General features: G+C 63.2%; 56 protein-coding genes, 1 tRNA gene and 2 rRNA genes (1 of these 59 running past the window's edge). 22 read left to right on the top strand and 37 right to left on the bottom strand.

The window, feature by feature from the left end; genetic code table 11:
* Positions 1 to 935 carry the 3' portion of a serine hydrolase gene (locus M2267_RS00295; protein WP_429111834.1) on the top strand. Its footprint begins 454 nt before the window's first position, so 935 of the gene's 1389 nt are visible here — the last part of the coding sequence; its start codon lies beyond the left edge, outside the window; its stop codon occupies positions 933 to 935.
* A 48-nt stretch (positions 936 to 983) separates the two neighbouring features.
* Here the strand turns inward: M2267_RS00295 and M2267_RS00290 are convergent, their stop codons facing one another.
* Both M2267_RS00290 and M2267_RS00285 read right to left on the bottom strand, forming a co-directional pair.
* Positions 984 to 1988, bottom strand: coding sequence for an inorganic phosphate transporter (locus tag M2267_RS00290; RefSeq protein WP_043622704.1), 1005 nt, complete (start codon positions 1986 to 1988; stop codon positions 984 to 986).
* Entirely contained in the window at positions 1988 to 2632 is a 645-nt protein-coding gene (locus M2267_RS00285; protein ID WP_043622835.1) for a DUF47 domain-containing protein, read from the bottom strand. Before M2267_RS00285 ends, M2267_RS00290 begins: the two co-directional genes overlap by 1 nt.
* Positions 2633 to 2835: 203 nt before the next feature.
* On the opposite strand from M2267_RS00285, the gene recF reads away from it, so the two are divergent.
* The 3 genes from recF to M2267_RS00270 are packed head-to-tail and all read left to right on the top strand — an operon-like array spanning position 2836 to position 5222.
* Positions 2836 to 3960, top strand: coding sequence for a DNA replication/repair protein RecF (gene recF, locus M2267_RS00280; RefSeq protein WP_429111832.1), 1125 nt, complete (start codon positions 2836 to 2838; stop codon positions 3958 to 3960).
* A 27-nt stretch (positions 3961 to 3987) separates the two neighbouring features.
* Complete coding sequence (locus tag M2267_RS00275; protein ID WP_429111830.1) at positions 3988 to 4749, top strand: molybdopterin-synthase adenylyltransferase MoeB; 762 nt, start codon at positions 3988 to 3990, stop codon at positions 4747 to 4749.
* A 5-nt stretch (positions 4750 to 4754) separates the two neighbouring features.
* A complete protein-coding gene (locus tag M2267_RS00270) occupies positions 4755 to 5222 on the top strand; it encodes a GNAT family N-acetyltransferase (RefSeq protein WP_043622841.1) in 468 nt (155 codons plus the stop codon).
* A 61-nt stretch (positions 5223 to 5283) separates the two neighbouring features.
* Here M2267_RS00270 and M2267_RS00265 read toward each other — a convergent pair whose 3' ends face one another.
* On the bottom strand, positions 5284 to 6288 hold the full coding sequence (locus M2267_RS00265; RefSeq protein WP_043622710.1) for a 2-hydroxyacid dehydrogenase: 1005 nt from the start codon (positions 6286 to 6288) through the stop codon (positions 5284 to 5286).
* 182 nt (positions 6289 to 6470) lie between these two features.
* Here M2267_RS00265 and M2267_RS00260 point away from each other — a divergent pair, with 182 nt between their 5' ends.
* The gene (locus M2267_RS00260) at positions 6471 to 7022 is read left to right on the top strand and encodes an SH3 domain-containing protein (RefSeq protein WP_034804952.1); all 552 of its coding nucleotides are present in this window, start codon (positions 6471 to 6473) and stop codon (positions 7020 to 7022) included.
* Between the two features lie 38 nt (positions 7023 to 7060).
* Here the strand turns inward: M2267_RS00260 and M2267_RS00255 are convergent, their stop codons facing one another.
* Positions 7061 to 8053 carry an adenosine kinase gene (locus M2267_RS00255; RefSeq protein ID WP_429111828.1) on the bottom strand — a complete coding sequence of 331 codons (993 nt, stop codon included), beginning with the start codon at positions 8051 to 8053 and terminating at the stop codon, positions 7061 to 7063.
* A gap of 87 nt (positions 8054 to 8140) precedes the next feature.
* Positions 8141 to 8569, bottom strand: coding sequence for a VOC family protein (locus M2267_RS00250; RefSeq protein ID WP_429111826.1), 429 nt, complete (start codon positions 8567 to 8569; stop codon positions 8141 to 8143).
* A 68-nt stretch (positions 8570 to 8637) separates the two neighbouring features.
* Between M2267_RS00250 and M2267_RS00245 the strand changes: the two genes are divergently transcribed.
* Positions 8638 to 9231, top strand: coding sequence for a TetR/AcrR family transcriptional regulator (locus M2267_RS00245; RefSeq protein ID WP_429111824.1), 594 nt, complete (start codon positions 8638 to 8640; stop codon positions 9229 to 9231).
* Between the two features lie 4 nt (positions 9232 to 9235).
* On the opposite strand, the gene nth is transcribed toward M2267_RS00245, so the two are convergent.
* The gene (gene nth / locus M2267_RS00240; RefSeq protein ID WP_429111822.1) at positions 9236 to 10012 is read right to left on the bottom strand and encodes an endonuclease III; all 777 of its coding nucleotides are present in this window, start codon (positions 10010 to 10012) and stop codon (positions 9236 to 9238) included.
* A gap of 22 nt (positions 10013 to 10034) precedes the next feature.
* On the opposite strand from nth, the gene M2267_RS00235 reads away from it, so the two are divergent.
* Positions 10035 to 10532: a DUF2244 domain-containing protein gene (locus tag M2267_RS00235; RefSeq protein WP_429111820.1), complete on the top strand. Its 498-nt coding sequence runs from the start codon at positions 10035 to 10037 to the stop codon at positions 10530 to 10532.
* Positions 10533 to 10637: 105 nt separating this feature from the next.
* Positions 10638 to 11525 carry a methylated-DNA--[protein]-cysteine S-methyltransferase gene (locus tag M2267_RS00230; protein ID WP_429111819.1) on the top strand — a complete coding sequence of 296 codons (888 nt, stop codon included), beginning with the start codon at positions 10638 to 10640 and terminating at the stop codon, positions 11523 to 11525.
* A gap of 72 nt (positions 11526 to 11597) precedes the next feature.
* On the opposite strand, the gene M2267_RS00225 is transcribed toward M2267_RS00230, so the two are convergent.
* The 6 genes from M2267_RS00225 to mepA all read right to left on the bottom strand — a co-directional run bounded on the left by M2267_RS00225 (position 11598) and on the right by mepA (position 17722).
* Positions 11598 to 12233, bottom strand: coding sequence for a 2,3-bisphosphoglycerate-dependent phosphoglycerate mutase (locus M2267_RS00225; protein WP_043622730.1), 636 nt, complete (start codon positions 12231 to 12233; stop codon positions 11598 to 11600).
* A gap of 34 nt (positions 12234 to 12267) precedes the next feature.
* On the bottom strand, positions 12268 to 13086 hold the full coding sequence (gene dapB / locus M2267_RS00220) for a 4-hydroxy-tetrahydrodipicolinate reductase (RefSeq protein WP_429111817.1): 819 nt from the start codon (positions 13084 to 13086) through the stop codon (positions 12268 to 12270).
* Positions 13087 to 13107: 21 nt separating this feature from the next.
* On the bottom strand, positions 13108 to 14943 hold the full coding sequence (locus M2267_RS00215) for an ABC transporter ATP-binding protein (protein WP_052202010.1): 1836 nt from the start codon (positions 14941 to 14943) through the stop codon (positions 13108 to 13110).
* 112 nt (positions 14944 to 15055) lie between these two features.
* Positions 15056 to 16075: a glucokinase gene (locus M2267_RS00210; RefSeq protein WP_043622850.1), complete on the bottom strand. Its 1020-nt coding sequence runs from the start codon at positions 16073 to 16075 to the stop codon at positions 15056 to 15058.
* Positions 16076 to 16186: 111 nt separating this feature from the next.
* Positions 16187 to 16567 carry a methylglyoxal synthase gene (locus M2267_RS00205; RefSeq protein WP_043622736.1) on the bottom strand — a complete coding sequence of 127 codons (381 nt, stop codon included), beginning with the start codon at positions 16565 to 16567 and terminating at the stop codon, positions 16187 to 16189.
* Between the two features lie 102 nt (positions 16568 to 16669).
* Positions 16670 to 17722: a penicillin-insensitive murein endopeptidase gene (gene mepA / locus M2267_RS00200; protein WP_192448245.1), complete on the bottom strand. Its 1053-nt coding sequence runs from the start codon at positions 17720 to 17722 to the stop codon at positions 16670 to 16672.
* Positions 17723 to 17953: 231 nt separating this feature from the next.
* Between mepA and M2267_RS00195 the strand changes: the two genes are divergently transcribed.
* The 5 genes from M2267_RS00195 (at position 17954) to M2267_RS00175 (ending at position 24808) form a co-directional block, all read left to right on the top strand.
* Positions 17954 to 19813: an extracellular solute-binding protein gene (locus M2267_RS00195; RefSeq protein WP_429111814.1), complete on the top strand. Its 1860-nt coding sequence runs from the start codon at positions 17954 to 17956 to the stop codon at positions 19811 to 19813.
* Between the two features lie 171 nt (positions 19814 to 19984).
* Complete coding sequence (locus M2267_RS00190) at positions 19985 to 21067, top strand: microcin C ABC transporter permease YejB (protein ID WP_043622746.1); 1083 nt, start codon at positions 19985 to 19987, stop codon at positions 21065 to 21067.
* The gene (locus M2267_RS00185; RefSeq protein WP_043622749.1) at positions 21067 to 22203 is read left to right on the top strand and encodes an ABC transporter permease; all 1137 of its coding nucleotides are present in this window, start codon (positions 21067 to 21069) and stop codon (positions 22201 to 22203) included. The genes M2267_RS00190 and M2267_RS00185 overlap by 1 nt, the downstream gene beginning before the upstream one ends.
* Before the next feature lie 8 nt (positions 22204 to 22211).
* A complete protein-coding gene (locus tag M2267_RS00180) occupies positions 22212 to 23840 on the top strand; it encodes an ABC transporter ATP-binding protein (RefSeq protein WP_043622853.1) in 1629 nt (542 codons plus the stop codon).
* A gap of 8 nt (positions 23841 to 23848) precedes the next feature.
* Positions 23849 to 24808: a 2-hydroxyacid dehydrogenase gene (locus tag M2267_RS00175; RefSeq protein WP_043622752.1), complete on the top strand. Its 960-nt coding sequence runs from the start codon at positions 23849 to 23851 to the stop codon at positions 24806 to 24808.
* A 143-nt stretch (positions 24809 to 24951) separates the two neighbouring features.
* On the opposite strand, the gene M2267_RS00170 is transcribed toward M2267_RS00175, so the two are convergent.
* The 3 genes from M2267_RS00170 to M2267_RS00160 form a co-directional block, all read right to left on the bottom strand.
* Complete coding sequence (locus M2267_RS00170; RefSeq protein WP_043622755.1) at positions 24952 to 25806, bottom strand: NlpC/P60 family protein; 855 nt, start codon at positions 25804 to 25806, stop codon at positions 24952 to 24954.
* 6 nt (positions 25807 to 25812) lie between these two features.
* Entirely contained in the window at positions 25813 to 26163 is a 351-nt protein-coding gene (locus M2267_RS00165) for a MarR family transcriptional regulator (protein WP_043622758.1), read from the bottom strand.
* Positions 26164 to 26250: 87 nt separating this feature from the next.
* Positions 26251 to 27642, bottom strand: coding sequence for a leucyl aminopeptidase family protein (locus tag M2267_RS00160; protein ID WP_043622761.1), 1392 nt, complete (start codon positions 27640 to 27642; stop codon positions 26251 to 26253).
* A gap of 131 nt (positions 27643 to 27773) precedes the next feature.
* On the opposite strand from M2267_RS00160, the gene M2267_RS00155 reads away from it, so the two are divergent.
* On the top strand, positions 27774 to 28598 hold the full coding sequence (locus M2267_RS00155) for a tetratricopeptide repeat protein (protein WP_043622763.1): 825 nt from the start codon (positions 27774 to 27776) through the stop codon (positions 28596 to 28598).
* A gap of 166 nt (positions 28599 to 28764) precedes the next feature.
* On the opposite strand, the gene M2267_RS00150 is transcribed toward M2267_RS00155, so the two are convergent.
* The 10 genes from M2267_RS00150 to M2267_RS00105 form a co-directional block, all read right to left on the bottom strand.
* Complete coding sequence (locus M2267_RS00150; protein ID WP_043622766.1) at positions 28765 to 29751, bottom strand: type II secretion system F family protein; 987 nt, start codon at positions 29749 to 29751, stop codon at positions 28765 to 28767.
* A gap of 10 nt (positions 29752 to 29761) precedes the next feature.
* A complete protein-coding gene (locus M2267_RS00145) occupies positions 29762 to 30772 on the bottom strand; it encodes a type II secretion system F family protein (protein WP_043622769.1) in 1011 nt (336 codons plus the stop codon).
* A gap of 8 nt (positions 30773 to 30780) precedes the next feature.
* The gene (locus M2267_RS00140; protein WP_043622771.1) at positions 30781 to 32247 is read right to left on the bottom strand and encodes a CpaF family protein; all 1467 of its coding nucleotides are present in this window, start codon (positions 32245 to 32247) and stop codon (positions 30781 to 30783) included.
* A gap of 17 nt (positions 32248 to 32264) precedes the next feature.
* Positions 32265 to 33551, bottom strand: coding sequence for an AAA family ATPase (locus M2267_RS00135; protein WP_043622773.1), 1287 nt, complete (start codon positions 33549 to 33551; stop codon positions 32265 to 32267).
* 18 nt (positions 33552 to 33569) lie between these two features.
* Positions 33570 to 34265: a CpaD family pilus assembly protein gene (locus tag M2267_RS00130; protein ID WP_429111812.1), complete on the bottom strand. Its 696-nt coding sequence runs from the start codon at positions 34263 to 34265 to the stop codon at positions 33570 to 33572.
* A gap of 56 nt (positions 34266 to 34321) precedes the next feature.
* Positions 34322 to 35881, bottom strand: a complete 1560-nt coding sequence (locus M2267_RS00125; protein ID WP_429111811.1) for a type II and III secretion system protein family protein — start codon at positions 35879 to 35881, stop codon at positions 34322 to 34324.
* Positions 35878 to 36687, bottom strand: a complete 810-nt coding sequence (gene cpaB, locus M2267_RS00120; protein WP_043622779.1) for a Flp pilus assembly protein CpaB — start codon at positions 36685 to 36687, stop codon at positions 35878 to 35880. Before cpaB ends, M2267_RS00125 begins: the two co-directional genes overlap by 4 nt.
* 121 nt (positions 36688 to 36808) lie before the next feature.
* On the bottom strand, positions 36809 to 37321 hold the full coding sequence (locus M2267_RS00115; RefSeq protein ID WP_429111810.1) for an A24 family peptidase: 513 nt from the start codon (positions 37319 to 37321) through the stop codon (positions 36809 to 36811).
* A gap of 111 nt (positions 37322 to 37432) precedes the next feature.
* Positions 37433 to 37618, bottom strand: coding sequence for a Flp family type IVb pilin (locus M2267_RS00110; RefSeq protein WP_043622784.1), 186 nt, complete (start codon positions 37616 to 37618; stop codon positions 37433 to 37435).
* Positions 37619 to 37648: 30 nt separating this feature from the next.
* Positions 37649 to 37834, bottom strand: a complete 186-nt coding sequence (locus M2267_RS00105) for a Flp family type IVb pilin (RefSeq protein ID WP_043622786.1) — start codon at positions 37832 to 37834, stop codon at positions 37649 to 37651.
* Positions 37835 to 38091: 257 nt separating this feature from the next.
* Here M2267_RS00105 and M2267_RS00100 point away from each other — a divergent pair, with 257 nt between their 5' ends.
* From M2267_RS00100 to M2267_RS00070, 7 genes are all read left to right on the top strand, one after another.
* On the top strand, positions 38092 to 38505 hold the full coding sequence (locus M2267_RS00100) for a pilus assembly protein N-terminal domain-containing protein (RefSeq protein WP_043622787.1): 414 nt from the start codon (positions 38092 to 38094) through the stop codon (positions 38503 to 38505).
* A 116-nt stretch (positions 38506 to 38621) separates the two neighbouring features.
* The gene (locus M2267_RS00095) at positions 38622 to 39245 is read left to right on the top strand and encodes a TadE/TadG family type IV pilus assembly protein (protein WP_192448261.1); all 624 of its coding nucleotides are present in this window, start codon (positions 38622 to 38624) and stop codon (positions 39243 to 39245) included.
* A gap of 11 nt (positions 39246 to 39256) precedes the next feature.
* Complete coding sequence (locus M2267_RS00090; protein WP_429111808.1) at positions 39257 to 39844, top strand: TadE/TadG family type IV pilus assembly protein; 588 nt, start codon at positions 39257 to 39259, stop codon at positions 39842 to 39844.
* Between the two features lie 141 nt (positions 39845 to 39985).
* Positions 39986 to 41206 carry a phosphopentomutase gene (locus tag M2267_RS00085; protein ID WP_043622794.1) on the top strand — a complete coding sequence of 407 codons (1221 nt, stop codon included), beginning with the start codon at positions 39986 to 39988 and terminating at the stop codon, positions 41204 to 41206.
* Complete coding sequence (locus M2267_RS00080; protein WP_429111806.1) at positions 41203 to 42171, top strand: adenosine deaminase; 969 nt, start codon at positions 41203 to 41205, stop codon at positions 42169 to 42171. Before M2267_RS00085 ends, M2267_RS00080 begins: the two co-directional genes overlap by 4 nt.
* Before the next feature lie 116 nt (positions 42172 to 42287).
* Positions 42288 to 42917, top strand: coding sequence for a uracil phosphoribosyltransferase (gene upp, locus M2267_RS00075; protein WP_034805105.1), 630 nt, complete (start codon positions 42288 to 42290; stop codon positions 42915 to 42917).
* A 130-nt stretch (positions 42918 to 43047) separates the two neighbouring features.
* A complete protein-coding gene (locus M2267_RS00070) occupies positions 43048 to 43572 on the top strand; it encodes a TIGR02281 family clan AA aspartic protease (protein ID WP_429111804.1) in 525 nt (174 codons plus the stop codon).
* On the opposite strand, the gene deoA is transcribed toward M2267_RS00070, so the two are convergent.
* The 9 genes from deoA to M2267_RS00025 all read right to left on the bottom strand — a co-directional run bounded on the left by deoA (position 43565) and on the right by M2267_RS00025 (position 54495).
* Complete coding sequence (gene deoA / locus M2267_RS00065) at positions 43565 to 44881, bottom strand: thymidine phosphorylase (protein ID WP_429111802.1); 1317 nt, start codon at positions 44879 to 44881, stop codon at positions 43565 to 43567. The genes M2267_RS00070 and deoA overlap by 8 nt on opposite strands.
* Positions 44878 to 45684 (bottom strand): purine-nucleoside phosphorylase, encoded by an 807-nt coding sequence (locus M2267_RS00060; RefSeq protein WP_429111800.1) that lies wholly within the window; start codon positions 45682 to 45684, stop codon positions 44878 to 44880. Before M2267_RS00060 ends, deoA begins: the two co-directional genes overlap by 4 nt.
* A complete protein-coding gene (locus M2267_RS00055; RefSeq protein ID WP_043622805.1) occupies positions 45681 to 46073 on the bottom strand; it encodes a cytidine deaminase in 393 nt (130 codons plus the stop codon). The genes M2267_RS00060 and M2267_RS00055 overlap by 4 nt, the downstream gene beginning before the upstream one ends.
* Before the next feature lie 4 nt (positions 46074 to 46077).
* Positions 46078 to 47049, bottom strand: a complete 972-nt coding sequence (locus M2267_RS00050; RefSeq protein ID WP_043622808.1) for an ABC transporter permease — start codon at positions 47047 to 47049, stop codon at positions 46078 to 46080.
* 4 nt (positions 47050 to 47053) lie between these two features.
* Positions 47054 to 48187 (bottom strand): ABC transporter permease, encoded by a 1134-nt coding sequence (locus tag M2267_RS00045; protein ID WP_034805123.1) that lies wholly within the window; start codon positions 48185 to 48187, stop codon positions 47054 to 47056.
* Positions 48184 to 49719, bottom strand: coding sequence for an ABC transporter ATP-binding protein (locus M2267_RS00040; RefSeq protein WP_429111796.1), 1536 nt, complete (start codon positions 49717 to 49719; stop codon positions 48184 to 48186). The genes M2267_RS00045 and M2267_RS00040 overlap by 4 nt, the downstream gene beginning before the upstream one ends.
* A 247-nt stretch (positions 49720 to 49966) precedes the next feature.
* Positions 49967 to 52291, bottom strand: coding sequence for a heavy metal translocating P-type ATPase (locus M2267_RS00035; protein WP_429111795.1), 2325 nt, complete (start codon positions 52289 to 52291; stop codon positions 49967 to 49969).
* A gap of 94 nt (positions 52292 to 52385) precedes the next feature.
* Entirely contained in the window at positions 52386 to 53804 is a 1419-nt protein-coding gene (locus tag M2267_RS00030; RefSeq protein WP_429111794.1) for a coniferyl aldehyde dehydrogenase, read from the bottom strand.
* Entirely contained in the window at positions 53788 to 54495 is a 708-nt protein-coding gene (locus M2267_RS00025) for a lysoplasmalogenase (protein ID WP_429111792.1), read from the bottom strand. Before M2267_RS00025 ends, M2267_RS00030 begins: the two co-directional genes overlap by 17 nt.
* 210 nt (positions 54496 to 54705) lie before the next feature.
* On the opposite strand from M2267_RS00025, the gene M2267_RS00020 reads away from it, so the two are divergent.
* Complete coding sequence (locus M2267_RS00020) at positions 54706 to 55449, top strand: alpha/beta fold hydrolase (RefSeq protein ID WP_429111790.1); 744 nt, start codon at positions 54706 to 54708, stop codon at positions 55447 to 55449.
* A gap of 113 nt (positions 55450 to 55562) precedes the next feature.
* Here M2267_RS00020 and M2267_RS00015 read toward each other — a convergent pair.
* The 3 genes from M2267_RS00015 to M2267_RS00005 form a co-directional block, all read right to left on the bottom strand.
* Positions 55563 to 55639: transfer RNA gene (locus M2267_RS00015), tRNA-Met, on the bottom strand.
* Between the two features lie 213 nt (positions 55640 to 55852).
* Positions 55853 to 55967: ribosomal RNA gene (gene rrf / locus M2267_RS00010) — 5S ribosomal RNA — on the bottom strand.
* Positions 55968 to 56095: 128 nt separating this feature from the next.
* Positions 56096 to 56180, bottom strand: a 23S ribosomal RNA gene (locus M2267_RS00005); the annotation flags it as partial.

Here is a 56180-nt window from a genome sequence, read left to right as displayed (position 1 = left end):
GCAATCCCTATGCCGGCTATGACGCGGAAAAGCTCTATGCCTTCCTCTCCAGCCACAAGCCGCAGCGCCGCCCCGGCGTCGAGCATGAATACTCCAACCTCGGCGCCGGGCTTCTCGGCCACGCGATCGCGCTGAAGGCCGGGCTTTCCTATGAAGACCTCATCATCAGCCGCATCGCCCTTCCCCTCGGCATGAAGGACACGGCGATCACGTCGCGACCCGACTGGGCCGAACGCCGGGCAACGGGCCACGACGCGGCCCTGGAGCCGGTCAGCGACTGGGATCTCGACGTTCTGCAGGGCGCAGGCGCCCTCCGCTCGACCGTGGACGATCTCCTGCTTTTCCTCGAGGCGGCCATGGGAAAGACGGCATCGCCGCTCGCTCCCGCCTTCACCACTCTGCTGGCGACCCGCCAGCCGATCGGCAACGGCGATCGCGATCAGCAGGCGCTCGGCTGGGTCGTCTCGGGCAAGGGCGACGAGCAGTTCATCTGGCACAATGGCGGCACCGGCGGTTACCGATCCTTCGTCGGCTACCGTCCGTCGACGGGTGTCGGCGTGGTCGCACTGTCGAATGCGTCGACCGACGTCGGCGTCGACGACATCGGCCGCCATCTGCTCAATCGCAGCGCGCCGCTCGCGCCGCCAATCGTCAAGCGCACGGCCATAGCGATCGATCCGGCGCGCTATGATGCCTATATCGGCACCTACAGGCTGGCTCCGGATTTCGAACTTACGATCTTTCGGGATGGCGAAAGCCTTTTTGCCCAGGCGACCGGGCAGGATCGGCTCGAAATCCTTCCGGAGGCCGAGCACCGCTTCTTTACGAAGCTCATCGATGCCCAGATCAGCTTCACGCTCAAGGGCGACCGTGCCGAAAGCCTGACCTTGCACCAGGGCGGGCAGAACAGCCCCGCACCTCGGGTCTCGAAATGATAGTCGCCTCCCGCCTCATAAGCAGGCGGGAGGCGATTTCCGCATCGATCAGAACAAGAGATCGATGGTGAAGTAGGCGAGCGCCGAAATCGCCGCCGCGGCCGGCATGGTGATGAACCAGGCAATCACGATGTTGCCGGCAAGCCCCCAGCGGACGGCCGAGACCCGGCGGGCCGCGCCGACGCCGATGATCGCGCCGGTGATGGTGTGGGTGGTCGAGACCGGGATGCCGAGCCAGGTGGCGGCAAAGAGCGTGATCGCCCCGCCGGTTTCGGCGCAGAAGCCCTGCATCGGGTTGAGTTTGGTGATCTTCGACCCCATCGTATGCACGATCCGCCAGCCGCCGAACAGCGTGCCGAGCGCGATCGCCGCCTGGCAGGTGATCACCACCCAGAACGGCACGTAGAATTCCGAGCCGAGATAGCCCTGCGAGTAGAGCAACACCGCGATGATGCCCATGGTCTTCTGCGCGTCGTTGCCGCCATGGCCGAGCGAATACATTGAGGCCGAGATGAACTGCATCACCCGGAAGGTGCGGTCGACGGCAAAGGGCGTCTGGCGCACGAAGATCCAGGAAACGATCAGCACCAGGAGCAGCGCCAGGAAGAAGCCGATCGCCGGCGACATGAAGATGGCGCCAACGGTCTTCAGAAGGCCGGTCCAGACGATGGAGCTGAAACCGGTGCTGGCAAGACCGGCACCGACGAGGCCGCCGATCAGCGCATGCGACGAGCTCGAGGGGATGCCGAAGAGCCAGGTGACGATGTTCCAGACGATCGCGCCGATCAGCGCCGAAAAGATCACCAGCGGCGTGACGATACCGGGATCGATGATGCCCTTGCCGAGCGTTTCGGCCACGTGCAGGCCGAAGAACAGGAAGGCGATGAAGTTGAAGAAGGCCGCCCACATGACCGCATATTGCGGCCGGAGCACCCGTGTCGAGACGATCGTCGCGATCGAGTTGGCGGCGTCGTGCAGACCGTTCAGGAAGTCGAAGAACAGCGCGATGCCGATCAGTCCGACGAGCAACGGAAAGGCGAGCGTCGCATCCATCAGACGTTCTCGATCACGATGCCGCTGATTTCATTGGCGACGTCCTCGAAGCGGTCGACCACCTTTTCGAGTTCGCCATAGATCTCGCTGCCGATGATATAGGCCATCGGGTTGCTGGCGCCGTGGCGGCGGAACAGGTCCTTGAGGCCCTGTTCGTGCAGTTCGTCGGAGCGGCCCTCGATGCGGGTGACTTCTTCGGCGATCGCGATCAGGCGGTCGTGATTGGCGCCGATCCGATCGAGCAGCGGAATGGCCTCGGCGATCAGGTGCGCGGCCTTGACGACCGTGGTGCCCATTTCGCGCATGCCGGGATCGAAGCTCTTCTGTTCGTAAAGGCGGATCGTCTTGACGGTCTTGTGCATCATGTCGATGGCATCATCCATCGACTGGATCAGATCCTTGATGTCGCCGCGGTCGAAGGGCGTGATAAAGGACCGGCGCACGGCCAGCAGCACCTCGGCGGTGATGTGGTCCGCCTCATCCTCGAGCGCGACGATCCGGTCGCAGTGTTTTTCCAGATCGTCGCCGCCAGCGAGAACCTTGTCGAGCGCATCGGCAGCACCGACGACGGTGCGCGAATGTTTTGCGAAGAGGTCGAAGAAGCGATCCTCGCGGGGAAGAAGTTTGCGGAACCAGGCCAGCATCACACGTATATCCATCTGTGGATTGTCATGCGGCTGTCATATTTCACCAGGTCCTTTATGAAAAGCACCGAATCAAAGGGGTTTGTCGCCTTTCCCCTGTCGATATCGGCCTATCTTGCACGATATGGCGACGCGTCCCATTTCGCCTTGCCTTGGCGGGCGCTTTCGTCCTAGCTGCGCCCAACGTCGAATCCGGACTGCCGATGCCACAAAAGGTCTTTCTCAGCCGCCTGAAACTGATGGAGTTCCGCAACTATGCGGCGCTGTCGCTGGAACTCGACCAGCGCCACGTGGTGCTGACGGGAGAGAACGGCGCCGGCAAGACCAACCTCATGGAAGCCGTCTCTTTCCTTTCGCCCGGCCGCGGCCTCAGGCGCGCAGCCTATGCGGACGTGACCCGGGTCGGTGCCGGCGACGGGTTCTCGGTCTTTGCGGAAGTCGAAGGCATGGAGGGGACCGTCGAGATCGGCACCGGGACTGCCGGCGTCACGGAAGGGCAATCCCGGCGGCTGCGGCTGAATGGAACGCCTGCGGCGACCGTCGACGAGCTGACCGACCACCTGCGCGTTCTCTGGCTGACGCCATCGATGGACGGGCTCTTCACCGGACCTTCAGCCGACCGGCGACGGTTTCTCGACCGGTTGGTGCTTTCGCTCGATCCGGAACACGGCCGGCGCGCCAGTGAATTCGACCGGGCGATGCGCAGCCGCAACCGGCTGCTCGGCGAGTTCCGTCCGGACCCGGTCTGGCTGACGGCAATAGAGCGCGAAATGGCCGGCCTCGGCGTCTCCATGGCGCTGGCGCGGCAGGAAATGCTGGGCCTGCTGACGGCGCTCGTCGAGCGCACTGTCGACGAGAGCGTCTTTCCGTCGGCCCGCCTGGCGCTATCGGGCTTTCTCGACGACGAGGGCCATCGTCCGGCCTATGATCTGGAAGAACAATATCTGACGATGCTGCGTGATGGGCGTCCGCGCGACGCCGCAGCGGGGCGCACGCTCGACGGGCCGCACCGCAGCGACCTGCTCGTGCGTCACCGCGAGAAGGACATGGAGGCAGCACGCTGCTCGACCGGGGAGCAGAAGGCGCTGCTCGTCGGCCTGGTGCTGGCGCATGCGCGCCTCGTCGGCGACATGACCGGCCACGCGCCAGTGCTGCTCCTTGACGAGATCGCCGCCCATCTCGACGTCAACCGCCGCGCGGCTCTGTTCGATCTGGTCGATGGGCTTGGTGGCCAGGCCTTCATGACCGGGACGGACCAGTCGATGTTTGAGGCGCTCGGCGAACGCGGCCGCTTCCTGACCGTTTCACACGGCAGCGTTACCGGATAAGCAGAGGTCACCGAGGAGGATTTTGCCATGACCGGTGAGAACAAGCTCGACCAATCGGAGATCACCCGCTACGCCCGCCATATCGTGCTGCCGGAAATCGGCGGCGCCGGGCAACAACGGCTGAAGGCAGCCCGCGTGCTGGTGATCGGGGCCGGCGGGCTCGGCGCTCCGGTGCTCGTCTATCTTGCCGCCGCCGGCATCGGCCGGATCGGCATCGTCGACGACGATGCGGTCGCGCTTTCCAACCTGCAGCGGCAGATCATCCACCGTACCGAAGACATCGACCGAGCCAAGGTCGAACGGGCGGCCGAGGCGATCACCTCGCTCAACCCGCATGTCGGCGTCGACCAGCACAGGCTGCGGCTCACCCCCGACAATGCCGAGGCGCTGTTCCGGCAGTATGATCTGGTCATCGACGGCTCGGACAATTTCGATACCCGCTATCTCGCCGCCGATACGGCGGCAGCGGTCGGCATTCCGCTGGTGACCGGCGCCGTCGGCCGCTTCGACGGCTCGCTGACGGTGCTTATGCCCTATAGTGCCGGCCCCGATGGACGACCGAACCCCTCCTACCGCGATCTCTTTCCCGAGCCGCCGCCGGCCGGCGTCGTGCCTTCTTGCGCCGAGGCCGGCATCGTCGGCGCGTTGACGGGCGTCATCGGCACGCTGCAGGCCATGGAGGCGATCAAGGTGATTGCCGGTTTCGGCGAACCGCTGGTCGGGCGGCTGTTGATGTATGACGCGCTGACGGCACAGTTCAACACCATCCGCTACCGCAAGAGGGCATAGCGATGGTGCAGATCTTTCGTATCGACGAAGCATTCGACCGGCACGAGGAACTGTTGGCGCTGATCCTTGGCGCCTTCTCCTACATGGACGGGCGGATCGACCCGCCCTCGTCGGCGCATGCTTTGAACATCGAATCGCTGCGCGACAAGATTGCCGACGAGATCGCCTTCGGCGTCAGCGATGGCGAACGGCTGGTCGGCTGCATCTTCTGCAAACCCGAGGACGATTGCCTATACATCGGCAAGCTTGCCGTCGCGCCTGAGACGCAAGGAAAGGGCATCGGCCGAATGCTGCTCGCTGAAGCCGAAGCGACGGCGCGTGCGCTGAAACTTCCGGCGCTGAGACTGCTGACCCGCGTCGAACTCGCCGACAACCACCGCGCTTTTGCCGCCTGGGGCTTCGTTCAGAGCGACACGATGTGCCATCCCGGATTTACCCGGCCGACGGCGATCGAGATGCGCAAGGCGCTTTAGTTTTCGAACGTCAGCCAAGCAGATCCGCGACCGCACGACAGGATCGTGCGGCGTTTCGCGATCAGTCGCGGCCCGGCAGAACCCGGTCCGGCGGACGGTGGCCGTCGAAGAAGGTGCGGATGTTGATCACCACCTTCTCGCCCATGTCGATGCGGCCTTCGAGCGTGGCCGAACTCATATGCGGCAGGAGCACGACCTTGCCTTCGCCGGCAAGCTTGATCAGCTTCGGATTGACCGCTGGCTCGTTCTCGAAGACGTCGAGACCGGCGCCGGCGATCTTGCCTTCACGCAGGCACTTGATCAGCGCCGTCTCGTCGATGATGCCGCCGCGGGCGGTGTTGACGATGTAGCTGTCCGGCCGCATCAGGGCGAGCCGGCGGGCGGAGAGCAGATGATAGGTCGCCGGCGTCGACGGGCAGTTGACCGAGACGATGTCGACGCGGGCAAGCATCTGGTCGAGGCTGTCCCAATAGGTCGCCTCCAGCATCTCCTCCGTTTCGGCCTTCACCCGGTGACGGTTGTGGTAGTGGATCGAGAGGCCGAAGGCCTTGGCGCGGCGGGCCACGGCCGTGCCGATCCGGCCCATGCCGACGATGCCGATGCGCTTGCCGGCAATGCGGCGGCCGAGCATCCATGTCGGCGACCAGCCGGCCCATTCGCCCTTGCGGTCGGTCAGGATCTGCGCACCTTCGGCAAGCCGGCGCGGCACCGCGAGGATAAGCGCCATCGCCATGTCGGCGGTGTCTTCCGTCAGCACGTTGGGCGTGTTGGTGACGGTGATGCCCTTGCGGGCGGCGGCATCGACATCGATGTTGTCGACGCCGTTGGAAAAGCTCGCGATCAGCTTCAGCTGCGGGCCGGCCTGCTCGATCAACGCCGCGTCGATGCGATCGGTCACCGTCGGCACCAGCACGTCGGCGCGTTTGACCGCGGCCACAAGCTCCGGCTGGCTGCGCGGCGTATCGTCGATGTTCAGCTCCGCATCGAAGAGTTCGCGCATGCGCGTCTCGACGATGTCTGGCAATTTGCGGGTGATGTAGACCGTGGGCTTCTTCTTGCTTGTCATTGCTGCGACGGGCCTTGTTGACGGGTCCTTAACCAAGTTGGGCGATACTTTCTCCCTGTAGCCGCAATTTCTACCAGACCCCACCGGGAAGACAAACAAAACTCGCGTCGTCGTCCCCGCGATTTCCGCCCGACCCATGGGCCTCAAGTGAACTGCGCCTGCAAAAGCTAGTGCCACGGAATATGGGCTTCGTCATGCGTCACGTCATTTCCAGATTCTCGCTCTCGTTGATCGCCGCCTGCCTTGGCGCCGCGATCATGACGTCGGCGGCTTACGCTCAGGCCGCCAAGGGCGCCAGCGGGCTGCCGCTGCCGCGCTTCGTCAGCCTGAAATCCAAGAGCGTCAATCTCAGGATCGGCCCGAGCGTCGATTACGCGGTCGCCTTCCGCTACATGAAGCCGGGCGTGCCGGTCGAGATCATCCAGGAATACGATAACTGGCGCCGCATCCGCGACGCCGACGGCACCGAAGGCTGGGTGAACCAGGCGCTGCTCTCCGGCGACCGCACGGCCGTCGCAGCCCCCTGGATGCGCGGCAAGGGCGAAGGCGTCTTCGTCAACATGCGCCGCGACGCGCAGGGCAATTCCCCGATCGTCGCCCGCATGGAGCCCGGTGTCATCGTGAAAGTGGGCGAGTGCAATGGCGACTGGTGCCATGCCGAAGCGCAAGGCGTCGAAGGCTGGATCGCCCAGGGCGAAATCTGGGGCGCCTATCCGGGCGAGGCCTTCAAGTAAGGCCGCGCCCGTCTTTAACCAAAATCAATTGGGTCGGATCAGGCGAGACCAGCCTGCTTGGCGGCCGTTTCCAGCGACACCATCGGCCGCGGCCCGATCTGGCCGATGACGATGCCGGCGGCGAGATTGCCGAGCTTGCTGCAGTCTTCCAGCGAACGCCCCGTCGTGTAGCCATGTAGGAAGCCCGCGGCATAGAGGTCGCCAGCACCTGTTGTGTCGACCACCTGGGCGATCGGCGTTGCGCCGACACGAACCCGCTCTTCTCCACGCACGACCACCGAACCTTCTTCGCTGAGCGTCACCGCGGCGAGCTTGCAATCCTTCGACAGCTTCTCCAGCGCCAGATCGAAATCCTCGGTCTCGTAGAGCGCCAGCGCTTCCTGCTTGTTGGCAAAGACGATATCGACCGTACCGGAACGCATGAGCTCCAGGAACTCGTCGCGATAGCGGTGAACGCAGAAGCTGTCGGACAGCGTGATCGCGGTCTCGCGGCCATTTGCATGGGCGATCCGCGCGGTCTCGCGAATGGCGTCCTTGGCGCGCGGCGGATCCCAGAGATACCCTTCGAAATAGGTGACCTTGGATTGGGCGACGACCTCGGGCTCCACGTCCTCGGGGCCGAGTTCGACGCAGGCGCCGAGATAGGTGTTCATCGAGCGCTCGCCGTCCTCGGTGACGAAGATCATCGAGCGCGCGGTCGGCGGCACGCTTTCGAGCGGCTTCGTCTGGAAATAGACGCCCTGGGCGCGAATGTCGTGGGCGAAGATCTCGCCGAGCTGGTCGCTCGCGGTCTTGCCGAAATAGGCGGCACGACCGCCGAGGCTGGCAACGCCCGCCGCCGTATTGCCGGCACTGCCGCCGGAGGCTTCGACCGCCGGGCCCATGCGCGAGTACAACAACTCGGCTCTTTCGGCATCGATGAGGTTCATGGCGCCCTTTATGATGCCGTTTTCATTGAGAAAGGCATCGTCGCAGCGCGCGATGATATCAACGATGGCGTTGCCGATCGTCAGCACGTCGTATTTTGTCATGAACCTCGTCCGGTCTCCGTGATGGCCGGTGTTCGTTAATACCGGTTTTCCGGCCATTTGGAAGACAAAAGACGCGTGCGGGCGGCTTCACGCCGTAGGAAGCGCGCTTTCCTCATAGGCGGCGGCGAATTCGGCGCTCGGGGGAATGGGCTTGATGATGTCGATCAGCACGCCATTCGGATCGGCCGTGATGAAATGACGCTGGCCGAAATCCTCGTCGCGCAAGGTCTTGAGGATCGGCAGGCCGGAGGCAAGCGCCTGCGCATAGATGCGATCGGGATCTTCGACCTCGAAGTTCAGGAGAAGACCGCGGGTGGGCGCGCGCGCCTCTTCGGGGATCGTCTCGTGGCGGTAGTCGAGCACGGCAAGCGTCACATGTTCGTCCTCGATCGATTGCAGATGCACATACCAGTCGCTGGTGAAGAGCGCCTGGAAACGGAAGTGATCGATGTAGAAGGCGGCGGTGGCGGCAACGTCAGCCGTCATGATGACCGGGTAATAGCTCGTCGATTTCATGGCTTTTCCTCGCTCCTGCTATATCATACAATCTGTATGTTTCTTTAATTAACATACAGGCTGCATGTATGCAACAGGACATTTCCCGCCGCTCCAACCGCGAGCGATCCGACACGACCCGTGCCGCGATCCTCGATGCTGCCCGCGGCCTCTTTGTCACCAGGGGCTATGCCGACACCTCGACGCCGGACATCGTCGCAGCCGCCGGCCTCACCCGCGGCGCGCTCTATCACCACTTCGAGGACAAGAAGGCGCTGTTTCGCGCGGTGGCAGAGCGGGAAGCACTTGCTGTGGCAACGTCGATCGAGCAGGCAACGTCAGAGGATCTCTCGGCACGCCAGGCACTAAAGGTCGGCGCCAGCGCCTATTTCGGCGCCATGCGCGAGCCGGGGCGTATCCGCCTGCTCCTGCTCGATGGGCCGGCCGTCCTCGGCAAGCGGGAAATGATGGCGATCGACGCGGCCAACGCGCAGAGAACGCTCGAGGAAGGGATCGCCGAGGCAATGGCTCCGTTCACCGTTTCGGCCGACAGGCTGTCGGCCATGGCCTCACTGCTTTCGGCTGCCTTCGATCGTGCGGCGCTCGACATTGCCGATGGCGCGTCGAGCGAGGTTTACGTCGAAACGATCGGCACGCTGATCGACCGGATGGTCTCGGCCTGACGGCTCAACCAGCAGCCGAGATGATCTGTGGCGGCAGTTCGACCAGTGGCGCCGGGATGTCACAGGTCTTTTCCGGCGACTTGCAGAGGTCGGCGATGACGCAGCGCTCGCATTCGGGCTTGCGCGCCTTGCAGCAGTAGCGCCCGTGCAAGATCAGCCAGTGATGAGCGTGGTAGAGATACTCGTCGGGGATGATCTTGATCAGCTTGTCTTCCACCTCGTCCGGGGTCTTGCCCGGCGCCAGACAGATCCTGTTGGCGATGCGCAGGATGTGGGTGTCGACGGCGATCGTCGACTGGCCGAAGGCCATGGAGAGCACGACATTGGCGGTCTTGCGGCCGACGCCGGGCAGCGTCACCAATTCCTCCCGCGTGCGGGGCACTTCGCCGCCAAAATCCCGGATGAGCTTCTCACTCAGCGCGATGACATTTTTTGCCTTGTTGCGGTAGAGACCGATGGTCTTGATGTAGTCCCGAACCTTTTCCTCGCCGAGCGCCAGCATTTTTTCCGGCGTATCGGCGATGGCAAAGAGCGCGCGCGTCGCCTTGTTGACGCCGGCATCGGTCGCCTGTGCCGAGAGCGCCACGGCGACAACAAGCGTGAAGGGATTGACGTGCTCGAGTTCGCCCTTCGGCTCCGGCCGCTGGATCGAGAAGCGCCGGAAAATCTCCTTTAGCTCGTCCTGGCTGTAGAGGCTCTTGACCCGCGGCGTGGCGCGGCGGCCGGCGGCAGGCTTTGGTTTGGCGGCGCGAACAGGCAATTTCGGCTTCACGTTTTTCATGATGCATCTATAGTCAAAGGTCATGATCAATGGCAACGCCACCACCCCATCCGAGGACGCCCCGGTCTTCACCGCCGAGCTCACGCCCTATCGTTCGCTCGGGCGCCGCGGCTTCAAGATGTTCTTCCTGATCGCCGGGCTCCTGAGCCTCGTTCACGGCATCGTCTTCCTCATCATCGGCGCCTGGCCGGTGGTGTTCTTTTTCGGACTCGACTACCTCCTGCTGTTCGGCGCCTTCTGGCTGAACAACCGCTCGGGGCTCAGCCGCGAAGAGGTCAGCGTCAGCAGGACGGACGTTTCTGTGCGCAAGTTCACGCCCTCGGGTCAGATCAGCGAACATAGCTTCAATCCGTTCTGGGCACGCTTGAACGTCGCCCGGCATCAGGAAATCGGCATCGTCTCGATGACGATCAGCGGCGGCGGCCGGCGAACCGATATCGGCTCGTTCCTCAACCGCGACGATCGCGAGACCTTTGCGCTGGCGCTCTCGGGGGCGCTTGCGACCGTGCGCCGCCGCTGACGCCCGGCGCTTGCAATCGCGGCACCCGGCGATCGCATGTTTTCAAGTTTCGGGTGGTTGGCGGGGCCAGCAAATGGTTACCTGTGGCAAGACAGGAGAAGAGCCATGAACGTTGCGACATCCGTACCCACCGACATCACGCCGAAGGGCACCGACTACGATACGGTCAGCCGCGTGATCGAAATGCTCACCGAGGACTATCGCGACCAGCCGTCGCTCGAATCCGTGGCGCAGCGCCTGAAGCAGTCGCCGACCCAACTCCAGAAGGTCTTCACCCGCTGGGCGGGGCTGTCGCCGAAGGCCTTCCTGCAGGCCGTGACCCTCGACCATGCCAAGCGCCTGCTGCGCCAGGAAGACATGCCGCTGCTCGAAACCAGCATCGAAGTGGGCCTCTCAGGACCAAGCCGGCTGCACGACCTGTTCGTCACCCACGAGGCGATGTCGCCAGGCGAGTGGAAGGCGCGCGGCGAGGGCCTTACGATCCGCTACGGCTACCACCCCTCGCCCTTCGGCACGGCGCTGGTGATGATCACCGAGCGCGGCCTCGCCGGCCTTGCCTTCAACGATATGGGCGGCGAGCAGGCGAGCTTCGAGGACATGGCGCAACGCTGGCCGAACGCCCGCTACATCGAGGACAGCGCGGCGACGTCACAATACGCCGCGCGCATCTTCGATCCTTCGCGCTGGCGGCAGGACGAGCCGCTGCGCATCTTCCTCATCGGCTCCGACTTCCAGATCCGGGTCTGGCAGGCGCTGTTGAAGATCCCGCTCGGCTGCGCCACCACCTATTCGAACATCGCCGGGAACATCGGACAGCCGACGGCATCGCGCGCGGTCGGGGCTGCTGTCGGGCGCAACCCGATTTCCTTCGTCGTCCCCTGCCATCGCGCGCTCGGCAAGAGTGGGGACCTCACCGGCTATCACTGGGGCCTGACGCGCAAGCGCGCCATCCTCGGCTGGGAAGCCGGCAAGGCGGCCGACGGCACGATCTGATCGCCAGGCTTGCCGGCATTATCGGAGACGCAAAAAAGGGGCGCCCAGCGCCCCTTTTCATTTCATCAGCGATCAGTGAGCGCCGGACATGTCGCCGAGCACTTCCTTGGAAGCGACGGTCGAATTGGCGTTGAGCTTGTAGACCATCGGCACGCCGGTCGCGAGGTTGAGCTTCAGGATCTCTTCCTTCGACAGGCGATCGAGCACCATGACCAGCGAACGCAGCGAGTTGCCGTGGGCGGCGACCAGCACCTTCTGGCCGGAGAGCACGCGCGGCAGGATCTCGGTCAGGTAATAGGGCCAGACGCGGGCGCCGGTGTCACGCAGGCTCTCGCCGCCCGGAGGCGGGATGTCGTAGGAGCGGCGCCAGATATGCACCTGCTCTTCACCCCACTTTTCGCGGGCGTCATCCTTGTTGAGACCCGAGAGGTCGCCGTAGTCGCGCTCGTTCAGCGCCTGGTCGCGGATCGTCTCGAGCGAGGACTGGCCGACAGCGTCGAGCACGAACTGGCAGGTGCGCTGGGCACGGACGAGATCCGAGGTGAAGGCGATGTCGAACTTGATGCCGTAGTCGGCAAGCGCCTTGCCGCCGGCCTTGGCTTCCTCGACGCCGAGTTCCGTCAGATCCGGATCACGCCAGCCGGTGAACAGGTTCTTCAGGTTCCAGTCGCTCTGGCCGTGCCTGACGAGGACGAGAGTACCGCTCATGTCGAATTCCCCTTGAGACTTGAGAGTGGAAAGGTCAGTTGAGCCCGAGAACGTCGAGCATCGAATAGAAAGCGGGCTTCTGGCTGCGAGCCCAGAGTGCGGCGGTGACGGCACCGCGCGCGAAGATCGAACGATCCGTGGCGCTGTGCGACAGGGTCACCTGCTCGCCCTCACCGGCCAGGATGACCGAGTGTTCGCCGATGACCGAGCCGCCGCGCAGGGTGGCAAAACCGATCGTGCCGGCCGGACGCGGGCCCGTATGACCGTCACGCACGCGCACCGAATGGTCGGCAAGCGCGATATCGCGCCCCTTCGCCGCCGCAGCACCGAGAAGCAGGGCCGTGCCCGAGGGCGCATCGACCTTGTGCTTGTGGTGCATTTCGAGGATTTCGATGTCCCAGTCGGCCGGGCCGAGCGCCCGCGCCGCCTTCTCCGTCAGCACGCCGAGCAGGTTGACCCCGAGGCTCATATTGCCCGACTTGACGATACGGGCGTGGCGCGCGGCGGCGCGGATCTTCGCCTCGTCGTCGGACGAGCAGCCGGTGGTGCCGATCACATGGACGATGCGGGCCTGGGCCGCGAGACCGGCAAACTCGACGGTGCCCGCCGGTGCGGTGAAATCAAGGACGCCTTCGGCTTCGACGAAGGCTTCGAGCGGCTGGTCGGTCACCGGCACGCCGATCGGACCAAGCCCGGAGAGTTCGCCCGCATCGCGGCCGATGAAGGGAGAACCCGTGCGCTCGACGGCCGCATGCAGGCGCACGCCTTCCATCGCGTGAACCGTCCTGATCAGCGTCTGGCCCATACGGCCTGCCGCACCCACCACCACGAGCTTCATATCGTTCGCGCCCATCGGTGAGTTCCTCCTTGTCCGCTAGTGGATTTGGGCGCCGGCCGGCGCTTCGGGCGTTTCGCCATCCGGAGACTGCTCCTCCGAATTCTGGCCCTGGAGATTGTGGAGCCGAGCGTAGAGACCGTCCGGCCGCCGTGCAAGATCGGCATGGGTGCCTTCCTCGACGACGCAACCATCCTTCATGACGATGATCTTGTCGGCATTGACGACGGTCGAGAGGCGATGCGCGATGACGATCACCGTGCGGCCATCCATGGCGTGGTCGAGCGCCTTCTGCACCGCGGCTTCCGATTCGGTGTCGAGCGCCGAGGTGGCCTCGTCGAGCAGCAGGATCGGCGCGTTGCGCACCAGCGCGCGCGCAATCGACAGGCGCTGGCGCTGGCCGCCAGAGAGCGTCATGCCATTTTCGCCAACCGGCGTATCGTAGCCCTGCGGCTGCGCCAGGATGAAGTCATGGGCGTAGGCAAGCCGTGCGGCCTCCTCCACCTCGGCATCCGTCGCGTCGATGCGGCCGTAGCGGATGTTATCGCGGATCGAGCCTTCGAAAAGATAAGGCTGCTGCGACACATAGGCGATGCCCTTGCGCAGCGACAGTTTGGTGACGTCGGCGATATCCTGGCCATCGACCAGGATCTGGCCGGACGCCGGATCGTAGAACCGCGGAATGAGGCTGATGACGGTCGATTTTCCGGCCCCTGACGGACCGACGAGCGCCGTCGTCTTGCCGCCCTCAGCCATAAAGCTCACGCCGCGCAGCACGTCGTCGCCATTCGGATACTTGAAGCGCACGTCGCGCAGCTCGACGGTCGCATTGGTAAACGCCAGTTCCTTGGCATCGGGCTTGTCGCGCTGGTGCGGCACGGTGTCGAGGATCTCGTAGACCATGCGGGCGTTGACGGCGGCGCGCTCGAGCGAGACCTGAAGCCGCGCCAGGCGGCGGGCCGGGTCATAGGCCATCAGCAAAGCGACGACGAAAGCGAAGAAGGCGCCGGGCGGTACGTCGGCATAGATGGCGCGGAACGCCGAATAGGCAAGCACCGCCGAGATCGCGAGACCGGCGAAGGTTTCGGTCATCGGCGCCGTGCGCTCGCTCAACCGGGCAATGCGGTTGGCGCGGTTTTCGGCGCGATCGACGATCGCCTCGACCTTGCCGCGAAGCTCGCTCTCCATCGTAAAGGCCTTGACGATGGTGATGCCCTGAATGGTTTCCTGCATCGCGCCGAGAACGCGGCTGTTGACTTCGATCGCCTCGCGGGTGGCCGAACGCAGGCGTTTGGACACATAGCGCAGGCCCAGAAGCAGCGGAGGTGCGGCGACGAAGACGATGATCGACAGCAGCCAGTCCTTGGCAAACATGACCCCGACCAGGCCGATCAGCGTCAGCAGGTCGCGCGCGATCGAGGTAACGGTCAGATTGAGCACGTCGCGAATGCCGCTGACGTTCTGGCTGATCTGGGCGGCGAGTTGCGCCGACCGGGTCTCGTTGAAATAGCCGACGCTGAGCGCCATCAGATGGGCGTAAAGACGGCGCTGATAGCGCGCGACGATGTTGTTGCCGATCTTCGAAAGCGCGACGGCCTGGCCGTAAGTTGCAAAGCCGCGCAGCACGAAGGCAGCGAGGATCGCGCCGCAGACGAGCAGAACGATGTCCGCCCGTTTGTTGGCGAACGCCTCGTTGATGACGGTTTCCATGATCGAGGCGGTAAAGCCTGTCGTGGCAGCGACCACCGCCAGGCAGCCGATGGCAAAAGCATAGCCGCGAATGTGGTCACGACCGTTTTCCGCAATGACCCGCTTGAGGATCCCGCTGATCGTATCCGAATCGACCGCGTGCTGTTTTTTCTTGCTGGCGCTCAAAAAGCCCGTCTTCCCTGGAACCAATCTGGAGGGCCGGCATCCGGCCCGATCTTTCCCGGGGCTCTATAGTGGTTTGATATCGCTTTGGCGAGTCTTTGCGCACGCCACGGTCTCAGCTTCTCCAGCGGCGTCCCTCCGTTGCCACACCGAAATCCCTCGGCGTGCGGGCAAAGGCTGCCAATCCCGAGAGCGCGGCCATCGGGTGAATGACGGCAAAGGTCGGGATCGTTTTCATCAGCGCCGAATGCGGGGCCTTGTCCTCGAAGGCGGCCCGGAAGGGCGACTTCATCAGCGCCGGCAGGATCTTCTGCGAGATACCGCCCGCCAGGAAAACGCCGCCGCGGGCCATGAAGATCAGCGCCATGTCGCCGGCCACGCGACCGAGATAAGTCGAAAACAGTGAGATGGTCTCGATCGCCGCCCTGTCGCTCTCGGCAAGGGCGTGCGTCGTCACTTCCGCGGGGTCCGTCAGAACCGCATCCACGCCATCGGCGGCGCAGACGGCGCGGTAGAGGTTCATGATGCCGCGGCCACAGAGAATCTGCTCGCCGGCCATGCGGCCTTCGATCGGTTCGAGGAAGGGCCAGATGTGGAAATCACGTTCGGTGCGCGGGCCGATATCGACATGGCCGCCTTCGCCCGGCACCGGAAACCAGGTGTGCTGGGCAAAGACCAGGCCGCCGACGCCGAGGCCCGTTCCCGGTCCGAGCACGACGCGGGAGGTCAGCGGTCGGATGCTGCCGCCGCCGATCTGCACCAGGTCCTCGTCCGCCGGAGCGGCGACGGCAAGCGCCTGCGCCTCGAAGTCGTTGATGATCAGCACGTCTTCGAGGCCGAGGCTCGAAAGCATGTCCTTCGGCCGGATCACCCAGCCGGCGTTGGTCAGGGGAATTTCATCGCCCCGGATAGGACCGGCCACTGCCAGGATCGCCGAGCGCGGCTGCACGGAGGTCTTGTCGAGAATGCTCTTTTGCAGCGCCTCCTCGATCGTCTCGAAATCGCCGGTCTTGATCGGCGGCAGTTGCTTCGGGTCGGCAAAGGCGTCGATGAGCAGGGCGAAGCGCGCGTTGGTGCCGCCGATGTCGCCGATCAGGATCGGAAAAGGAAAGCTGTGTTCATTGGTGCCGGACATCGCGAGATCCATCCTGATCGTCATCTTGGGTTGCTGAACTGTCTATCAGACAGAACGGGATGAGGAAAAGTGCGGGAGGATTTCCGTCGCATCCGCCCGCCGGAGCCCGCATCATCTGGGGTTGAGGTCGATCAACTGCTCGGCCGTTGCACGATTGAGCGCCATCGGAATGTCGTAGACGATGGCGAGGCGCATCAGCGCCTTGACGTCGACATCGTGCGGCATGGCGGTCAGGGGATCGACGAAGAAGATCAGCAGTTGCACTTCACCGGTCGCGATCATCGCGCCGATCTGTTGGTCGCCGCCCAGAGGACCGCTTTTCAGCCGGGTGATATCGAGGCCTGGGCAGACGTCGAGAACACGGCCGCCGGTCGTGCCGGTGGCGACGATCCGCCAGTCAGCCAGTACCGCCTCATGCGCCTTGGCAAAGTCCGCAAGATCGTCCTTTTTCTGATCATGCGCGATCAGCGCAACACATTTCCGATCCGCCATGCCGGGCCTCTTATCAATATTTAAATCGATTTGATTGCCCTATACATGAGCGCCACGGGAATGGGAAGGCTGATGCCTCCCCGCCCCGCTCGGGTCGCTGGCCTACTGCAGCGTCGGACGCGCCATCGGCACGGGGATATCGGCCGGCGGGACATCGCCGGACGCACCGATCACCTGCTCGATACTATCGCTCGCTGCGGCCGGCGCGGCAGCCCGGTAGGCCGTGCCAAAAGTGGCGGCCGCTTCCGAGGCGGGCGCCGGGCCGTTGAGCACGAGAGCGCAGGCCTTCGGCAGGTCGGCAAGTGTCGTCACCTTCGGCTTGACCGGCTTCGCGTCCGGCTTCTTCGTCGGTTTTGCCCACGGCTCGTCGGTGAACCACCAGGCCAGCGACTTGTCGCAGCCGTCGCCGGCCGGAACCTCCGCCTGGTCCTTGCAGGTCGAAGCACCCGCGGGGCACTTGATGCGGATGTGGAAGTGATAGTCGTGGCCGTAAATCGGCCGAACCTTGCCGAGATTCGTGCGGTCGCCCGTCCAGGTATCGCAAAGCTTCTTCTTGATCGCCGGATTGACGAAGACGCGCTCGACCTGCGGATAGCTCGCCGCCAGCATGATCAGCTGCGCGTGCTTCGGCGTCCAGATCGAACGGTCGACCGTCAGGAACTTGTTCTTCTGCAGCATCGAGGTGGCGGAGATATCCTCGCGTTCGCGATAGCTGAGCGTACGTTGCGGCATTGGGGTGAGCCAGATATCGGCATCGAGCCCGATCTGATGCGAGGCGTGGCCCGACAGCATCGGCCCGCCGCGCGGCTGCGAGATATCGCCGAGCAGCAGACCCGGCCAGCCGACCTTGTTGGCGGCATCATGGGAAAACTGCTCGATCAGCGCGATCATCTGCGGGTGGCCCCAGCGGCGGTTGCGCGACAGCCGCATTGCCTGCCAGGTCGGCCCGTCGGTCGGGATGGCGACACCGCCGGCAAGGCATCCCTTGGCATAGAAGCCGTAGGAATTTGCCGCCATCTCGGCAGGCAGAGCCTTGGCGCCGAAGAGCGTCTTTGCCGGCACGTCGTCGGCCGCGGCGTTGTCGGCGATCAGGAGGCTGGTTCCAAGCAGCAGCGCAAGAAACGCCGAGCCGCAACGTCGAAATGGAGCAATCATTGAATTTCGTCCCGTTTGTCTCGCAGACAGCAGCGCCGATCTACGCATGCCGTGTCCGGCGCCCCCCATCCTAAGGCCCCGTCTTTGCCTCAGCCTTACGCGTTACACGCGTGTGAATCACCGGGATGTGACTCAAAAATTTGGCCTGATTTGCGGCGGTGCCTGTCATTTGCCCTGATTTCGCCTATGCTCTCGCAAAAGAAGATTGAAATATAAAGGGGTAAGGGCTGGATGCCATACGTCTGCAGGACCATGAAATCAGGCTTCGCTGCCTCGCTACTGACAGCGGCGTTTCTTCTCTTCCCTGCTGCAGGCAATGCCCAAGAACAGCCCGTCTGGCGTCACGGAACATCGTCAATCGGCGAACTCAAATACAAACAGGGCTTTGCCCGTTTCGACTACGTCAATCCGGACGCTCCCAAGGGTGGAGAGCTGCATCTGTCGGAAAACGGGACTTTCGATACGTTCAATCCGATCCTTTCCAAGGGTGAGACGGCAAGCGGCGTGGCCTCTCTGGTCTTCGACACGCTGATGAAATCGGCCGAGGACGAGATCACCACCACCTACGGCCTGCTCGCCGAGGCGGTTTCCTATCCTGACGATATTTCCTCGGCGACCTTCCGCCTTCGCCCGGAGGCCAAATGGGCCGACGGCAAGCCGGTAACACCCGAGGACGTCGTTTTCTCGTTTGAAAAGGTCAAGGAGCACAATCCGCTGCTCTCCAACTATTACCGCCATGTTGTTTCGGCGGAAAAGACGGGGGAGCGCGACGTCACCTTCCGCTTCGACGAGAAGAACAACCACGAGCTGCCGAACATTCTCGGGCAGTTCCCGATCCTGCCGAAGCACTGGTGGGAAGGCGTCGACGACAAGGGCAACAAGCGCGACATCAGCCGCACCACTTTGGAACCGGTCATGGGTTCCGGCCCCTACAGGATCGCCTCGTTCCAGGCCGGCGGCTCGATCCGGTTCGAGCGCCGCGACGACTATTGGGGCAAGGACCTCAACGTCAATGTCGGCCAATACAATTTCGGCGTGATCAGCTACGCCTTCTTTAGCGACAGAAACGTGGAATTCGAAGCCTTTCGTGCCGGCAACGTCGATTTCTACCGAGATCCCAGCGCCAGCCACTGGGCAACGGCCTACGACTTTCCGGCGATGAAGGACGGCCGCGTTGTTCGCGAGGAGATCGAAAACCCCTTGCGCGCAGCCGGCATCATGCAAGCCTTCGTGCCGAACATGCGGCGGGAGAAATTTCAGGATCAGCGGGTGCGTGAGGCGCTGAACTATGCGTTCGATTTCGAGGACCTGAACAAAAACCTCGCCTACAACGCCTTTCAGCGTGTCGACAGCTATTTCTGGAACACGGAGCTTGCTTCCTCCAAGCTTCCCGAAGGTCGCGAAAAGGCCATTCTGGAGGAGCTGAAAGACAAGGTCCCGCCGGAGGTCTTCACCACCCCCTATACGAACCCTGTCAACGGCGAGCCGCAGAAGGTGCGCGACAACCTGCGCAAGGCACTCGCGCTGTTCAAGGAGGCGGGTTACGAGCTCAAGGGCACGCGCCTGGTGAACACGAAGACCGGCGAGCCCTTCACCTTCGAACTGCTCCTGTCCAATCCGTCCTTCGAGCGCACCGTCACGCCCTTCATCAACAGCGTCAAGAAGATCGGCATCGATGCCCGCATCCGCACGGTGGATGATTCACAGTACACCAACCGCGTCAGAAGCTTCGACTATGACATGATCTACGGCATCTGGGCGCAAACACTGGTACCCGGCAACGAGCAGATCGACTACTGGGGTTCAGCTTCGGTCAATCAACAGGGATCGAGAAACTATGCCGGCATATCCGATCCGGCAATCGACGAGCTCATCCGCCGAATCATCTTTGCACCGAACCGCGAGGAGCTGGTGGCAACGACACGGGCACTCGATCGGGTCCTTCTCGCCCACCACTACGTCGTGCCGCTGTTCTATTCGAAGAACGTTCGTGTCGCCTACTGGAAACAGCTCGTCCGCCCGCAGGAGCTTCCCTACTACGGCATCGGCTTCCCGGATGCGTGGTGGTCGAAAAACGCCTCCCCCAAATGAAGTCCTTGCGCTCGGATGGCGTCTCGATTCCAAATGCAAAAAAACGAATCACTGAAACAAGCCCCGATCCGGGGCCCGCAAGGAGACACAGGGATTGAGACACCATAGACGGCATGCCGACGCTTCGCCGGTCCGGGCCACCGCCCACACGTCGATCGAAAGGCCCGCCTGATGGGTGCCTATATCCTGCGCCGCCTGCTTCTGATGATCCCGACGATCTTCGGGATCATGGCGATTTCCTTCATCGTGGTGCAGTTCGCGCCGGGCGGCCCGGTCGAGCAGGTGATCTCGGACCTGACCAATGCCGGCGGTTCCGATCGCCTGTCGGGCAGCAGCGGCGACCTGATGCAGGCCGGCGGCGACGAGGGCGGGCGCTATCGCGGCGCTCAAGGCCTCGATCCGGAATTCATCGCCAAGCTCGAAAAGCAGTTCGGCTTCGACAAGCCGCCGCTCGAGCGCTTCGCCACCATGATGTGGAACTACATGCGCTTCGATTTCGGCGAGAGCTTCTTCCGCAACACCTCGGTGATCGACCTGATCAAGGAGAAGATGCCGGTCTCGATCTCGCTCGGGCTATGGATCCTGCTGTTCTCCTACGCAATCTCCATCCCGCTCGGCATCAAGAAGGCGGTGTCCGACGGTTCCGCATTTGACGTCTGGACCTCCGGCATCATCGTCGTCGGCTACGCCGTGCCGAGCTTCCTCTTCGGCATCCTGCTGATCGTCGTCTTTGCCGGCGGCTCGTTCTTCGACTGGTTCCCGCTGCGCGGCATCGTCTCCGACAATTTCTGGCAACTGCCCTGGTGGCAGAAGATCCTCGACTACATCTGGCACATGACGCTGCCGCTGATCACGCTGCTGCTGTCGGCCTTTGCAACGACGACGCTGCTCACCAAGAATTCCTTCATCGACGAGATCAAGAAGCAGTATGTGACGACCGCACGGGCCAAGGGCCTCACCGACGGTCAGGTGCTCTATGGCCACGTGTTCCGCAACGCCATGCTGATCATCATCGCCGGCTTCCCCGGCGCCTTCATCTCGGCCTTCTTCACCGGTTCGCTTTTGATCGAATACATCTTCTCGCTCGATGGCCTCGGTCGGCTCGGCTATGATTCGGTCGTCAAGCGCGACTATCCGATCGTCTTTGCTACCCTCTTCATCTTCTCGCTGATGGGCCTGCTCGTCAGCCTGCTGTCGGACCTCATCTATACCTGGGTCGATCCACGCATCGACTTCGAGCGGAGGGATGTCTGATGGCAAGCGTCACGACCTCCCCGGCCGCTGTGGCGCCGCGTGGCTGGCTGTCACCGGTCAACCAGCGCCGCTGGCAGAACTTCAAGGCGAACCGGCGCGGCTACTGGTCGCTCTGGCTGTTCCTGGCGCTGTTCGGGCTCAGCCTGGTCGGCGAACTCATCGCCAATGACAAGCCGATCATCGCCTCCTACAAGGGCGAACTCTTGTTCCCCGTCGTCATCGATTATCCGGAGGAAAAGTTCGGCGGCTTCCTGGCGGAGACCGATTATCGCTCCGATTTCATCCGCGACGAGATCGAGGCCAACGGCTGGATGATCTGGCCGCCGGTGCGCTATTCCTACCAGACGGTTAATTCCAACATCCCGCATTCGGCGCCGACCAAGCCCTTCTGGCTGATGGACAAGGAAGAGCGCTGCTCCGCCTATCCGGACAAGACCAGCGACCGGAACTGCATCGTCGGAAACCTCAACTGGCTCGGCACCGACGACCAGGCTCGCGACGTCTTTGCGCGCATGATCTACGGCTTCCGTCTTTCGGTGCTCTTCGGCCTGACGCTCACCATCGCCTCGGCGGTGATCGGTGTCACCGCCGGCGCCATCCAGGGCTATTTCGGCGGCTGGACCGATCTCCTGATGCAGCGTTTCATCGAGATCTGGTCGTCGATGCCGGTGCTCTACATTCTGCTGATCATCGCCGCGATCCTGCCGCCGGGCTTCTTCATCCTGCTCGGAATCATGCTGCTCTTCTCCTGGGTCGGTTTCGTCGGCGTCGTGCGCGCCGAGTTCCTACGGGCGCGCAACTTCGAATACGTCAACGCGGCACGCGCGCTCGGCGTCGGCAACGGCACGATCATGTATCGTCACCTCCTGCCGAACGCGATGGTGGCGACGCTGACCTTCCTGCCTTTCATTCTCTCCGGCTCGATCACGACGCTGACCTCGCTCGACTTCCTCGGCTTCGGCATGCCGCCCGGATCGCCCTCGCTCGGCGAGATGATCGCCCAGGGCAAGTCCAACCTGCAGGCGCCCTGGCTGGGGCTGACGGCCTTCTGCGTCATGTCGCTGATGCTGTCGCTGCTGATCTTCGTCGGCGAAGCCACGCGCGATGCCTTCGATCCGAGAAAGACGTTCCGGTGAGCGCGACGATGACAGACCCCCTTCTCTCCGTCCGCGACCTCTCCGTCGCCTTTCACCAGGGCGGCAACACGTCCGTTGCCGTCGATCACATCTCCTTCGACATCAAGCGCGGGGAAACCGTGGCGCTTGTCGGCGAATCCGGTTCGGGCAAATCGGTCTCGGCCAACTCGATCCTGAAGCTTCTGCCCTACCCGTCGGCCAGCCATCCGAGCGGCGAAATCCTGTTCAACGGCAAGGACCTCTTGAAGGCCAGCGATGCGGAACTGCGCCATGCGCGCGGTAACGACATCACCATGATCTTCCAGGAGCCGATGACCTCGCTCAACCCACTGCACTCGATCGAGCGGCAGATCGGTGAGATCCTTGAGCTACACCAGGGGCTGCAGGGCGCGGCGCGGCGCACGCGCATTCTCGAGCTACTCAACCAGGTCGGCATCCGCGAGCCGGAAAAGCGGCTCAGCGCCTACCCGCACGAGCTCTCGGGCGGCCAGCGCCAACGCGTGATGATCGCGATGGCGCTCGCCAACCGGCCGGAACTCTTGATCGCCGACGAGCCGACGACAGCGCTCGACGTCACCGTACAGGCACAGATCCTCGAACTCTTGAAGTCGCTCAAGGATGAGCACGGCATGTCGATGCTGTTCATCACCCATGACCTCGGCATCGTGCGTAAGATCGCCGATCGCGTCTGCGTGATGACCAAGGGCAAAATCGTCGAGACCGGACCGACCGCCGAGATCTTCGCCAATCCCCAGCACGCCTATACCCGCCATTTGCTCGCTTCCGAACCGAAGGGCAACCCGCCGCCATCGGACACGTCGAAGCCGATCGTCATGGAAGCCTCCGACATGAAGGTGTGGTTTCCAATCAAGGCCGGCTTTCTGCGCAAGGTGGTCGACCATGTGAAGGCGGTCGACGGCATCGACCTGAAGCTGCGTGCCGGCCAGACGCTCGGCGTCGTCGGCGAATCCGGCTCAGGCAAGACGACGCTCGGGCTGGCGCTGGCGCGGCTGATCTCGTCGAAGGGCCGCATCGCCTTCATCGGCAAGGACATCGACCGCTACAGCTTCAACGAGATGCGGCCGCTTCGAAACCGGATGCAGATCGTCTTCCAGGACCCTTACGGTTCGCTGAGCCCACGCATGTCGGTGGCCGATATCATCGCCGAAGGCCTGAAAATCCACGAACGATCGCTGTCGGACAACGCGCGCGATGCCCGCGTCGCCGCGGCGCTCGAAGAAGTGGGCCTCGATCCTGCGACCCGGTGGCGCTATCCGCACGAGTTCTCCGGCGGCCAGCGGCAGCGCATCGCCATTGCGCGCGCCATGGTGCTGAAGCCGCAATTCGTGATGCTCGACGAACCGACCTCGGCGCTCGACATGAGCGTTCAGGCGCAGGTGGTCGACCTGCTTCGCGACCTGCAGGTAAAGCATGACCTCGCCTATCTGTTCATCAGCCACGACCTCAAGGTCGTGCGCGCCCTTGCCAACGAGATGATCGTCATGCGCATGGGCAAGGTGGTGGAGCAAGGCCCAGCCGAGCGCATCTTCAATGCGCCGAGCCAGGACTATACCAAGGCGCTGATGGCAGCCGCCTTCAACCTCGAAGCCGTCAACTTGACCGCGATCCGCCAATAGGTGTCCGAATGTCCGCAAAAAGCCCCGTCATCGTCGATCTGAAGTTCATTCCGGAGGAAGTCGAGGCGGCGCTTCGCGGGGCCTTCCCGGATCGCGAGGTGATCAACCGCGCCGATGCGGTTCACCACAACCGCGATCTCTCGGGCATCGACTATGCGGTCGTCTGGAAATCGGCGCCGGATCTTTTCGAGCGGGCGCCCGATCTCAAGGTGGTGTTCTCCGGCGGCGCCGGCGTCGATCACGTGCTGACGCTGCCGGGTCTTCCCGAGGTGCCGCTGGTGCGCTTCGTCGACCAGACGCTGACGACGCGCATGAGCGAGTGGGTGGTCATGCAGTGCCTCCTGCACCTGCGCCAGCACCGCGCCTATGAGACACAGGCGGCGAAACGCGAATGGCGCGACCTGACCCAGCCGGAGGCGGCCGACATCACCGTCGGCGTCATGGGCATGGGCGTGCTTGGCCAGGACGCCGCGCGCAAGCTATCGACCATGGGGTTCAAGGTCATCGGTTGGTCGCGCAGCAAGCGCGATGTCGCCGGCATCGAGACCTTCGGCGGCAACGAACTCGACAGCTTCCTGGCACGCAGCGACTTCCTCGTCGGACTGCTGCCGCTGACGCCGGACACCCGCGGCATTTTCAACCTGCGCCTGTTTGCAAAACTCAGCCGCAATGGGCCGTTTGGCGCACCTGTCTTCATCAATGCCGGCCGCGGCGGTAGCCAGGTCGAAGCAGACATCCTGAAGGCGCTCGATAGCGGCGTGCTCGCCGGTGCCTCTCTCGACGTGTTCGAGCAAGAGCCGCTCGCCCAGGACAGCCGCTTCTGGACACTGCCCAACGTCTACGTCACGCCGCACGTGGCGGCATCCTCCGACGTCAAGGCGCTCTTCCGCCATGTGGAGCAGCAGATCGCCCGCTTCGAAGGCGGGCAGACGCTCGAACATGTCGTCGACAAAGTAGCCGGCTACTGATTCAGCGAGAGCAAGGCGCAGCGCTTGCTGCGCTTAAGCTGCTGCCAGAGGCGCAACGTCTGATTCCGCAATGCGAACGGGGTGTCTTGCCTTCATCGGCAATGATCGAGGAGGCTCGCTTCGACGGTCCCGCTCACAGCCGATCAAGGGCGGCGATAGCCCGTCGGCTGCTCATAGAGCCAGCCGATCCGCTCGATCGAGGCTTCCAACCCTTCGCGCGCAACCGTCATCGTGTGGCCGTTGGCATGGATCAGGGTTTCGTCGTCCTCCATCAGCGCGACGTGGCCTTTCCAGAAAACGAGGTCCCCGCGCTTGAGTTCTTCGCGCGCAATCGGTGTTCCCAGGCCCGTCGCCTGCATGTCGGAATCGCGCGGCGCCTGCCTCCCGACCATCATCATCGACAATTGCACAAGGCCGGAGCAATCGATGCCGAAGCCGGAACGCCCGCCCCAGAGATAGGGCGTTTCGACGAAGCGGGCAGCAACCGAGACATAGTCTCCCGGCACGACATTGCCGACCTCGATGCAGTGATTGGCGATGACCGCCTGGCCGCCGTCGAGCAGGAAATAGCGCGTTCCCCGGGTCTCGCGCTCATCGATAACCGTCAGCCGGCTGCCCATCGACAGCGGATAAACGGTCGGGAAGCGCAGATCATGGCCGGTATAGACGAAGGTGCGCGGCGCGGTCACGACATGGGTCGGGCTCTTGAGCACCGGCGCGAGGCAATATTCCGGAAGGTAGCCGACATAGCCGTCGAGGTCGGCCTTTACCCAACACCAGCTGTTGCTGGTGTCGAGCACCCGGACCGATTCGCCGAGCAAGAGTTCGGTATCGGTGCCGCAGGCGAGATCGGGCTTGGCACGCAGCGGCGCAACCGGAACCGAGACGCGCGCAACGCTGCCCTCGACATAGCGCTCAGCCTCCACGACGCCGCGAAGGCGGCTTTCGGCAAGGTCTGGTCGATAGGCATTCAGACGGCGGTCGGGCAGTGTCGACATATCTACTCACTTCAGCTGCTTGCGGCCCTGATCAATGATCAGGTCACCGAGTTTTTCAAGATAGAGAGCACCCTCAACTGTCCTTTTGATGACGACGTTGCGGCGATCACGATCGTCGCGGACGCGATCGACAAGGCCAAGCGCGCCCATGGTGTCGAGCGCGCGGGTGATGACCGGCTTGGTGACACCGAGCGTCGCCGCCAGTCCGCGCACGGTGTGCGGCGGCGGCACGAGGTAGATCTGCAGCAGGATCGCCAGCTGCCGCAAGGTCAGGTCGCGGCTGTCGACGCGAACCTGGGCGAGCGACACCGAATGCCAAAGCCCGAGGGCCTGGGAGGGCGTTAGCTCGATCGGCAATGGCGGCTCCTACGCAAGATACTGATCCGCCACGATAGCGGCGGATCGTTACGCAAGCGTTTCTTTGCCGGTTCCGCCTGGCTGCGGTTACTTCGCCATCTTCTGGACGTGCTGATAGAGCGCGCGGATCGCCTGCGCCTCCCCGCCAACCGTCGAATGCGGACGCTCGGACGGAGCCCATCCGAAGATATCGAAATGCACCCAGCTCTTGGCGTTGGTGACGAAGCGCCGGAGGAAGAGTGCCGCGGTGATCGATCCGGCCATGCCGCCCGCCGGCGCGTTGGTCAGGTCGGCGATACGGGCCGAGACATCCTTGTCGTAGCCGTTATAGAGCGGCATCCGCCACATCGGATCGTCGACCTCGAGGCTTGCTTCCGTGAGATCATGGGCAAGATCGGCATCGTCGGTGAAGAAGGGCGGCAGGTCCGGACCGAGCGCGACGCGGGCGGCACCGGTCAGCGTCGCCATGTCGACGAGCAGATCGGTCTTTTCTTCGTCTGCATAAGCGAGTGCGTCGGCGAGGATCAGCCGGCCCTCGGCATCGGTGTTGTCGATCTGAACCGTCAGGCCCTTGCGGCTACGGTAGATGTCGCCCGGCCGGAAGGCGTTGGCCGAGATCGAGTTTTCGACCACCGGCACGATGACGCGCAGATCCACCTTGAGCTTGGCGTCCATGATCATCAGCGCCAGGCCAAGCACGTTGGCGGCACCGCCCATATCCTTCTTCATCAACAGCATGGAGGCCGACGGCTTGATGTCGAGACCACCGGTGTCGAAGCACACGCCCTTGCCGACGAGCGTTACCTTCTTGTGGCCCTTTTTGCCCCAGCGCAGCTCCAGCAGGCGCGGAGCCTCGGCGCTGGCGCGGCCGACGGTGTGGACCAGCGGGAAGTTCTGCGTCAGCAGCGCCTCGCCCGTAATGACCGAAACATCGGCCTTGTAGTGGGCGGCCAGCGCGCGGAACGCCGCTTCGAGCGCTTCCGGTCCCATGTCGTTGGTCGGCGTGTTGATAAGGTCACGGGCGAGGAACACGCCGGCGAGCTGGCGCTTGATATCGGTTGCGTCCGCATCGGCCGGAATGAGCAGCGTCGGCGGTTCGCCCTTGGCGGCCTTGTAGCGCTCGAAGCGATAGGAGCCGAGGCCGTAGCCGAGCGCGAGCCGGTTGGCCGTCAGCGGCGCCGTTTCGATATGCCATTTGCCCGCCGGCAGCGCCCGCGCCAGCTTGCCAGCCAGGAACGGCGCTTCCGACGGATTGCTGCCGAGGCCGAAGAGCGCGCCACCAAGATGGCCGTCGGCGGACGGGATCAACAGCACCGCGCCGGAATCGGCCGTGAAGCCTGCCTTGCGCGCCCAGTCCAAAGCGATCGGGTCGATCGTCCCCGTCTCGATATGCGCCGGCGTGACGGCGAAGATCGGCAGGGTCTTGCCGGCGCTGGTGTTGAACGGCGACGGCCGCTCGATGAACTGATAGGGGGCCATGAAAGTCCTCGGCTGACAGAGATGGAATCGCGCCATTAACGCTCTGTTAGGGTTAACAGATTATTGCTGGAGTGAAAGTTGCGCCGGTGTTGTCTGAAGTTCAGGTGCGCGAATGCATACTGGGGACACACATGGCCAAATATACGACCTCATCCTCGAAACACGCCCGTTTCTTCCAGGGCGCGGCAATCGCGCTGGTGGCGCTTGCCCTTGCCGGCTGCGCCAACCAGCCGAAGAAGGAACTGACGACGGGGTCGATCTCCAGAACGTCGAAACCGGTGCAGTCGATGACGGCGACCGAGCTTTCGGCCGCTGCCGAAAGCATCGGCCAGGCCTACGAGAAGAACCCCAAAGACCGCGAAGCGGGCCTCAACTACGCCAATCTCCTGCGCATGACCGGCCGCAACGAACAGGCGCTTGCGGTGATGCAGCAGGTCGCGATCAACCATCCGTCCGACCGCGAAGTGCTCGGCGCCTACGGCAAGGCCCAGGCCGCCGCCGGCCAGCTCGAGCAGGCGCTTGCGACGATCGGCCGGGCGCAGACGCCCGACCGTCCAGACTGGAAGCTGAAATCGGCCGAGGGCGCGATCCTCGACCAGTTGGGCCGCGCCCAGGAAGCGCGGCTGCGCTACCGCGAGGCCCTCGAGCTCAAGCCGAACGAGCCGTCGGTGCTCTCCAATCTCGGCATGTCCTACCTTCTGACCAAGGACCTTCGCACCGCCGAAACCTATCTCAAGTCTGCGGCAAGCCAGCCCGGCGCCGATAGCAGCGTGCGCCAGAACCTCGCGCTCGCCGTCGGCCTTCAGGGCCGCTTCCAGGAAGCCGAGACGATCGCCCGCCAGGAGCTTTCCAGCGAGCAGGCGGAAGCGAACGTCGCCTATCTGCGCTCGATGCTGTCGCAGCAGGGCGCATGGAAAGAGCTCGCCAAGGCCGACGACAAGAAGGTCGCCAACTAAAGGCGAACCGCATTCTTCGGAGACGTTCTTGGCGCCTCCAGGCTTCCGATCTACTGCCTAAACAGTCAGCAAGTCGGCTGCGCACATTTGCGCGGCAGGCCTGTCTACGGCTGCGCACAGGCAATCCTCTGACGATTATTGAGCGCCGCCGGCGGCGCGCCGCTGCCTAGAACTTGTCGGCGACCTGGATGCCCGCCGGTCCAAGAATGACCGCGACCAGCACCGGCAGGAAGAACAGGATCATCGGCACGGTCAGCTTCGGCGGCAGAGCGGCCGCCTTCTTCTCGGCTGCGGTCATGCGCTGGTCGCGGCTTTCCTGTGCAAGCACGCGCAGGGCCTGGGCGATCGGCGTGCCGTAGCGGTCCGCCTGGATCAGCGCCTGAACCACGGATTTGACCTCATCGAGGCCGGTTCGCTGACCGAGATTTTCAAGCGCAACCCGGCGCTCGGGCAGGAACGACAGTTCCGCCGTCGTCAGCACCAGCTCTTCCGCAAGCTGCTGCGACTGCGACGCCACTTCGTCGGCGACACGGCGCATGCCCAGTTCCATCGACACGCCCGATTCGACGCAGATCAGCAGGAGGTCCAGCGCGTCCGGCCAGGCCCGGCGTATCGACGCCTGGCGCTTGGAGATCGCATTGGTCACGACGATGTTCGGCGCGTAGAAGCCCAGATAGGCAAAGCCGATCGCGAAGAACAGCCGCACCATGAACGGTTTGTCGACAAAGTTGCCGAGGACGAAGATGTAGACGAGCGCGACCAGCAGGAACAGGAAGGGCAGGCAGAAACGCGCGAACAGGAAGGTGTTGAGCGCGTTCTGCGAGCGGAAGCCGGCCATTTTCAGTCGGTTGACGGTGTTGTCGTCGACGAGCGCGGAACGCAGATTGAGGCGTTCGACGATCTGCCGGATGGAGGCGTTGTTCTGCCCGCGCAGGCTTGCCCTGCCGTTCTGTACCTCGGCGGCAAGCCGCGCACGTTCGCGCGCACGGATCTGCTCGCGCTCGGTGGCAACGGACTTCATCCGCTTGCCGAGGTCACCGCGATCGAACAGCGGCACGATCAGCGAATAGAAGGTCGCGAGCACGGCGAGCGAAACCAGGACGGCGATGACGACGTTCGGATCGGTCAGGGTCTTGATCAGGTTCGTGCTCATCGACGCCCCCTCAGATGTCGAAGTTGATCATGTTGCGCATCACCCAGATGCCGATGCTCATCCAGAACAGGCCGGCACCGATGATCAGATGACCGCGCGGGTCGGTGAAAAGCACCATCATGTAGGCGGGCGATGTCAGGTAGACCAAAAGCGCGACGATGAACGGCAGGGCGCCGATGATGCAAGCCGAGGCCTTGGCTTCCATCGACATGGCGCTGACCTTTGCCCGCATTTTCTTGCGCTCACGCAGGACCTTGGACAGGTTGCCGAGGGCTTCCGAGAGGTTACCGCCCGCCTGCGCCTGGATGGCGATCACGATGGCGAAGAAATTCACTTCCGGCAGAGGAATGCTGTTGACCATGCGGGCGCAGGCCTCGGTCACGCTCAGGCCCACCTGCTGGGATTCGACCACGCGGCGAAACTCGGTCTTGACCGGCTCCTGACCGTCGGCGGCGATGAGACGCAACGCGTCGTTCAAGGGAAGGCCCGACTTGATCGAGCGGACCATGACCTCGAGCGCGTTCGGGAACTCCTCGAGAAACTTCTTGCAGCGCCGCTTGATCAGGTAGCCGATGAACCAGCGCGGCAGGCCGAGACCGGCGACCAGGCCAAAGCCGGCGGCAATGGCAAGCCCGGCCCCCGCCATCAACACGACAAGAAAAGCAAAGAAGCCGAACAGTGCGCTGAACAGATAGAAGCGCCCGATAGAGATCGACAGGTCCGCCTGTGTCAGACGCACCTTCATCGAGGGGGCAGTCTTGGCCGAGCGCTCCTGCTGCTTCTTTTCCAGCTCCTTCAGCGAATCCTGGACGGATTTTCGCCGTTTGGACAGTTCACTCACGCGGTCGCGCGCGGCCTTCATCTTGGCGCGGTCGGTTTCCGCTGCGCTGATCTTGCGCACGCGGCCTTCCGCCTTCTTTTCGCTTTCGATGCGCGAGAACAGCAGGCCGTAGGCAAGCGCCGCCGCCGATATGGCGACGAGGGCCGCGAGTGCCAGAACGGTGATGTCTATCCCGAACATCGCAGCTCCTAGCCCTTGTCCATCGCGTCGAGGGTCGCAGCCAGGCGCTTGTCCTCGTTGAAGTAACGGGCACGATCCCAGAAATGCGGTCGGCCGATGCCGGTCGACATGTGGCGGCCGATAATCCGTCCGCCGGCATCTTCACCGTCGATCTCGTAGCGCATCAGGTCCTGCGTGATGATCACGTCGCCTTCCATGCCCACCACCTCGGTGATGTGGGTAATGCGGCGGGACCCGTCGCGAAGGCGGGACGCCTGGATGATGACGTCCACCGATCCGGCGATGATTTCACGCACGGTCTTTGCCGGCAGCGTATAGCCGCCCAAGGCGATCATCGATTCCATGCGGCTCAGGCATTCGCGCGGCGTGTTGGCGTGGATCGTCCCCATCGAACCGTCATGGCCGGTGTTCATCGCCTGCAGCAGGTCGAAGACCTCCGGGCCACGCACTTCGCCGACGATGATGCGTTCCGGCCGCATGCGCAGGCAGTTCTTGATGAGATCGCGCATGGTGATCTCGCCTTCGCCTTCGATATTCGGCGGGCGAGTTTCGAGGCGCACGACATGCGGCTGCTGCAATTGCAGTTCGGCCGTGTCTTCGCAGGTGATCACCCGCTCATCCGTGTCGATGTAGCGCGTCAGGCAATTGAGCAGCGTCGTCTTGCCCGAACCCGTGCCGCCCGAAATGACGATGTTGCAGCGGACGCGGCCGATGATCTGCAGGAGAACAGAGCCCTCTTGCGTGATCGAACCGAAGCGGACCAACTGTTCGAGCGTCAGCTTGTCCTTCTTGAACTTGCGGATGGTCAGCGCCGTGCCGTCGATGGCGAGCGGCGGGGCGATGACGTTGACGCGGGACCCATCCGGCAGGCGCGCGTCGCAGATCGGGCTCGATTCATCGACGCGACGGCCGACCTGGCCGACGATGCGCTGGCAGATCGAGAGAAGCTGCGCGTTGTCGCGAAACCGGATTTCCGATTCCTGCACCTTGCCGGAAACTTCGATGAAGGTCTGGCCGGCACCGTTGACCATGATGTCGGCGATGTCGTCGCGGGCAAGCAGCGGCTCGAGCGGACCGTAGCCCAGAACGTCGTTGCAGATATCGTCGAGCAGTTCCTCCTGCTCGGAGATCGACATCGCGAAATTCTTGATCGTGATGATGTCGTTGACGATATCGCGGATTTCCTCGCGCGCGCTCTCCGTATCGAGCTTGGCGAGCTGCGACAGGTCGATCGTGTCGATTAGCGCGGAAAAGACCTGCGATTTGGTGTCGTAATAGTCTTCCGTTCGCGCCTGCCGCCGCCTTGCCGGCGGGGCTGGTGTCGGCGATCTGGCGCCAGCGGAGGGCGTATCGGCGAGAACCGGAACGGCGCGCTCGACCACCGGCGCTTGCACCGCAGCCACGATCGGCGGCGGGGCGGAAACCGGGGTGCCGCCGCCTTTACCGAAGCCTTCGTTTCCGCGCTTGCCAAACATCTGGGTAATCCTACGTCCTATTTCCTGCCGAGCGCTGCGAGCATCTTGCCAAGGCCGCCACGCCGGGCCTTCTTCATCGTCACGCGGCCGGTCAGAAGATGTGCGAGCTGCGAGAAGGTTTCAGCGGCCGGCGCTTTCTTGTCGATTTCGGCAATCATCCGCCCGCTGTTCGAAGCGTTGCCGAACAGGGCCGCGTCGAAGGGAATGATGGCTGCCGCTTCGATTTCCAGCGAATCGCAGAACTCGTTGGCGGCAATCTCCGGCCGCTTCGGCATGCCGACCTGGTTCAGCACCAGATGGGGCGGCTTGTCGTTCGGGCGTAGCCTCTTCATGGCATCGAGCAGGTTCTTGGTGTTGCGCAGGCTGGCAAGGTCGGGGATCGCCGTGATCACCACCTCGTCGGCTTCGCCGAGCACGGAGCGCGTCCAGTCCGTCCACAGATGCGGGATGTCGAGAACGGAAACCGGAGCGCTGCGCTGCAGGATCTCGAGGATCGGGTGGAAAGCTCCGGTCTCGAAATCATAGGCGCGGTCGAGCATCGACGGCGCGGCAAGCAGCGACAGGTGCTCGGAGCACTTGGTCAGCAGGCGATCGAGGAACACCTCGTCCAGGCGCTCCGGCGCAAAAACCGCTTCGGCAATGCCCTGCGGCGGATCCTGGTCGAAATCGATATTGGCCGTGCCGTAGGGCAAGTCGAGATCGGCGAGAATCGTCTCGGTCGAGAACAGGCTGGAGATGCCCCAGGCGCAATTGTGCGCGATCACGGACGATCCGCAGCCGCCCTTCGCACCGATAAAGGCGATGCTTCGCCCCAAGGGTTCGGCATCCGGGTCGACGAAGATCGCCGACACCGCCGTGAGAATATCCGGCATCGATACCGGCGCGACCATGTATTCAGAAATGCCGTTGCGGATGAGTTCGCGGTAGAGCCCGATATCGTTGTGCTTGCCAACGAGGATCACCTTGGTGCTGGGGTCGCAGACCTCAGCCAGCGGCGCCAGTTCCGTCAGCAGCGACCGCGGCTCCGTCGCCGTCTCAAGAATGATCAGGTTGGGCGTCGGTACGGTCGCAAACATGTTCGCAGCGGCGTCGATGCTGCCGCTGTTGATGCGCAGGCTCACCTTCGCCATGCGCCGATCCTGCCCGCAGCGCTCCATCAGCCGCAACATCGCGTTGCTTTCGCAAAACGCGTGGATCGAAATCCGCGGCAACGGCCGAACCTGCTCCAGATCGCTCGTGCGCGCATCGAAGGACGGGTCGTCCCCCTCGGCGCCAGTTTCGATCCTGTAATCGATGGTACTCATCTTTTCATCCAGCCGATATCAGTTGAAGGTGATGACCGTGCCGTCCTTCTTCTCGGTTCCACGCCAGTCCGAGATCACCTGGCCGCGCTGCACCGCGTCGATCGGCGACGTTTGACGCGGCCCGAGGAGGTCCGTCGGGTTGGCGATCTGAGCCGCCAGGTTTGATTGCGTGGCGCAACCGAAGTTGTAGTAGTTCTTGTTTTCCATGGTGTTGAGGTTCAGGTCCTCCGGCCAGGTGCCGCAAGGTCCCGTCTGCGCCGTGATCGCCACATAGCTCAGACGGATGGGCGCGGCATCGCCGTAGGGTCCGGCGTCATAGCTCGTCTCCAGCAACCTTTTGGGCGGCACACCGGCGCTCGCCAGCACGCCGCGGATCTCCCGGCGCATCGCCTGGGCTGCGTGGCTGTTGGCAGCCCCCCGCGGCATCATGATCTGCACGACCCCGCTTGCGGAATTGCGATAGTCGGCTGCAAAGCCGGCGATGACATCGCGCGTGCCCTGGGTAAGACGGCGATCGCCCGAGGCAATCGGGATGTCGATGACCCGCTCCCCTTCGGCAAGCACGATCGGATGCCGAGTGCGGTAGTCGTCGGGTATGGAGCCGGTCGCCAGATTGTCCCGCGTGCCGCAACCGGCAAGCAGGGCACCGGCCAGCACCAGGACGGCCGCGCGGCTCGTGCGACGGATGAATGTTCCTGACGGACCTGAGGACATGGCGTTCGGCCTTTCGGAATTCGCGTGAGAATCGGTTCGAAGCGTCATGACCCAGCCTATTTGTAGATGAAGCCAACGTTGCCGTGGTAACGGCCTGCCGGAGCGACTGCCTCCGGACGGCCGTAAATGCGGTTCACGCGACCGAGGAAGTAGCTGTCGAGGTCGTTGACCGGATTGAAGTTGTCGTCAGGCCGGGAGATCGCGCTTTTGGCAACCGGGCGGACCAGATAGGGCGTGGCGATGATGACCAGTTCGGTCTCGTTGCGCACAAAGTCCTTGCTGCGGAACAGCGTGCCGAGAACCGGGATCTTCGCTGCGCCCGGCAGGCCGGACATCGCCTGGCGAATGTTGTCCTGAACCAGGCCGGCGATCACGATCGAGCCCCCGGACGGGAGCTCGACGCTGGTCGAAGCTTCGCGCTTGCGAATACCAAGGAAGGTGTTGCCCGGGATCGTGTTCTTGCCGTTGCCGGTAACGACAGATCCCTCGTAGGTGGGCTCGGAAACGTTCGTCTCGATCTTCAGGCTGATGCGGCCAGGCCCGAGCACGACCGGCTTGAAGTTCAGGCGGATGCCATATTCGACATCGTTGACTTCGCGGATGACCTTATCTTCAGTAACTTCCTGCGTTCCCGGCAGACGGAATTCGCCGCCGACGTAGAACTTCGCTTCCTGTCCTGAAATCGCCGTCAGGCTTGGTTCAGCCAGCGTCCGCATGACACCGGCCTGCTCCATCGCGTTGATGTAGCTGGAAATCGTCGTACCGCCGACTGTCTTGTTGATGATCGCGTTCACGCCGATGCCGACCGCATCGCCGAGGTTTGTCGGGTTGCGGAAGGCGATACCGCTTTCGCCGTCGCCAACACGGCCGTTGAAGCCAAGCTGTTTCAGCACCTGGCGGCTGACCTCGGCCACGGTGACCTTGAGATTGACCTGGTCGTCGCCGTCGATCGTTAGAAGGTTGACGATCTGCGACACCTGCCGGTCTTCGGCGAAGATATCAGCGTCGCCGTTGTTGCCCTGGGCCGTGATGTTGCGCGTGGTCGCTTCACCGCCCTGGAGGAAGGCCTTGGCAAGGTCGACAGCACGGGTGGAATCGAGCGGCGTGCGCACGGTACCGGTCAGCACGATGTTGTCCGAGACGATCTCGACATTGATATCGGCATCCGGAATGAAGCGGCGCAGGTTGGACTGAAGGTTGGAGACATCGCGCTCGACCTCGATGTCGAGGGAGACGATCTCCTCACCGTTGGGACCGAAGACGAAGATGTTGGTCTGGCCGACGGACTTGCCGAACAGGTAGATGCGCCGCGAGGTGCGGGTCACGGCGTCGGCGAGCGACGGGTCGGCGACGAGGATATCATGCGCGTCCGCTGGCAAGTCGACGACCACGGCCTTGTTCAAACCGAGGCTGACCTTCTTCTTCACGCCCGGGCCGCTTTCGACGATGCGGACGACCGAGGACGCGCCGGCAAAGGCTTCCGTCGGCGCCGGCAGATACATGCCGGTCACCGCCAGGCAGAATGATAGGCCGGCTGCGACAGACGCCCGAAATTTGTTTCCGCTCCGCTTCACCTTATGCCCCGTGCTCACCTGGTTCCTGCCCGTGTCTGTCATTGCTGCGTCTGGCCGACCGTGCCATCGCCCTTGACGATGGAGCCGGACTTGATGACCTGAATGTTCGGTTGGCCGTCGCCGCTCAGCAGATAGTCTGCGGCATCCGTGTCAGGCTCCTGTGCGTCGGCGACGCTCCGAAGCGCCAGCGAAATGCGTTCCGCCATCTGCTGTGCGACCGTCATCACCTTCGACTGGTCAGGCGTAAGTTCCAGCGTGGCCGTGGTTCCGACCACCGCCTTGGTGCCGTCATCCTTTTCCTCGACCTGCTGGTCGATCGCGAGCACACGCACATTGCTGAGCACGGTTTCGGTCAGATAGAGCTCGCCGTCACCTTTGCGCACCATGATCACGTCGACGCGGTCGTTTGGCAGGATGAAGCCGCCGGCACCGGTGGCGACAGTGATTTCGGTCGCGACGGCGCGCTTGCCGGCTGGGAGCAGCGACGACATGATGCGGCTGGACGAATCGGCCACCTTTTCGTGACGAACGGGTTCGCCGTTGAAGATCGGCAGGCGCACGACCGCGCCGGTCAGATCGTCGATCGCAGTCGGCTGGTTTTCTTCGGTGATGATGCCATCGACCACGCCGTCCTTCGGCCAGGCCATCCATTGGATGCTGTCGCCACCCAGTCGCGATCCGACGGGCAGGCTCTTGCTGGCGACAAGCACGTTGACGGTAGGGGCACGCTCGACGACGGGTTCAGCCATCTGCGGCGCAGGCGCGCCCGTCAGCCTCATCGCCAAAAGACCGGCCATCGCAGCCGAGAGAACGGCCACTGCCAGTATGATGATGCGAACCGGTTTCATGATTGTTTCCGAGCCCCGAAAAAATGCCAGGGTCAGATTGATCAGGAATTGGTGTAATTATGGTTAACGGATTACTTATGAGCGCAGTTAACGAAAGTTGACCAGCCGGGCGCGTGACCTTTCAGGACAGCCGCGCGAAGGCCGCCTCCATCAGCGGCGACGAGGGATAGGCGGCAAAGCCCCCAAGCGCGATCGCGATCCCGTAGGGAACTTTCTTGGCGGTGAGCAGCAGCTGCGGGAAAGGAATGCCGCTCGCAAGGATCGTATGCTCCTGCCGGCGCAACAAAAGCACCGCGAGCGTCAGCAGCCCACCGAAGATCGAGACATAGAGCAGGAAGGCCGTCAACGACGGCGTCAGGCCGAACCAGATGGCACTGGCCGTGAGCAGCTTCGCGTCTCCGCCACCCATCACGTTCGTCGCAAACAGGGCAAAACATGCGGCAAAGACTGCGGCGGCTGCGAGAAGATGCAGGCCGATTTCCGTAAGCCCCAAGCCGGACATCGGCGCCACCAGGAAGAAGGCGCCAAGCAGGATCACCGAAACACGGTTCGGGATCGTCATCGTCAGCAGGTCAGAAAACGCCGCGAATCCCAGACAAAAGGGAAAAACCACGAAAATGGCGGCTTCAATCATGTTTCCTGCCTCCGAAATGAGAGCAATCTGCGATGCCTGCTGGCTTCCAGATAACAATAGAGCCGCCTTTTGGGGGCGGCTCTATTGCAGGTTCTTGCGAAACCTGTTTCGTCAGAGCTTGCCGGCCGTGGTCGTCGTGATCTTGCCACCGATCCCATTGAACGTGGAATCGAGGGAGTTCCCGAGCGTGGTCGCACCAGCAATCAGGGCGACGGAAATGAGAGCCGCGATCAGGCCATACTCAATGGCAGTCGCGCCGGCTTCATCCCGTAGCAGGCGGCGGAAAATCTTCGTCATGCGAATTTCCCCTCGCTTGCGTTTAGCCGGTTAGAGCTTGCCCGACGTGGTGCTGGTCAGCTTGCCACCGAGGCCGTTGAACGTGCTGTTCAGCGAGTTGCCGAGGGTGCTGGCACCAGCGATCAGGGCAACCGAGATGAGGGCTGCGATCAGGCCGTATTCGATGGCGGTCGCGCCGGACTCGTCCTTCATCAGACGGGCAAAAATCTTCTTCATGATGATTCTCCTACTTCACGTTTGTTGTTCAGCACTTCCGCCAACTGTTGCCGTTGATCGGATGAACCCCAAACTAGTCCTGGCGCATTGCCATCGACTTAAAGAAGGCGGTTACCTGAAGGTTAACGAAGCGTCCCTGATTTTTGGGTAAACGAACAGAAAACGACGAGGCCTCCGCAAAGCCTCGACGGGCTCGACTTAACGGTTCATTCACCAAGACAAGGGAGTATGGCGTGAACACCACCTAGGGACCCGCCATGACCACGCCATTCGCGACCGGCCGAGCCGCCATATTCGCATTCGCGATCGCTGCCCTTGCTCCATCGGTTGCCGCCGCGGCCGAGAGCGACATGATGCGCGTGTATATGGATCACGCGCGCGTACTGAAGCTCGATCGCCCGGTCAGCAAGGTCATTATCGGCAATGCCGAGGTTGCGGATGCAACGGTTGCCGACGCCCGTACGATCGTGATCACCGGCCGCAACTTCGGAACCACCAACCTGGTCATCCTGGATCAGGACGGAAACGCCATCGTCGACGAGCGCATCCTGGTGTCGATCGACGAAGGCAACACCGTGCGCGTCTACAAACAGACGTCCCGCACCGTGCTCTCCTGCACACCAAATTGCGAGCGTCACGCCGAACGTAAAACCGCAGGTAGCACCAATTGATTTTTATGGGTTCCAGGCCGGTGATTCGTTAAAATACACATCACCCCTGAGAACGAAATATCAATGGTTGCTCCATAATCTGCCGCCCGTCTGGCGTAACATGATGGGACGGCGCAATGAACATCGAGCAGGGCACAGGGCGGCCGAGCGGGGCCGAAAAAAGGCGAAAAGGCATCTTCAGCCGCTTCCTTCGCAACCGCAAAGGCACGACGAGCATCGAGTTCGCCATTCTCGCGCTCCCCTTCTTCGTGGTGATCTTCGCGTCGCTCGAAACCTTCGCCGCCTTCTACGGCGACCAGCTGCTTGCGAATGCGACGGAGACGATGGCGCGCAAGGTCCGCACCGGTCAGATCACCTTCCAGCAGGGAAAACAGACCGACATGAGCGAGGCGCAGTTCCGCCAGGCGTTCTGTGAAGAGATCTCGGTCCTGATGAAGTGCTCGGCGACCGAAGCCGGCCAACCCTCGCAATTCTATCTGGACGTCAGAGCGGTCGCCGATCTCAGCAAGTTTCCCGTGCTGATCCCACGCAAGACCGATTCCACCGACATCGACACGACCGGCTTCAAGTTTGCCCCTGGCGGTCCCGGCTCGTTCAACGTGCTTCGCGCCTATTATCGCTGGAGCGTCTTCACAGATCTCGTCAGGCCGTTCATCACCAACCTGCGACCCGCCGGCTCAAGCATGCCGAAGGACTATCTCATGGTGGCGACCGCCACCTTCCGAAACGAGAGCGAGTGAGGCGCCCTGCGATGTCGTATTCCGCATTAGAGATCCTGTGCCTCAAGCCGATCACCAAAACCCTTGGCGCGCTGCGGCGCGACAAGAGCGGCGTCGGTGCGGTCGAATTCGCGATGGTCGCCCCGCTTTTGGTGGTGGCTTATCTCGGCGCCTTCGAACTTTCGGTCGGCTTTACCGTTGCCGGCAAGACCGCGCGCGCCGCAAGCGCTACGGCCGACGTCGTCGCGCAGCAGACGGAGGTCAACAAGGCCTTCCTCACCAATGTGTCGAACATCGCAAAGAGCATCCTGGCGCCCTACGGGAACACCAACTACACGCTGAAGATCAGCGGCATCGCGGTCACGAACACCAATGAGGGCACGATCCTGTGGTCGCGCGATCAGGCAGGCGCCACGCCCTATGCCGTCAATACGAAGGTTTCGCTGCCCGCCCAATTCACGGCGACCAACTCCTTCGTCATTCGCACGGAACTGACCGTGCCGCATGAACTCCTGCTCTATGCGCCAAGCCTTCAGGCGACGGCAAAAACCATCGATCTCTCCAAGACGGCCTACTTCCACGCACGCCTCTCCCAGCCGATAAAATGCTCGGATTGCTGATCGGACGGGTATCCGACGCAATTGCATTGAACAACAAGCGGCGCTATCCCTTCGAGATTGCGCGGGTGCCCTAGAGGGCGCGCCTGCGCTTTTCCGGAGGTTTCGGGCCGCAATCGCTGCGCGCCCGCTGTCAGGTGCATCATGGCGCGTGCCTTTCTATTCGTTCTCGATTCCTTTGGCATAGGCGGGGCGCCTGACGCCGAAGCCTTCGGCGATCTCGGTGCCAATACGCTTGGCCATATCGCCGAGTTCTGCGCTATCGGCGCTGCCGACCGGCCCGGTTTGCGCGAGGGGCCGCTCAGCCTGCCAAACATGTCTGCGCTTGGTCTGATCCACGCGGCGAAGCTTGCGACCGGCACCGTTCCCCAGGGCATGCCTGTGCCCAATCGCGTCTATGGCGCCTATGGCGCGGCAAGCGAGGTATCGCGCGGCAAGGACACGCCCTCCGGTCATTGGGAAATCGCCGGAACACCGGTCATGTTCGACTGGGGCTACTTCTCCGCCGAAGGCGACGCCTTTCCGCCGGAGCTCGTCGAAGACATCTGCCGCGAGGCCAACATTCCCGGCATTCTCGGCAACTGCCACGCCTCCGGCACCGACATCATCGCCCGCCACGGCGAGGAACATATGCGCAGCGGCAAGCCGATCTGCTACACCTCGTCGGACTCGGTCTTCCAGATCGCAGCGCACGAGCAAAGCTTCGGCCTCGACCGGCTGCTCGAGCTTTGCCTGATCGTTCGCCGCCTGCTCGACGACTACAATATCGGCCGCGTCATCGCCCGCCCCTTCGTCGGCACGAGCCCGCAGACTTTTGTGCGCACCGGCAACCGCCGCGACTTCTCGGTGCTGCCGCCCGAGCCGACGATCCTCGATCGACTGGTGGAGGCCGAGCGCACGGTCCACGCCATCGGCAAGATCGGCGACATCTTCGCCCACCAGGGGGTGACGAAGCTGACCAAGGCCGACGGCAACATGGCGCTCTTCGATGCCAGCCTCGCAGCCATCGACGAGGCCGAGGACGGCAGCCTGGTCTTCACCAATTTCGTCGATTTCGACATGCTCTACGGCCATCGCCGCGACGTTGCCGGCTATGCGGCGGCGCTCGAGGCCTTCGACGCACGCCTGCCCGATCTCGACCGGCGCCTGCAGCCGGGCGACATCGTCATCCTGACGGCCGACCATGGCTGCGATCCGACCTGGCGCGGCACCGACCATACGCGCGAGCGCGTGCCGGTGCTGATGTTCGGGCCGTCGCTGCGCAGCCGCTCGCTCGGCATTGCCAACACCTTCACGCATATCGGCGAAACCGTCGCCAAGCATCTCGGCATCGCGCCGGGCCACCATGGGAGAAGCCTCATTTGACCGCACATCTGAAGAAGGCGGAACTGCATTGCCACATCGAGGGCGCGACACCGCCCGAGCTGGCTCTCGCCCAGGCCGATAAATACGGCGTCGACACCAGCGCGATCATCCGCGACAAGGCCTATGTCTGGGAAGACTTCACCAGCTTCGTGAAGTGCTACGACGCCATCGCCTCGCTGTTCAAGACCGAGGAAGACTACGCGCTGCTCGCGGAAGCCTACCTGACGGAACTCGCCGAAGCGGGCACGATCTATAGCGAGATCATCGTTTCGCCCGACCACGGCAACACGATCGGCCTGGGCGCCCACGCCTATCTCGAAGGCCTTGCGGCCGGCATGGAAGCGGCCCGGCAGAAGACCGGCATCGAATCGCGCATGCTGATCACCGGCATCCGACATCTCGGCCCGGAATCGGTAATCAAAACGGCCGAGTTCGCCGCCAAGCGCGAGCACAAGCTCGTCACCGGCTTCAACCTCGCCGGCGAGGAACGCATGCACAAGGTCGCCGACTTCGCGCGCGCTTTCGACATCGTGCGTGATGCCGGCCTCGGGCTGACGATCCATGCGGGCGAACTCTCCGGCGCCTTCAGCGTGCGCGACGCACTCGACCATGTGCGCCCATCGCGCATCAGCCACGGCGTGCGGGCGATCGAAGACGCGGATCTGGTGCGGCGCCTGGCGGACGCCGGCGTGGTGCTCGAGGTTTGCCCCGGCTCCAACATCTCGCTTCAGGTCTTCCCGGATTTCGCGTCGCATCCGCTGCGCGCACTGCACGAGGCCGGCGTGCGCGTGACGCTCAACTCCGATGATCCGCCGTTCTTCCACACGTCGCTCGCCCAGGAATACGACATCGCCTCCGCGGTGATGGGCTTCAGCGACGCTGAGATCAACGGCATGACCAGGACCGCGATCGAAGCCGCCTTCGTCGACGAGCCGACGCGTAAGCTGCTGCTGGCGCGGATCTAGGGCAAAGGTCGCGATTTGCCGGCTGGGGATGACGGTCTCCCGCCGGCCAATACCCTTGCGGCGACGACGCATTCCATGGAAAAAGGACGGATACAAAAAATCCGGAAAGGTGAGCCATGAACGGCGTTACAGTGATCGATCATCCGCTTGTGCAGCACAAGCTGACCATCATGCGCAAGAAGGAGACCTCGACTGCGGGTTTCCGCCGGCTTCTTCGGGAAATTTCGACGCTGCTCTGCTACGAGGTGACGCGCGATCTCGAACTGACGATGGAGCGCATCGAAACGCCGCTGCAGGAAATCGACTCGCCGGTCCTCGAAGGCAAGAAGCTTGTCTTCGCCTCGATCCTGCGCGCCGGCAACGGGCTGCTCGAAGGCATGCTCGAGCTGGTGCCTTCCGCCCGCGTCTCCCATATCGGCGTCTATCGCGACCATGAAACGCTCGAAGCGGTGGAATACTACTTCAAGGCACCCGAGAGCCTGTCAGAGCGCCTGATCATCGTCGTCGATCCGATGCTTGCCACCGGCAACTCGTCGATCGCCGCGATCGACAAGCTGAAGGAACGCGGCGCCAAGAACATGCGCTTCCTCTGCCTGCTCGCCGCGCCCGAAGGCATCCGCAACTTCCAGAGCGCGCACCCGGACGTGCCGATCTTCACGGCCTCGATCGACAGCCACCTGAACGAACTCGGCTACATCATGCCCGGCCTTGGCGATGCGGGCGACCGCATGTACGGCACCAAGTGATTTGCTGATCCTTAACCAGGATCTGAAGTCGATGAAAAAACCGCCGGATCCCGGCGGTTTTTTCATGCCCTCTTAGGCGTCATCCGTTCGATTTGGGCGAGCATATCTGTTCGATCGAGAGGTGATGTCCATGCTCGCCCGTCTGCTTACATTGGCCGGTGTGGCTGCGCTTGCGGCGATGCTGGTGCCTCACTTCGCGACGAGCGTCCTGACACAGGCCGACAGCAACTCGGCCGTCGAAACGACGCCTGCCGCGCCGGCAATGACAGCGAAATACGCCTCTGGACGCAGCGTCGTGCTCGACGCGGACGGAAGGGGACATTTCTTCGGCACGTTTCGCATCAACGGCCGCACCGAACGCGGGCTGGTCGACACGGGCGCCAGCGCCATTGCCATCAACATTTCAACCGCGCGCCGGCTCGGCATCTCGCCCAGCTCGCTCTCGTTTGTCTCCCGCGTCAGCACCGCCAACGGGGTCATCGAAGCGGCTCCGACCATGCTGAGCCGGATCGAGATTGGCGGTATCGTGGTGCGCGACGTGCAGGCGCTTGTGCTGCCGGACAAGGCGCTTTCCGGCACGCTGATCGGCATGACTTTCCTCAACCGATTGTCGTCCTTCCGCGTGGAGGACGGCGCCCTGCACCTCGTCAGGTGATCTTGGCCAGGATAGGAGACCTCGTCTCCGGCTCGACGTCGTCGATCGTGTAGAGTTCCAACAGGCGTCGCCGGGCCGCTTCCGCAGCCCCCTGGTCGGCCGCGTGAACGAAGGCGATCAAATCGCCCTTCTCGACCCGCGTTCCAAGCGGCTTCAGGGCGTCGAAACCGACGCGATGATCGATCCTGTCGTCCGGATGCGAACGCCCGCCGCCGAGGGCGATCACGGCCATGCCCAGTTCCCGCGTCTCGCAGGCAGCCAGATAGCCGGATTGCTCGGTCTCGACCGGCAGGATGACCGGCGCACGGCCGAGATAGGCGACCGAGCGCTCGATGAAATCCGCCGGTCCACCCAGCGCATGGACCATCTTCCCGAAGCGTTCCAGCGCTTCTCCGCTGCCAAGCACCTTACGCGCCAGGGCTTCGCCCTGTTCGGCATCGCCGGCAGCCCCGCCCGCCACCAGCATTTCGGCGGCAAAGGCGAGCACGACCGTTTCAAGCCGTGTTCCCTTCTTCTCGCCCCGCAGGAAAGCCAGGCAGTTGTCGATCTCCAGCGCATTGCCGGCCGCGTCTGCCAGCGGTTCGTTCATGTCGGTTAGAAGTGCGCAGGTGCGCACGCCGGCGCCGTTGGCAACGTCGACCAGCGAGCGCGCCAGGATCTCGGCCTCGCGCGTGTCGCTCATGAAGGAACCGTTGCCGAGCTTGACGTCGAGCACCAGCGACTGAAGGCCGGCCGCGAGCTTCTTCGACAGGATCGAGGCCGTGATCAGAGGTACCGAATCGACGGTCGCGGTGACGTCGCGGATCGCATAGAGGCGTTTGTCGGCAGGCGCGAGATTGGCGGTCTGGCCGATGATCGCGCAGCCGATCTCGTCGACCGTGCGGCGGAAGACAGCCGCCGACGGCTGGATATCATAGCCGGGTATGGATTCGAGCTTGTCGAGCGTGCCGCCGGTGTGCCCGAGGCCACGCCCTGATATCATCGGCACGGCGAGCCCGCAGGCAGCAACGATCGGCGCCAGCATCAGCGAGACGTTGTCGCCGACACCGCCGGTCGAGTGCTTGTCGGCAATCGGGCGTGAAATGCCACTCCAGTCGAGTGTCTCGCCGCTGTCGCGCATCGCCAACGTCAGCGCGACGGTCTCCTCGCGACTCATGCCGGAGAACCAGATCGCCATGGCGAAGGCGGCGACCTGTCCTTCGGAGATAGAGCCATCCGACAGGCCGCGAATGAAATCCGCGATCTCGGCCGGGGCGAGGTGCTCGCCGTTGCGCTTTCGCCTGATGGTTTCCTGCGGAAGCATCGTCACCCGCGCACCGCGTCGGCCGCGATCATGTCTGCGAGGATTGCGGCCAGCCGCTTGCCGCCGACCGGCGCCATGTCCTTGGTCTCGTGATGGCTGATCTCGCCACCGGTCATGCCGGCGCCGAAATTGGTGATGACAGAGGCGGCAACGACGCGGAGGCCGAAGAAGCGTGCGAGGATGACTTCCGGAACCGTAGACATGCCGACGGCATCGGCGCCGAGGATGCGCGCCATGCGGATCTCCGCCGGCGTTTCGAAGCTCGGGCCGGAAAACCACATATAGACGCCGGCGAGAAGCGGAATGCCGAGGCGTTCGGCGCTCTCCTGCATTCGCCCCGCAAGCTCTGCATCATAGGCATTGGTCATGCCGACGAAGCGATCGTCACTTTCGACGCCGATCAACGGGTTGAAGCCCGAATAGTTGATGTGATCGGAGATCCGCATCACCGATCCCGGCGGCAAATCCTCCCGCAGCGATCCGGCGGAATTGGTCAGCACCAGGCATTCGATGCCGAGCGCCTTCAGGGTCTCCAGCGGGCCGCGCATCGCATTGGCGTCGCCCTGTTCGTAGTAGTGGACCCGGCCGGAGAGCATGACAACGGGCACGCCCGATAGCGTTCCGGCCACGAGCTCGCCGGCATGACCGGAGACGCTGCTGACCGGGAAGCCGGGGATTTCGGCGTAGGAGAGGCGCAACGTCTCGTCCAAAGCCTCGACCAGCGAACCGAGGCCCGAGCCGAGCACGATGCCATAACGCGGAGACAGGTCGCCGAGCCGGGCCTTCAACAGTTCAGCAGCCGCGGTCATCCCAGGATCTCGGTCTCGAAGCTGTGCGGAAGGAGATCGGATAGCGCCAGGGTCTTCTTCACCCCGGTCTCGTCACAGAGGAAGATACGCGTGCTGGCGCCGGAAAATTCCGCCAGCCGCTGACGGCAGCCGCCGCAAGGCGGGCAGAGCGCCAGCTTCTCGGCGATCACGGCCACTTCCAGGATCTTGCGCTGGCCGGCCATGACCATATGGCTGATCGCGGTGGTCTCGGCACACCATCCCTCGGGGAATGACAGGTTCTCGATGTTGGCGCCGGTGTAGATCTTGCCGTCTTCGGCGCGGATCGCCGCGCCTACCGGAAATTTCGAGTAGGGCGCATGCGCCTTGGCCATTGCGTCGCGCGCGGCTTCGAACAGTTCCTTTTCCATGGTTCTAGCGCTCCTTCACATAGGGGACGCCGCCGGCCTTCGGCGGAATGGCCTTGCCGATGAAGCCGGCAAGCAGGATTACGGTGAGGATGTAGGGCAGCGCCTGCATCAGCTGCACCGGCACCTGGCCGATCAGCGGCAGCGGATTGCCCTGCAGGCGGATGGCGAGCGCGTCAAGGAAGCCGAAGAGCAGGCAGGCAAGCATGATATTGAACGGCCGCCACTTGGCGAAGATCAGCGCTGCAAGCGCGATGTAGCCCTTGCCAGCGGTCATGCCCTTGACGAAGCCAGCGGTCATGGCCAGCGACAGATAGGCGCCGGCAAAGCCGCAGAGAATGCCGCAGCAGATGACGGCGCGATAACGCATCCAGATCACCGAGATACCGGCGGTGTCGACCGCGCCCGGGTTCTCGCCGACCGCGCGCAAACGCAGGCCGAAACGGGTGCGGTAGAGGATCCACCAGCTGATCGGCACCATGGCAAAGGCGACATAGGTCAGGATGAAATGCCCAGAGAGCAGGTCCGAATAGATCGGGCCGAGGATCGGGATTTCCCGGATACTGTCGGCATAGGGGAAGGTGATCGTCTGGAAGCGCGCGCCTTCGCCGAGCGCCGGCGTGCGACCACCCTGGCGGAACCAGGCTTCACCGAGAATGACGGTCGAGCCGGCGACGATGAAGTTGATGGCGACGCCAGAGACGATCTGGTTGCCGCGCTGGGTGATCGAGGCATAGCCGTGCACCAGCGACAGCGCGATCGAGATCAGGATGGCGGCGAGCAGCCCCATCCAGACGGATTGGGTGACGGCAGCGACAGCGCCGGCGGCAAAGGCGGCCCCAAGCATCTTGCCTTCAAGGCCGATGTCGAAGATGCCGGCGCGCTCGGTAAAGAGCCCTGCCAGCGCTGCGAAGATCAGCGGAACGGATACGCGGATGGTGGACTCAAGGAGCACCACGATGACGTGGAAGAAATCCATGGCTTCAAGCTCCCTTGGTCTGTGCCACGACGGCCGCACGGCGGCTCTGCATCGCAAACAGCCGGGCAATCGCCGGCCTGAACATGTTTTCGAGTGCACCGGCAAAGAGAATGACGAGACCCTGGATGATGACGATCATGTCGCGCGAGATCGACGGCATTTCGAAGGAGATTTCTGCTCCGCCCTGGTAGAGCATGCCGAAGAGAATGGCCGCCGGGATGATGCCGGCCGGATGCGAGCGGCCCATCAGCGCCACGGCGATGCCGACGAAGCCTGCGCCCTGCACGAAGTCGAGCTGCATGCGCCCCTGTTCGCCCATGATCGGATTGAGCGCCATCATGCCGGCAAGCGCGCCTGAGATCATCATGGTGATGACGGTAATACGGCTCTCGCTCATGCCGGCGTAACGGGCAGCCGAAGGGCTGTGGCCCATGGTGCGCATCTCATAGCCAAGCTTGGTGCGCCAGATCAAAAGCCAGACGCAGAAGGCCGCGACCAGCGCCAGCAGGAACGAGACGTTGAACGGCGCCGTGCCGATATCGAGGCCAAAGATCGCGAGCAGCCAATCGAGCTTGGGCAGTTGCCCCCCTTCGGCGAAGGTGCGCGTCTGCGGCGACATGGAGCCAAGCGGCTTCAGCACGCGTGTGAGCAGGTAGACCATCAGGCTCGAGGCGATGAAGTTGAACATGATCGTCGTGATGACGATGTGGCTGCCGCGCTTGGCCTGCAGCCAGCCGGGCAGGAAGGCCCAGGCGGCGCCGAAGAAGGCGGAACCGAGGATCGCCAGCGGGAAGACGACGAACCACGGCATCGTCTGGTCGAGCCAAAGGCAGGCGAGTGCCACGCCGATGCCCCCGACATAGGCCTGGCCTTCGCCGCCGATGTTGAAGAGGCCGGCATGGAAAGCGACCGCGACGGCAAGACCGGTGAAGATGAAGGTGGTGGCGTAGTACAGCGTAAAGCCGAGATATTCGCCGCGGCCGAAGGCGCCGTTGATCAGGTGATAGGCCGCCTCCAGCGGGTTTTCACCGACGAGCAGCACGACGAGACCGGCGACGAGGAAGGCAACGGCGAGGTTGACCAGCGGGACGAGGCCGTATTCGACCCAGCCCGGAAGCTTAGCATAGGGGGTGCTCATTCTGCGGCCTCCTTGCGGCCTTCAACGCCGGCCATCAGCAGGCCGAGTTCGCCCTCGGTCGCATCCGGATCGCGCTCACCGACGACACGGCCGGCAAACATGACGAGGATACGGTCCGACAGGGCGCGGATTTCATCGAGTTCCACGGAGACCAAAAGGACAGCCATGCCCTGGTCACGCATCTCGATGATCCGTCTATGGATGAATTCGATGGCGCCGACATCGACCCCGCGCGTCGGCTGGCCGATGATCAGCACATCGGGCCCGCGCTCCATTTCGCGCGCCAGCACGATCTTCTGCTGGTTGCCGCCGGAGAAATTGGCGGTCTTCAGCCGCGGATTCGGTGGGCGGATGTCGTATTCGGCGATGCGCTGCTCGGCGTCCTTGCGGATCGCATCGACGTTCAGGAAGACTCCGTTGAGGTAACGCTTGTCGTGATGGTAGCCGAGGATCGCGTTTTCGCATTCCTCGAACTTCAGCACGAGGCCGACATGGTGCCGGTCTTCCGGCACGTGGGCGAGCCCACGATTGCGCAGTTCGGAAGGGTCGGCGCGGCCGGTAACGTCGATCGGCTTGCCGTTCAGAAGCACGGAGCCCGACACGGCGCGACGGATGCCGGAAATCGCTTCGAGCAGTTCGGACTGACCGTTGCCGGCAACACCGGCGATGCCGACGATCTCGCCCGCCCTCAGGTTGAAGGAGACGTTGTCGACCATGGTGACGCCGCGGCCGTCCTTGACCGTCAGCCCATCGACGGCGAGCTTCACCTCGCCGGGCTTGGCTTCGCCCTTTTCGACACGCAGCAAGACGCGACGGCCGACCATGAGTTCAGCGAGTTCTTCCACCGAAGTCTCGGCCGTCGTGCGCGTCGCGACCATCTCGCCGCGGCGCATGACCGATACTTCGTCGGTGATCGCCATGATCTCGCGCAGCTTGTGGGTGATGAGGATGACGGTCTTGCCCTGGTTCTTCAGCTGTTCGAGCACCCGGAAGAGGTGGTCGGCCTCGGCTGGCGTCAAGACGCCGGTCGGCTCGTCGAGGATCAGGATATCGGCGCGGCGATAGAGCGCCTTCAGGATCTCGACGCGCTGCTGCAGACCAACGGGCAGTTCCTCGATGACGGCATCCGGATCGACTTCCAGCGCGTATTCGCGCTCCAGCCGCTTCAGCTCGACGCGCGCCTTGGCGATACCCTTGTTGAGGATCTGGCTGTCCTCCGCGCCGAGCATGATGTTTTCGAGCACCGTGAAATTCTCGACCAGCATAAAATGCTGGTGGACCATGCCGATGCCGGCGGCGATCGCCGCATTCGGATCACGGATGGCGACTGGTTTTCCATCGACGAGGATTTCACCGCTATCGGCCTGATAGAAGCCGTAGAGGATCGACATCAGGGTCGATTTTCCCGCACCGTTTTCGCCAATGATGCCGTGGATCGTCCCTTTGCGGACTTTTAGATTGATGTTCTTGTTGGCGTGGACCGGACCGAAACTCTTGTCGATCCCACGCAGTTCGATGGCAATATTGTCCATATTGGCCTTGCGATCCCCAAACTGGCCCGCTTCGGCATTCTTCCCAGAAACCGTGCCGGCGATTTTTTTACCATTTGGTCTAAGTTTATCATCGATTTTTCGGGGCGAAAGCCCTCAACCGTGATCTCCTTATACTCTCATCAGATCGCTGGTGAGAGTCCAGCGTGAATATACACAGGCACTTGGACGCGAAAAACCGGCGACAATGGGTGCCGCCGGTCCTTCGTCCTGGGAGTTATGGTGGTTCTCAGGCGGCTCGCACGGGCCGAAGTAGCCTGAGGGCATTCATCGTGACGAGAACGGTGGCACCGGTGTCGGCGAGGATCGCCGGCCAAAGGCCGGTGACGCCGATGATCGTCGTCACCAGGAAGACGGCCTTCAGGCCAAGCGCAATCGTGATGTTCTGTACGATGTTGCGCATCGTCGAGCGCGAGAGCCGGATCATCGCCGCAACGTCGCCCACGCGGCCGTGCAAGACCGCTGCGTCCGCCGTTTCCAGCGCCACATCGGTGCCACCGCCCATGGCGATACCGATATCGGCCGCGGCCAGCGCCGGCGCGTCGTTGATGCCGTCGCCGATCTTGGCGACATTGAAGCCTTCCGCCTTCAATTCGCGCACGATGCGTTGCTTGTCCTCGGGCAGCAGTTCAGCGCGGACCTCCATGCCGAACTGGCGGCCGATCGCTTCGGCCGTGCGGCGGTTGTCGCCGGTCAGCATGACGACGCGCAGGCCGGCATCGGTGAGCGCCTTCACGCCCGCGGCCGCATCCGGCCGGGGCTCGTCGCGCATGGCGATGGCGCCGGCAATCATGCCGCCGGCCACCAGCACCGAAACGGTCTTGCCTTCATCGTTGAGTGCCGCGACGCGCGCTTTTTCGTCGGGCGTCATCGGCGTCCGCTCGGCGGCAGCTTTGGGCGAACCGAAGAAGAGTGCTGCGCCTTCGACCGTGCCTTCCAGCCCCTTGCCGCCGACCGCATTCACGGTGGCGATAGTGGGGATCGCAACGCCATCGGTTGCGCTGCGTTCAAGGATGGCCCGGGCAAGCGGGTGGCTCGATCCCTGCTCCAGCGCGGCCGCGAGGCGCAGAACGTCGGCCTCCGAGCGGCCGAAGCCGACGATATCCGTCACCTTCGGCTTGCCTTCGGTCAGCGTTCCGGTCTTGTCGAAGGCGGCGGCCGTGACCTTGCCGACATTCTCAAGCACGGCGCCACCCTTCATCAGCAAGCCGCGACGGGCGCCGGCCGAAAGACTGGCGGCGATCGCTGCCGGCGTCGAGATGACCAGCGCGCAGGGGCAGCCGATCAAGAGGATCGCAAGCCCCTTGTAGATCCATTCATCCCAGGAGCCGCCCCAGAGAAGCGGCGGCAGAACGGCAACAAGCGCCGCAACGACGACGACACCCGGCGTGTAGTAGCGCGAGAAGCGGTCGATGAAGCGCTCGGTCGGCGCCTTGCTTTCTTGGGCTTCCTCCACCATGCGGACGATGCGCGCAATGGTGTTGTCGGCAGCGGCGGCCGTGACCCGCACGCGCAGCGCGCCGGAACCATTGACGGTGCCGGCAACGACGGTGTCGTCGACCTCCTTGCGCACCGGCGTGCTTTCGCCGGTCACCGGCGCTTCGTCGACGGCGCTTTCGCCAGAGAGAATGACGCCATCGGCCGGAATGCGATCGCCGGGGCGAACGAGAATGACGGCGCCGACGCTCAGCGTCTCAGCGGGAACCTCATCCAACCGCCCGTCGCGCTCGACGAAGGCGGATTTCGGAACGAGGGCCGTCAGCGACTGGATGCTGGCGCGCGCCTTGCCGGCGGCCACGCCTTCCAGCAGTTCACCGACCAGGAAGAGCAGGACGACCATCGCCGCCTCCTCGGTCGCACCGATGAAGACCGCGCCGATCGCGGCAATCGTCATCAGCATCTCGATCGAAAACGGCGTGCCCATGGTTGCGGCGACAAAGGCGCGCCGCGCGATCGGCAACAGACCCACGAGCATGGCCAGCGTAAAGATCCAGGGTTCGGTCGCCGGAATCGTCTTGCCGAGCGCATAGGCAGCAATCAGGGCCAGGCCGCTGGCGATCGTCAGCTTGCCCTTGCCCGACTTCCACCAGGGACCGCTCGTCGGGCCGTGGTCATGACCATGAAGTCCCATCGCGGCTGCGGCCGCCTCACTCTTATGGCCGGCGTTGCCTTCGTGATGACGGCCGTGATCATCGTGTCGGTGATCGTGATCATGACCGTGGTCGTGATCGTGACCGCTGTGATCGTGGTCATGGTCATGATCATGCTCATGATTGTGATCGTGCCCGGAGCAGACATGGGCCGTCTTGCGTTCCGGCGCCTGGCCGGCCTGGATCGGATGCAAACGATAGCCGAGCTTTCCAACCCTGCTCACGATCGATGTCGAAAGATCGTTCTCGTCGGCAAACTTGACCGACATGGTGCCCGCCGACACAGAGACCGATACGTCCTCGACGCCCGAAAGCCGACGCACCGCCGTATCGATCTTGGACGCGCAGGACGCGCAATCCATGCCTTCGACGCGATAACGGGCTTCCCGAATAGTGCTCGCCATAACCTGCTCCTTGCAAATTCTGAAGCAAGGCTACGACCTCTAGCAACTAGAGCTACAAGGCCAAATTGCCGCCTGAATGCAGATTTTTGGCGAATTATCGTGACAGGAAGCGGATAACCCAGTCGGCGATACCCCGATAGGGTGGTTTCACCAGGTCGCTCGGCGCCGGATCGAGTTTCCTCAGCACCGGCATCGCCTTGGAGAAGGTCAGGAAGCCGTCGCGCCCGTGATAGTGCCCCATGCCGCTGGCGCCGACGCCGCCGAAGGGCAGGTCGTTACAGCCGAACTGGTAGAGCGTGTCGTTGACGCAGACGCCGCCGGCGACGATGCGCGACAGAACCGCCTCGATTTCGGCATTGTCGCGACTGAAGCAATAAAGCGCCAGCGGGCGGTCGCGATCGCGCACATAGGCGATGGCCTCCTCGATGGAGGCGTAACTGACGACGGGAAGGATCGGCCCAAATATTTCCTCGCCCATGACGGCGCTATCGCGGTCCGGCTCCAGCACGAGTGTCGGCATGAGGACGCGTCGCCGCGCGACCACGTCCACTGCCCCGTCGAGAAGCGAAACCACCGGATGGCCGCGCCCCTCGGCGTCCGCAATCAGCCGCTTCAAGCGCTCGTACTGGGCGTCGTTGATGATCGAGGTGTAATCGTCGAGACTGCGTTTCGACCGGTAGCGCGCGGCAATTTCCCGCTTCAGCAATTCCGTGAAAGCATCCCGCTTGCTCTCATGGATCAGCACATAGTCGGGCGCGATGCAGGTCTGGCCGGCGTTGAAGAACTTGCCGGTTGCAATACGGGCGGCGGCCTTGGCGAGGTCCGCGTGCTCTCCGACGATCGCCGGCGACTTGCCGCCGAGCTCCAGCGTAACAGGCGTCAGGTTCTGCGCGGCGGCCGCCATCACCTTGCGCCCGACGGCGGTCGAGCCGGTGAAGAACAGGTGATCAAAGGGCAGCGCCGAAAAGGCGGCCGAAAGCTCGGCCGTCCCAAGCGCGACCGCCACCCGCGTGTCCGGAAAGACTTCGGCAAGCAGCGAACGAAGGAATTCCGCGGTGCGCGGCGTGTGTTCGGACGGCTTCAGGTACACGTGGTTGCCGGCGGCGATCGCCGCCACCAGCGGCGCAAGCGCCAGGTTGACCGGATAGTTCCACGGCGAAATGATGCCGACGACGCCGAGCGGCACGTACCGCACCTCGGCCTTCGCCGGCCACAGTTTCCAGCCGGCCTTGCGACGCTCCGGCCGAACCCAATGTTTGAGCTTTGCCAGCGTGTGGTCGATTTCCGCAAGCACGACGCCACCTTCGCCAAGCAAGGTCTCATGCCGGGCGCGATGGCCAAAGTCCTGGTCGATCGCCTCGCACATCTCCTCCATGCGGGCGCGCAGGCGATCCCTGAGCCGGCTCAGGTCCGCACGGCGTTGCTCAACGGACGGCCTTTCGTCGCGCCAGGCTGCGCGCAGTCCGTCAAAGGTGGCACGGAGGTGTGAAGTATTGTCAGTGGCTGTGGTCATCGGTCGAACGGGCAAAAAACCATTGGGCCGCGTAATAGGTGCCGAGCACCCAGAGCGCGTTGAAGGGGATCGCGAAGCGGAAGCGACCATAGGCGAGAATGCTGTCGCTGATCAGGAACAACAGGCCGCCATAGGCGGCGAACCGTGCTGCCGTCGCCTGAGGCGTTCCCGCAAGCTGCCGGGCCCGGGAGATGGCCTGGGCCGCCATGACACCGAGCGCCAGTGCATAGATGATGACGGGAATGCGCATGTCCTCGGGAAGCGACGTCCAGAGCCCACCGACAACCGCGAGCGCAACGAGGGCAAAGGCGGCGAAGATACCTTTGCTATCGGCAAATCTGGCGTCGCGGGTGAGCGCATAGATGTAGGCGCAATGGGTCAGCAGGAAGCAAACGAGGCCGGCGAGGAAATAATCACCCGGCAGCATCAGGAAGACATCGCCGGCTGCCGCAAAGACAAGGCCCATCGCGACGGCCCAGGTATAGGCACTGGATGTTTGGGAGATCGTTCGCAACACCACGACGAGAAGCAGCAGGGTCGCCGTGGGCTTGGTCAGATAATGCAGCCAGCGCCAGAAAGAATCGTCCGAGGCGGAAAGCAGGCTGCCGAGGATTGCCAGGCCGGCACAGACAAAAAAGAGCGCGTAGGCGGGTCGATTTTGCCGAACGTCCAGGGTTCCCTGATAACTCATGCGACGCCACTCCCCCGCCCTGTCCGAGCCGCGTTTGGACTCCGGTTCACCGCGATAGTTTCTATTTTTGCGCGATTGTCCAGCGCGGTGCGCGACATCAAGAACGACCACGCTTTCCCGATGGTATGCGATCCGTCATCACCCATGTGATGAACCGACTTTCTCGCGGCCGGATTGGCCTTTCGCCGGCGGCGGGCCCATAGTGCGTTCATGATCGCCAGTCCCGCCAGCCTGCCGCAGCCAAAATCAGCCCCCGAACTTCTTTTGTTGCACGCCTTGCCGCTCGACGGCTCCATGTGGGCGAAGCAGATGCATCTTTTGCCTGACGCAACGTATGCGCCAAGCCTCTATTGCGCAGGCGACACCCTTCACGCTTGGGCGCGAGCCGCGCTCGAACCGGTCAAGGGCGACAACATCATCGTGGTCGGCTGTTCCGTCGGCGGATCCTGCGCACTCGAGGTCGCGATGATCGCGCCGGAACGGGTATCTTCTCTCGTGCTCATTGGTACGAAAGCGAGACACCGGCCCGATCCGGCTTTCCACGCCCGCGCTCTTCGGGTGATCGAGAAGGATGGCCTGGAGGCGGCCTGGGAAACCTACTGGGCGCCGTTGTTTTCACGCGCCACGAGCGCCGCCGTCGTCGACCAGGCGAAAAGGATGGCACTGCCGCACTTACCCGGTGAGATCGCCCGCGGGGTCAGCGTGTTTCACACAAGACCGAGCCGGGATGATTGCCTCTCCGCGTTTCCCGGCCGTGTCACGATCGTAAGCGGTGCGGACGACGTTGCTCCCGGGCCAAAGATCAGCGCCTCCCAGGCAGAAGCCACCCTCGATGGACATCTGCGCATCATCCCCGAGTGCGGTCATTATGTACCCTTGGAGCGACCCGGCGCACTCAATCGGATACTGGCTGAGGTAATCGCGGCGCAGCGGCGGGAGCCAAGAACCCGTTGATGGCGTGCTGGCGGCGCGACTTGGCGCTGTTTGTTTCGCCTTTTGGTGCGGTGTCAACTTCGCCTTTAAACGGACAAAAGCCCGCGGGATTTCTCCATGCGGGCTTTATGATTTGGTTGCGGGGGCAGGATTTGAACCTGCGGCCTTCAGGTTATGAGCCTGACGAGCTACCGGGCTGCTCCACCCCGCGTCCAGCGCAAATCCCTTTGGGATTTGGCGCGATCGCGTAAACCGCTTTGCGGTTTATGCTTTTCCGGTCCGGGTTTTGCGTGCGCAAAATCCCGTTATTTGTCTCAAACCTAGCAAAACAAAAGGGCCGCTTGAGGGCGGCCCGTGTTCGGCTGGGCCGAGGGATGAAGAGAAGGAGATCTTTGATTTCCGGATTTTATCTTGCGCTTTGCAGACCTGGCAGCGACCTACTCTCCCGCGTCTTAAGACGAAGTACCATCGGCGCTGGGGCGTTTCACGGCCGTGTTCGGAATGGGAACGGGTGCAGCCACCCCGCCAGAACCACCAGGTCGGCAAAGCGCAAGATTTGAGCTTGCGGGCTCAAACCGGAATGAGAAGCTGGTGAGTTGGTCGAGCCAACTCGTTTTGTTTTGAACACGTCTTTTAGCTCATCATGTGATGAGCATGAGCAATGGGAACGATCAAGCCAATCGAACGATTAGTACTGGTAAGCTTCATGCGTTGCCGCACTTCCACACCCAGCCTATCAACGTGGTCGTCTT

Origin of the sequence: Ensifer sp. KUDG1 (genome assembly GCF_050434285.1) — a bacterium.
Taxonomy (GTDB): domain Bacteria; phylum Pseudomonadota; class Alphaproteobacteria; order Rhizobiales; family Rhizobiaceae; genus Ensifer.
The sequence above is the reverse complement of the archived record's forward strand: the minus strand, read 5'-3'. Positions and strand labels throughout refer to the sequence as shown.

Bases quoted from the DNA above. Each gene is read 5' to 3' on its own strand.
- M2267_RS00290 (WP_043622704.1), bottom strand. From the start codon at position 1,988: ATGGATGCGACGCTCGCCTTTCCGTTGCTCGTCGGACTGATCGGCATC.
- M2267_RS00285 (WP_043622835.1), bottom strand. From the start codon at position 2,632: ATGCTGGCCTGGTTCCGCAAACTTCTTCCCCGCGAGGATCGCTTCTTC.
- recF (WP_429111832.1), top strand. From the start codon at position 2,836: ATGCCACAAAAGGTCTTTCTCAGCCGCCTGAAACTGATGGAGTTCCGC.
- M2267_RS00275 (WP_429111830.1), top strand. From the start codon at position 3,988: ATGACCGGTGAGAACAAGCTCGACCAATCGGAGATCACCCGCTACGCC.
- M2267_RS00265 (WP_043622710.1), bottom strand. From the start codon at position 6,288: ATGACAAGCAAGAAGAAGCCCACGGTCTACATCACCCGCAAATTGCCA.
- M2267_RS00260 (WP_034804952.1), top strand. From the start codon at position 6,471: ATGGGCTTCGTCATGCGTCACGTCATTTCCAGATTCTCGCTCTCGTTG.
- M2267_RS00255 (WP_429111828.1), bottom strand. From the start codon at position 8,053: ATGACAAAATACGACGTGCTGACGATCGGCAACGCCATCGTTGATATC.
- M2267_RS00250 (WP_429111826.1), bottom strand. From the start codon at position 8,569: ATGAAATCGACGAGCTATTACCCGGTCATCATGACGGCTGACGTTGCC.
- M2267_RS00245 (WP_429111824.1), top strand. From the start codon at position 8,638: ATGCAACAGGACATTTCCCGCCGCTCCAACCGCGAGCGATCCGACACG.
- nth (WP_429111822.1), bottom strand. From the start codon at position 10,012: ATGAAAAACGTGAAGCCGAAATTGCCTGTTCGCGCCGCCAAACCAAAG.
- M2267_RS00235 (WP_429111820.1), top strand. From the start codon at position 10,035: ATGATCAATGGCAACGCCACCACCCCATCCGAGGACGCCCCGGTCTTC.
- M2267_RS00230 (WP_429111819.1), top strand. From the start codon at position 10,638: ATGAACGTTGCGACATCCGTACCCACCGACATCACGCCGAAGGGCACC.
- M2267_RS00225 (WP_043622730.1), bottom strand. From the start codon at position 12,233: ATGAGCGGTACTCTCGTCCTCGTCAGGCACGGCCAGAGCGACTGGAAC.
- dapB (WP_429111817.1), bottom strand. From the start codon at position 13,086: ATGGGCGCGAACGATATGAAGCTCGTGGTGGTGGGTGCGGCAGGCCGT.
- M2267_RS00210 (WP_043622850.1), bottom strand. From the start codon at position 16,075: ATGTCCGGCACCAATGAACACAGCTTTCCTTTTCCGATCCTGATCGGC.
- M2267_RS00205 (WP_043622736.1), bottom strand. From the start codon at position 16,567: ATGGCGGATCGGAAATGTGTTGCGCTGATCGCGCATGATCAGAAAAAG.
- mepA (WP_192448245.1), bottom strand. From the start codon at position 17,722: ATGATTGCTCCATTTCGACGTTGCGGCTCGGCGTTTCTTGCGCTGCTG.
- M2267_RS00195 (WP_429111814.1), top strand. From the start codon at position 17,954: ATGCCATACGTCTGCAGGACCATGAAATCAGGCTTCGCTGCCTCGCTA.
- M2267_RS00190 (WP_043622746.1), top strand. From the start codon at position 19,985: ATGGGTGCCTATATCCTGCGCCGCCTGCTTCTGATGATCCCGACGATC.
- M2267_RS00185 (WP_043622749.1), top strand. From the start codon at position 21,067: ATGGCAAGCGTCACGACCTCCCCGGCCGCTGTGGCGCCGCGTGGCTGG.
- M2267_RS00180 (WP_043622853.1), top strand. From the start codon at position 22,212: ATGACAGACCCCCTTCTCTCCGTCCGCGACCTCTCCGTCGCCTTTCAC.
- M2267_RS00175 (WP_043622752.1), top strand. From the start codon at position 23,849: ATGTCCGCAAAAAGCCCCGTCATCGTCGATCTGAAGTTCATTCCGGAG.
- M2267_RS00170 (WP_043622755.1), bottom strand. From the start codon at position 25,806: ATGTCGACACTGCCCGACCGCCGTCTGAATGCCTATCGACCAGACCTT.
- M2267_RS00160 (WP_043622761.1), bottom strand. From the start codon at position 27,642: ATGGCCCCCTATCAGTTCATCGAGCGGCCGTCGCCGTTCAACACCAGC.
- M2267_RS00155 (WP_043622763.1), top strand. From the start codon at position 27,774: ATGGCCAAATATACGACCTCATCCTCGAAACACGCCCGTTTCTTCCAG.
- M2267_RS00150 (WP_043622766.1), bottom strand. From the start codon at position 29,751: ATGAGCACGAACCTGATCAAGACCCTGACCGATCCGAACGTCGTCATC.
- M2267_RS00145 (WP_043622769.1), bottom strand. From the start codon at position 30,772: ATGTTCGGGATAGACATCACCGTTCTGGCACTCGCGGCCCTCGTCGCC.
- M2267_RS00140 (WP_043622771.1), bottom strand. From the start codon at position 32,247: ATGTTTGGCAAGCGCGGAAACGAAGGCTTCGGTAAAGGCGGCGGCACC.
- M2267_RS00135 (WP_043622773.1), bottom strand. From the start codon at position 33,551: ATGAGTACCATCGATTACAGGATCGAAACTGGCGCCGAGGGGGACGAC.
- M2267_RS00130 (WP_429111812.1), bottom strand. From the start codon at position 34,265: ATGTCCTCAGGTCCGTCAGGAACATTCATCCGTCGCACGAGCCGCGCG.
- M2267_RS00125 (WP_429111811.1), bottom strand. From the start codon at position 35,881: ATGACAGACACGGGCAGGAACCAGGTGAGCACGGGGCATAAGGTGAAG.
- cpaB (WP_043622779.1), bottom strand. From the start codon at position 36,687: ATGAAACCGGTTCGCATCATCATACTGGCAGTGGCCGTTCTCTCGGCT.
- M2267_RS00115 (WP_429111810.1), bottom strand. From the start codon at position 37,321: ATGATTGAAGCCGCCATTTTCGTGGTTTTTCCCTTTTGTCTGGGATTC.
- M2267_RS00110 (WP_043622784.1), bottom strand. From the start codon at position 37,618: ATGACGAAGATTTTCCGCCGCCTGCTACGGGATGAAGCCGGCGCGACT.
- M2267_RS00105 (WP_043622786.1), bottom strand. From the start codon at position 37,834: ATGAAGAAGATTTTTGCCCGTCTGATGAAGGACGAGTCCGGCGCGACC.
- M2267_RS00100 (WP_043622787.1), top strand. From the start codon at position 38,092: ATGACCACGCCATTCGCGACCGGCCGAGCCGCCATATTCGCATTCGCG.
- M2267_RS00095 (WP_192448261.1), top strand. From the start codon at position 38,622: ATGAACATCGAGCAGGGCACAGGGCGGCCGAGCGGGGCCGAAAAAAGG.
- M2267_RS00090 (WP_429111808.1), top strand. From the start codon at position 39,257: ATGTCGTATTCCGCATTAGAGATCCTGTGCCTCAAGCCGATCACCAAA.
- M2267_RS00085 (WP_043622794.1), top strand. From the start codon at position 39,986: ATGGCGCGTGCCTTTCTATTCGTTCTCGATTCCTTTGGCATAGGCGGG.
- upp (WP_034805105.1), top strand. From the start codon at position 42,288: ATGAACGGCGTTACAGTGATCGATCATCCGCTTGTGCAGCACAAGCTG.
- M2267_RS00070 (WP_429111804.1), top strand. From the start codon at position 43,048: ATGCTCGCCCGTCTGCTTACATTGGCCGGTGTGGCTGCGCTTGCGGCG.
- M2267_RS00060 (WP_429111800.1), bottom strand. From the start codon at position 45,684: ATGACCGCGGCTGCTGAACTGTTGAAGGCCCGGCTCGGCGACCTGTCT.
- M2267_RS00055 (WP_043622805.1), bottom strand. From the start codon at position 46,073: ATGGAAAAGGAACTGTTCGAAGCCGCGCGCGACGCAATGGCCAAGGCG.
- M2267_RS00050 (WP_043622808.1), bottom strand. From the start codon at position 47,049: ATGGATTTCTTCCACGTCATCGTGGTGCTCCTTGAGTCCACCATCCGC.
- M2267_RS00045 (WP_034805123.1), bottom strand. From the start codon at position 48,187: ATGAGCACCCCCTATGCTAAGCTTCCGGGCTGGGTCGAATACGGCCTC.
- M2267_RS00040 (WP_429111796.1), bottom strand. From the start codon at position 49,719: ATGGACAATATTGCCATCGAACTGCGTGGGATCGACAAGAGTTTCGGT.
- M2267_RS00035 (WP_429111795.1), bottom strand. From the start codon at position 52,291: ATGGCGAGCACTATTCGGGAAGCCCGTTATCGCGTCGAAGGCATGGAT.
- M2267_RS00030 (WP_429111794.1), bottom strand. From the start codon at position 53,804: ATGACCACAGCCACTGACAATACTTCACACCTCCGTGCCACCTTTGAC.
- M2267_RS00025 (WP_429111792.1), bottom strand. From the start codon at position 54,495: ATGAGTTATCAGGGAACCCTGGACGTTCGGCAAAATCGACCCGCCTAC.
- M2267_RS00020 (WP_429111790.1), top strand. From the start codon at position 54,706: ATGATCGCCAGTCCCGCCAGCCTGCCGCAGCCAAAATCAGCCCCCGAA.